Raw genomic sequence first — 57,126 nt, 5'->3', positions numbered from 1 at the left:
GGTCGAGATGGCCCCCGGCGTGCAGGTGCGGCACATCATGTCCGGCCCGCTCGAAGGGCTGACCAAGGAGGAGCTGCCCGGCCAGCTCTGCGCCTTCACGGCCGGGGTGCTGCGTGCCGAGGCGTCCCGCCCGCCCGGACACTACGACCTCATCCACTCCCACTACTGGCTCTCCGGCCAGGTCGGCTGGCTGGCCAAGGAACGCTGGGGCGTGCCGCTCGTGCACACCGCGCACACCCTCGCGAAGGTCAAGAACGCCCAGCTCGCGGCCGACGACCGGCCCGAACCGAAGGCCCGGGTGATCGGCGAGGAGCAGGTGGTCGCCGAGGCGGACCAACTGGTCGCCAACACCCGCGTGGAGGCCCGCGACCTGGTCGAGCGGTACGACGCCGACCCCGCCCACGTCACGGTCGTGCAGCCGGGCGTCGACCTGGCCCGGTTCCGCCCCGCACCGGGCGACCGCCACCTGGCCGCCCGTGCCGCCCGCCTCCGGCTGGGGCTGCCGGTCGACGGGTACGTGGTGGCCTTCGTCGGTCGGATCCAACCACTCAAAGCGCCGGACGTGCTGATCCGCGCCGTCGCCGCGTTGCGCGAGCGTGACCCCGCCCTGGCCGACGAGGTGACCGTGGTGATCTGCGGCGGGCCCAGCGGCAGCGGCCTGGACCGGCCGACCGCCCTGATCGAGCTGGCCGCCACGCTCGGCGTCACCGACCGGGTCGTGTTCCTGCCGCCGCGCACCGGCGACGACCTGCCGGCTCTGTACCGGGCCGCCGATCTGGTCGCGGTGCCGTCGCACAACGAATCCTTCGGGCTCGTCGCCCTGGAGGCCCAGGCCTGCGGTACGCCGGTGCTGGCCGCTGCCGTCGGCGGCCTGGTGACCGCCGTGCGGGACCACGTCAGCGGGGTGCTGATCGACGGGCACGACCCGGTGGACTGGGCTCGCGCGCTGAGTCGCCTGCTGCCGGACAGCGCCCTGCGGGCCACGCTGTCCCGGGGCGCGGCGCAGCACGCACAGCACTTCTCCTGGGACCGTACGGTGTCGGGGCTGCTCGACGTGTACGGCGAGGCGATCGCCGCCCGCCGGGCCCGGCTCGCCGCCGACCTGGCCTGCGACCCGGCGCTCTCCTGCTCCTGGTGACCACGGGCGCTCGCCACCCGGGTGCGTGCGCCGGGTCGGTCGTAGAGTGGGCCCGGTGAGCCCGAAAAGCGACCTCGCGACCCTCATCGAGTCGGTCTGCGCCGACCGTGACCTGGCCTGGGAGTCGACCGGTCCCGGCGCGTACGCGGTGACCCTGCCGGGCACCCACAAGCTCAAGACGGTCTGCAACCTGATCGTCGGCGAGCACGCGCTACGGATCGAGGCCTTCGTGATGCGCCAGCCCGATGAGCGCCGCGAGGAGCTGTGGGCGTGGCTGTTGCAGCGCAACGCCCGGATGTACGGCGTCTCCTTCTCCATCGACGCGGCCGGCGACGTCTACCTGACCGGCCGGGTCAACCCGGCCGGCGTGGACGCCGACGAGCTCGACCGGCTGCTCGGCTCGGTGCTCACCTACTCCGACGAGTCCTTCGACACGATGCTGGAGATCGGCTTCGGCAGTTCGATCCGGCGCGAGTACGAGTGGCGCGTCAAGCGCGGCGAGTCGACCGCGAACCTGGCCGCCTTCGCCCACCTCTTCGAGCCCGCCAACCCCACCCAGCCCTGACCCCACCCTCCGATTTCCGCGATCTTGCACTTTCGGTGGTCGTTTTGGGCTGCCATGCCCCTTGTGCCGCCACCGAAAGTGCAAGATCGACGCGGTTGGGTTCTCTCCGGCGGGGTATGCCGCGGCGCGCGGTGCGGCACAGGGACCCCCGCGCGCCGAGGACGGAGTGTCGAGGAGCGGAGCGTCCCATGGCTCAGCGGAACAGCTCAGGTCGCGGCGGGACTGCGACCCGGACCAAACGGCAGGCCGGCAACCAGACTCCGGGCACGCCCGGGGTCTCCGAGTCGGCGATCTCGCAGATGCGGGTGGACGACATCCGCGGGCAACTGCGCAAGCGCGGGGTTTCCGGTATCTCCGCCATGCGCAAGCCCGACCTGGTGAAACAGTTGGTGCGCTCGATGCGTTCGGATGCCGGTGGCGCAGGTCGGCGCAGCACCGGGCCGGCCGGCCGGGCGTCCGGCAGCAGGGCGTCGGCGGGTCGGGCCGCCGCGACGAAGAAGTCGGCGGCGCGGGCTGCGCCGAGTCGCGCGAAGGCCGTGCCCGCGAACAAGAGCGCCCCGGCGAAGCGAGCCGCCGCGAAGAAGACGGCCGCCACGAAGAGAGCCACCCCGGCGCGGAAGACGGCGGCGGCGAAGAAGACGACGACCGCACGGACGTCGACGGCGGCCCGTAAGTCGGCCACCGCGAAGAAGACGACGGCGGCGAAGTCGACGGCGGCGCGTCGGACCTCCGCGACCGCCCGTACCGCGCCGGCGCGCAAGGTGCCCGCGAAGAAGGCGCCGGCCCGACCGGCCGCCAAGCGCGCCGCTCCCGCGAAGCGGGCCACGGCGAAGAGCGCGGCTCCCGCGAAGCGGGCCACGGCGAGCCGGTCGACGGGCACGGCGGCCGGTGGGATCCGGACCGGGCGGGGCAGCGGACGGTCGGTCCGCAGCTCGCAGGTGATCGCGTCGATCGCCGACCGGCCGGAGCGACCGGGTCGGAGTCTGATCACCGCGAATCACGAGGTGATCCAGCGCTGGGCGCGAGCGCGAGGCGCGAAGCCGGCGACCATCGCGGGTACCGAACGGGAGGGCCGGGCGGGCGTTCTGACCTTCAACATTCCCGGATACCGGGAAAGCAGCCGGATTCGCGAGATCACCTGGGATGAGTGGTTCCACACCTTCGATCTGCGCCGGCTCAATCTGATCTACCAGGAGCAGATGCGCGACGGTCGGCAGAGCAACTTCTTCCGCACCGAGTCACCCGATCGTGAGGACGGATGAGGTGTTTGCGGGAATGCTCGACGGGTACCCGGCTGTTGCCAGAGACCGAGGCCGGAGCTGGGGATACTCGTCAGTTGTGACCGGCGAGACATCCCATTCGGGTTGAATTCAGAATCCGGCCGAACTAGCTTTATTGCGCCGCACCACGCTTGGAAACGTTCGGGGGAGCGGCGGATCGATCAGATCCGCGCACCAGGCGAGGTGCGAGGGGACGGGTGGACCAACCGTTGGGGGACGGTGCCCACCTGTTTGGACCGGCGGCGCGAGCGGGCGATGCTTACGGGGGTGAGTGTTGCCCGCCGCCGCCGGCCCCACACCGGCGAGCGCCCACCAATGACCTTCGGGCCATGGTGGGCGCTTTGCCGTCGTACGGTCAGCTTGTCGGGACCCGGTCTGCCGGCTCCCGGTCGGCGGCCCGGCGCAGCGCGTCGACGTGCCGCTCGCGGGGCGGCCCGGCCAGCAGGTGGCCGACGGCGGCCAGGACGCCCAACCCGGCGACGATCAGCCAGTGCCGGTCGCCGAGGTACTGCAGGCTCACCCCGCCCAGCATGGGCGCGACGAAGGCCGCGGCGGGGAACGTCAGATAGAAGACCGACTGATACCGCGCGCGTAGGTCCGGCGGCGCGAGATCCGCGTTGATCTGGGCGTTGGGCGGGGCGGCGAGCATCGAGCCGACCGTCCAGACCACCGCCGCGCCCAGGTAGACGGCCAGGTGGTCGGCGACCGCGAGCACTCCGAAGCCGACCGCCAGCAGGGCGGTGGAGGCGGCCAGGACGACGGCCTTGCGGCGTCGGTCGATCAGGCGGGGCACGAACAGTTGCCCCAGCACGATCAGCGCGCCGCCGAGGGCCACGACCAGGCCGTACGCCGACGGTCCCAGGCCGTCCGCGCGCATCGCCAGCGGCATGATCGTCGAGGTCTGCAGGGTGAGGACGGCCAGCACGAAGGTGAGCCCGACGAAGACCAGGAAGATCCGGTCGCTGAGGACGGTGAGCAGTCCCGGCCGGCGGGGCCGGGCGGGAGTCGGGTGGCTGGCCTGGGCGACAGGAGTGGCCCGCCGCAGGGTCTCCGGAACCTTCCAGCCGATGACGGCGGCGGCGGTCAGCGTGGCGCCCGCGTCGACCAGGAACAGCGCGGTGAAGCTCGCCTCGGCCACCAGCCCGGCGAGCAGCGAGGCGACCGCCATCCCGAGGTTCAACGCCCAGAACTCCAGGTTGAACGCGCGCGAGCGCCGGTCGGCGGGCACCACGTCGACGATCGCCGCCACGAGCGCCGGGCCGGGCATGGAGTGGGCGACGCCGACCAGCGCGGCGAGCGCCGCGATCAGCGGCAGCGGACGGCTGAAGGCCAGCGCCGCCATCAGGGTGGCGGTGACCAGGTGGGCGGCGAGCAGTGTCGATCGGCGCCCCCACCGGTCGGCCAGCACCCCACCGAACAGCACGCCGACCGCCCCACCGGCCCCGTACGCCCCGACGACGACGCCGGCCACCGCCGCGCTGGCGCCCCGGGCGTCGGTGAGGTAGAGCGACAGGAAGAGCATGGCGAACGCGCCCGCCCGGTTGATCAGCAGCCCTGCCCAGAGGTACCAGAATGCGCCGGGGAGCCCGCCTGCGGTGTCCTGCCACCAGCGCCGCAGGGCGTGCATGCGACCTCCCGACAGTTCAGTTTCTTAACCGTTTCTCCTGAACGGTAGTCGGGCCTGCGCGCGGTGGTCGTACCGGACTCAGGCCGCGGCCTCGGCGGGCTGCGGCGAACGGGTGCCCACCGGCGCCGCGACCTCGGCGGCGTGCCGCAGCGCGGTGGCCCGCCGCTCGCGGGCGGGGCCGGACGCCAGGTGGGCCACCGCCGTCAGCACGCCGATCGCGGCGCAGCCGAGCCACAGCGCCGCATTGCCGACGTGCTCACGCACCAGACCGCCCAGGATCGGCGCGCTCGCACCGGCGATCTGCCAGGAGAGGCCGAACACGCCCTGGTACCGACCGCGCAGTTCGGCCGGGGAGAGCTCGGCGATCAGCGTGGAGTTCGACGGCGAGTTCAGCATCTCGCCGACCGTCCAGATCAACACGGTCAGCCCGTAGAACCAGGCGCTACCCGCGAACGCGGTCAGCCCGAACCCGACGCCCATCACCACGGCGGCGACGGCGAGCACCTGCGAGCGGTTGCGCCCCCGGATCAGCCGGGGCACGAAAAGCTGGCCGACGACGATGAGGAGACCGTTGAGGGCGATCACCGAGCCGTACGTGGCCGGGCTCAGGCCGGAGTCGCCCATGGCGATCGGCAGCATCGAGATGTGCTGGAGGAACACCAGCGCAGCGAACAGGTTCAGCGTCACGAAGCCGAGAAAGACCCGGTCGGCGAGGATCGTGCGCAGGGCGCCGCGCGGGGCGGTGGTCGCGGCGACGGGAAATCCGCCGTGGCTCGTCTCCGGCACCCGGACGAAGATGATCAGCGCGGTGATCAGCATCGTGCCCGCGTCGACCACGAACAGCAGCAGGTAGTCGGCCTGCGCGGCGAGACCGGCGAGGATGGCGGCGCAGGCGAAGCCGAGGTTGATGGCCCAGTAGTTGAGCGAGAAGGCGCGCAGCCGGTCCTTCGCCGGTACCACGTCGATCATCATGGCCCCGAACGCCGGGCGGGCGGCCTCGGCGAACATGCCGAGCAGCAGGGCGCCCAGCGCGACCGCCCAGAGTTCCCGGGCCAGCCCGAGGGCGAGCATCATGGTCGCCGCGCCCACATGCGCGGTGAGCAGCGTCGGCCGGCGGCCCCACCGGTCCGCGAGGGCCCCGCCGGCGGTGGTGCCGACCGCGCCGCCGACGCCCCAGAGACCGAGCACCAGGCCAGCCTGAGACGGCGAGAAGCCACGTTCCTGGGTCAGGTAGATGGCGAGGAACACGAGGACGAACGAGCCGAGCCGGTTGATCAGGGTGCCGGACCACAGGTACCAGAAGGTCCTGGGTAGGCCCCCGGTGGTGTCCGTGAACCAGCTCCGCATCGTCCGCACGTGGTGCCCCCGCTTACAAGTAATGACCGATCTGACTGCCGTGCCTTACCAACCCTAGTGCCGGCCGGAATCGCAGGTCACCCGCTTTTTCACGTGGTGGTCGTCACGACGGGTGCCCGCGTGTCCGCAACCGGGTTGAGGCAGGATGATCCGCATGACTGCGAGCGAGGGGCCCACCGTCGGGACGCTGGTCCTGTTGCGGCACGGCGAGAGTGACTGGAACGCCAAGAACCTCTTCACCGGCTGGGTGGACGTCGACCTGACCGAGAAGGGCGAGGGCGAGGCACGGCGGGGCGGCGAGCTGCTGCGCGAGCACAGCCTGCTGCCGGACGTCGTGCACACCAGCGTTATGCGCCGGGCTATCCGCACCGCCGAGCTGGCGCTCAACGCCGCCGACCGGAACTGGATCGCCGTGCGCCGGTCCTGGCGGCTCAACGAGCGCCACTACGGCGCCCTACAGGGCAAGAACAAGAAGCAGACCCTTGACGAGTACGGCGAGGAGCAGTTCATGCTCTGGCGCCGGTCGTACGACACCCCGCCGCCGCCCATCGCGGACGACGACGAGTGGTCGCAGGTGGGTGACCCGCGGTACGCGCTGCTGCCGACCGAGCTGATGCCGCGTACCGAGTGCCTCAAGGACGTCGTCGAGCGGATGCTTCCGTACTGGTACGACTCGATCGTGCCCGACATCCTGGCCGGCCGTACGGTGCTGGTGGCCGCGCACGGCAACTCGCTGCGCGCCCTGGTGAAGCACCTCGACCAGATCTCCGACGAGGCGATCGCCAAGCTCAACATCCCGACCGGTATCCCGCTGCGCTACGACCTCGACCCGCAGCTGCGCCCGCTCACCCTGGGCGGCACCTACCTCGACCCGACGGCAGCGAAGGAAGCCGCCGCCGCGGTCGCCAACCAGGGCCGCTAAGTGCAAGGAAGGGCCCCTTGTTATGCAAAAAGCGATAACAAGGGGCCCTTCCTTGCACTTCAGCTGGCGGTGGTTGTGTTCTCGCCGGTGATCAGGTAGATCACGTGCTCGCCGGCGTTCACCGCGTGGTCGGCGAAGCGCTCGTAGAACCGGCCCAGCAGGGTGGCGTCGATCGCGGTCTCCACCCCGTACGGCCAGTCGTCGCCGAGCAGCACCGCGAACAGGCTCTTGTGCAGCTCGTCCATGGCGTCGTCGTCGCGGTCCAACTCGGCGGCGAGGTCGACGTCGGGCTTAGCCAGCACGGAACCGATCTTGGCGGCCATCCGGTCGGCGATGTCGGACATCTCGGTGAAGACCGTCCGCAGCTCGGCCGGAACAGCCGGGGAGGGGTGCCGGCGCAGCGCGGTCTTCGCCACGTGCTCGGCGAGGTCACCCATTCGCTCCAGATCGGCCGCCACGTGCAGCGCGGTGATCATTGCCCGGAGGTCGGAGGCGACCGGCGCCTGCCGGGCGAGCAGGTCACACACCCGCTCCTCGACGTGCCGGTAGAGGTCGTCGATCTCGGCGTCCCGCTCGATGACCGTCTCGGCGGCCTGCCGGTCGGCCGTGAGCAGGGCCCGGGTGGCCTGGCGCATGGCGGCGCGGATGCCCTCCGCCATGTCCACCAGCAGTTGGCTGACGATCTGAAGGTCGGCCCGGAACTCGTCGCGCATCATCACGTCCTGTGGTCGGTCGCCGCCGACGGGTGTCGGCGCAGGGGTTGAGCAGGTGCGACGCCAACGGTAGGGGGCGTTGACGGACCCCGGATGAACCAGGGTGAACGACGCCAGACGTGGGGGTGAACACTTTCGGAAGTGAGGGTGATTCGTCCCGTTATGTGTGGTAGCCAGGTTAACAATGACCCTACGATCGCCGGGTGGAGTGGGCAGTGGCGGTCGTGGTGGCCGTGGCGTTGGCGGCCGGAGTGGTCGTCGGTGTCCTGCTGCCCCGGTTCCTGCCGGCGCGCGGCGGCTCCACGTCGACGGGTAGCGCGAGCTCCCGCTGGAGCACAGGGAGGCCCGCGATAGCCGACTCGCAGCAGGCCGGGCTCGGCCGTCGGACGATCGATTCGCTCCGCGCCGGTGTCGTGGTACTGGACGACGACGACGTCCCCGTCCTGATCAACCCGGCCGCCCGCGCCATGGGGCTCCTACGGACCGGCAGCACACCGGGTTCGATCGCCGCGCACCCGTTGATCCGTACCCTCGCGGGTCAGGTGCGGCGCACCGGCGTGCGGCGCGAGATCGAGCTGGATCTGCCCCGAGGCCGCGACAGCGCGGGGGAGAACCCGCTGGGCGTGCACCTGCGGGCCATGGGTCTCGGAAACGGCTTCATCGCCGTCGAGGCTGTCGACGTGACCGAGTCACACCGGCTGACCCGGGTCCGGCGGGACTTCGTGGCGAACGTCAGTCACGAGCTGAAGACCCCGATCGGGGCGCTGCAACTGCTCGCCGAGGCGCTGCTGGACGCCACCGAGCCGGCCGACGCCACGGCGCCGGACCTCTCCGAGGACCTGGTCGCCGCCCGCCGGTTCGCCGAACGGATCCAGCACGAGTCGACCCGGCTGGGCCGGCTGGTGCAGGAGCTGCTGGAGCTGACCCGGCTCCAGGGCGCCGAGCCGCAGCCGCCGCCGGAGCCGGTCGCGCTCGACTGGGTGATCGCCGAGGTGGTCGACCGCACCCGGACCACGGCTGCCGCCCGGGGGGTCGAGGTCACTGTCGACGGCGAGCGCGGTCTCACCGCGTACGGCAGCGACAGCCAGCTCGCCACGGCGGTGGCGAACCTGGTGGAGAACGCCATCAACTACTCGGGCGAGGACACCACGGTGCGGGTCACCCTCCGCGGTGACGGCGAACATGTCGAGGTCGCGGTCGCCGACCAGGGCATCGGCATCGCCCCGACGGACGTGGACCGGATCTTCGAGCGGTTCTACCGGGCCGACCAGGCCCGCTCACGTGCCACCGGTGGCACCGGGCTCGGCCTGGCCATCGTGAAACACATCGCGAGCAACCATGGCGGTCGGGTGGAGGTGTCGAGCACTCTTGGCGGTGGGTCGACGTTCACCCTCCGGTTGCCCGCCAGCCCACCGGACGATCTCCTGGCGACACTGCCGCCGGCTGGGATCGAGGCCGGTCCGGCCGAGCTACGGCAGGTCTGACAGCAATGGAAAGGAAATCCCCCTTGAGCCGCGTTCTGGTGGTCGAGGACGAGGAGTCGTTCTCCGACGCCCTGTCGTACATGCTCCGTAAGGAGGGCTTCGAGGTTTCGGTCGCCGCGACCGGAACCGACGCCCTCACCGAGTTCGACCGAACCGGCGCCGACATCGTGCTGCTCGACCTGATGTTGCCCGAGATGTCGGGGACCGAGGTGTGCCGGCAGCTTCGGCAGCGCTCGGCCGTGCCGATCATCATGGTCACCGCGCGGGACAGCGAGATCGACAAGGTGGTCGGCCTGGAGATCGGCGCCGACGACTACGTCACCAAGCCGTACTCCCCTCGGGAGTTGGTCGCCCGCATCCGGGCGGTGCTGCGACGGCAGAGCCCGGAGGTCGCCGAGGCGGGCGCTCCGACGCTGGCCGCCGGCCCGGTGCGGATGGACATCGAGCGGCACGTCGTGACGGTCGAGGGCGGTGCCGTGCAGCTGCCGCTCAAGGAGTTCGAGTTGCTGGAACTGCTGCTCCGCAACGCGGGCCGGGTGTTGACCCGGGGCCAGCTCATCGACCGGGTGTGGGGCGCCGACTACGTCGGTGACACCAAGACGCTGGACGTGCACGTGAAGCGGCTGCGCTCCAAGATCGAGCCAGAGCCGTCGGCGCCGCGTTTCATCGTCACCGTGCGGGGTCTGGGCTACAAGTTCGAGCCGTGATCGGCCGATCCGAAGGGGGTCCGCGCCCGGCGTGGACCCCCTTCGGGCTGTCGGCGTCCGCTCAGCGGACGACCTTGACGTTGAAGATGGCGGTGTCGAGCCGGCCGTAGAGCCGCAGCCAGAGTGGCATCAGCATCTCGGTGCCCCGGGCCGTGGAGAGGTCACCGAGGTCGATGACGTCGGTGTGCCCAAAGCTGACGAGCAGGTCGGTGACGATGCGCTTCGCCTCCGCGTCGTCGCCGGAGACGAAGACGCTGTGGTCGCCGTCGGCGAGCTGGCGCGGACGCACCATCAGCTCCGCGGTGAGCGTGTTGAGCGACTTGACGACCTTGGCCTGCGGGAACTCCCGCTGGATCCGTTCGGCCAGGGAGTCGGTGTCATTGACCGTCAGAACGGGCGGGAAACCCGCGCTGAAGTCGAGCGGGTTGGCGATGTCGAGCAGGACCTTGCCGGCCAGGTTCGCCGCGCCGGCCGCGGTTAGTGCCGGCAGGGATCCGGTGCCACTGGTGGCGTTGACGACCAGTTCGGCGTCGGCCGCCGCCACGGCCATGGTCTCCAGGCCGACCTCGGGGTGCTCGGCGGCCCAGGCGGCGTAGGCGCCGGCCCGCGTGGCCGCGACGTCCCGGGTGCCGATGGTGACCTGGTGGCCCAGATCCGCCGTGCGGGCCGCGATGGTCTGTCCCACCGAGCCGGTGCCGAGAACTGCGATGCGCATGTCGATCGATCCTCCACTCGGGCGCGGTGGCCTCGCGCCGACTGTCCGTAGGCTAACAGACAGGTCTGTCTACCGCTGTCCCTCATGGACGCTGGCATCGCGCCCGTCCCTTCCCCCGTGTCGAGTTGCCCCCGGGGATGGGGCTGCGGGGTCCGGGCTGCGGCGCGGCGCGGCGCCTATCCCTCGCCCCGTGACGAGTTGCCCTGAAGATGTGGCGGCGGGGGGTTGGGCTGCGGTGCGGCGGGGGAGGGGGCAGTTATCCCTCGTGCCGTGTCGAGCTGCCCGAAAAATGGGGCGGCGCGGGTTCGGCGCGGTAGGGCGCTTATCCCTTGTGCCGTGTCGAGCTGCCCCGCATATGGGGCGGCGGTCGAGCGCGCTGCGGCCCAAAAGGTTTCAGCCTCGACGGCTTGGCCTCGACGGCTTGGCCTCGACGGTTTGGCCTCGACGGTTTGGCCTCGACGGCTCAGCCCCATATCTGGGGCAGCTCGACAGGAGTCGAGGACACCGTCAGCCCCGGCGGCGGACCGACGAGCGGCAGCAGACCGAGCGGCAGCAGACCGAGCGGCAGCAGACGGAGCTGTCTGTAGACCGAGCTGTCTGTAAAATCGTGCCCGTCACCAGCAACGATGAGGGAGTGCCGATGCCCGTGCACCGCACGCCGGCCGGCTCGGCCCGGGACCGGATCCTGGACACCGCGTTCCGGCTGTTCTACGCGCACGGGCCACGCGGCGTCGGGGTCGACACGGTCATCGCCGAGTCGGGCGTGGCCAAGGCGACGCTCTACAAGCACTTCCCGCGCAAGGACGACCTCGTGCTGGCGTACCTGGACCGGGTCGACCAGGCGTGGTTCGGCGCGCTGCGGGCGGCGGCCCGCGAGGCCGGCGACGAGCCGCGCGACCAGCTCGTCGGGATGTTCGACGCCCTCGTCAGTGCCTGTCGTCGGGACGGCTACCACGGTTGCGCCTTCATCAACACGGCCGCCGAGTCGCCCGCCGGCGGTCCGGTGCACGCCCGGACGGTGGAGCACAAGACGGTCGTCCGGGCCTGGGTGACCGAGCTGGCCCGCAAGGCCGGGGCGGCCGACCCGGAACTGCTCGCCCGGCAGCTCACCCTGCTGCTCGACGGTGGGCTCGCCGGCGGCGTGCTGGACGGCGATCCGGCGATCGCCGAGGCCGCGAAGCAGACCGCCCGCACACTCGTCGATGCCGCCCTCGACTGACTTCGTGTGCTCAGAACAGTTTGCGCAGGGCGGCGGCGATTTCGGAGACTTCCGTCAGGCGACTCTCCGCCACGCCGATGACGAGGTCGTACGCGACGTCCTGATCGGTCTCGTCGAGCTGGTCGATGCTGACGGTGCGGTTCTGCAACAGGAAGGCGACAGTCACGATCCAGCTAATCCGTTTGTTGCCGTCCACGAACGGGTGGTTGTTCGCCAGTGAGTGCAGCAGCGCTGCCGCTTTGGTCCAGAGATCGGGGTAGGCGTCTTCGCCGAAGACGCTCGTTCTCGGCCGAGCCACCGCCGACTCCACGAGGCCGGCGTCCCTGATCCCCACGCCGAGCTTGCGGGCGATGCCGGCCACATCGGCGAGCGTGGGGTATCGAACCTCTGCCATCACTCGGCCAGGCGCGCGAGCAGGGTGGCGTGTCGTTCGATGATCTCGTCGGCGAGGTCGCCGAACTCCTTGGCGTTCCGTCGCGCCAAGTAGTCGTCGATGGCGGTGACCACGACGGCGTGCATGGATCGGTCCTCCTCGTCCGCGACGAGACGGAGTCGCCGTTCGCGTTCGTCATCCAGCCGGAGGGTCATTGCCATACGAATATGGTAGCAACAGTGCTACCAAGATCGGCTAGAGATCGTCGGCGGGGTGGGGGGCGACCAGGCCCTGTCGTACCCGGGCCGCGCACAGTTCGGCCAGCCGCTCGTACGCCGCCGCGCCGATCAGCGCGGTCAGCTCCGGGCCGTACGACAGGTACATCGGCTCGGCCCCGACGTGCGCGTCGGTCGACGAGGTGCACCACCAGTCGAGGTCGTGCCCACCGGCGCCCCAGCCCCGCCGGTCGAACTCGGACAGGGTGGAGACCAACACCTTGGTGTTGTCCGGACGCTTCACCCAGTCCTGGTCACGCCGGATGGGGAGCTGCCAGCAGACGTCCGGCTTGTATTCGAGCGGGTGCACCCCGTCGCGCAGCGCCTGGGCGTGCAGCGCGCAACCACCCCCGCCGACGAAGTCGGCGTCGTTGAGGAAGACGCACGGCCCGTCGGCGCCCTGGGTGGCGGTGCGGCGAGCGGGGTTCTTGCCGTCGATCGTGTCCTCGTCGGTCCAGTTCTTGAACCCGCGCTGGAAGTGCTGCCAGGTCGACGGGGTGAGCAGCTTGACGGCGCGGCGGACCCGCTTCTCGTCGTCCGGGTCGGTGAAGAACGCCCCGTGCGAGCAGCAGCCATCGGCGGCCCGGCCGGCGATGATGCCGTGGCAGCCCTGGCCGAAGATGCAGGTCCAGCGGGAGAGCAGCCAGGTCAGGTCGGCCCGGATCAGGTGGGTCTCGTCCGCCGGGTCGGCGAACTCGATCCACTCCCGGGGAAAGTCCAGCGGCACCTCACGGCTGCGCGGGTCCCCCGGGTCGTCCACCAGCACGCGGAGCTCCATCGTCACCCGGACCAGCGTACGCGTGGTGCCGTCCGCGGGCCGACGAGCCGCACGAACGTGTTGCACCTAGGGTCTTCACCATGCGACTGGGTGTCCTCGACGTCGGATCCAACACGGTGCACCTGCTGGTGGTCGACGCGCATCACGGCGCGCACCCCTGGCCGGCCCACTCGGAGAAGGTCGTCCTGCGTCTCGCCGAACAGATCGGTCCGGACGGGGCGTTGACCGAGGTGGGTGCGGACAGCCTGGTCAAGGCGGTCGGCATGGCCAGGGCGGCGGCGACCGGGCTGGAGGCCGACGACCTGATCGCGTTCGCCACCTCCGCGGTCCGCGACGCCACCAACGCGGCCGACGTGCTCGCCCGGGTCCGTGACGAGACCGGCGTACGCCTGGAGGTGCTCTCCGGCGCGGACGAGGCACGGATGACGTTCCTGGCGGTACGGCGCTGGTTCGGCTGGTCGGCGGGGCGTCTGCTGGTGCTCGACATCGGTGGCGGCTCCCTGGAGATCGCTGCCGGAATCGACGAGGACCCGGACGTGGCGGTCTCGCTGCCGCTGGGCGCCGGGCGTCTCACCCGCGAGCAACTGCGGGTCGACCCGGCCAGCACCACGCCGTCGTCCGCCGAGGCCGTCGCCAAGCTACGGGAGTACGTCGACAGCCGGCTGGACAAGGTGGTCGACCAGATGACCGAGGTGGGCTGGGACCGGGTGGCCGCCACCTCGAAGACGTTCCGCACCCTGGCGCGACTGGCCGGCGCGGCACCGTCCGGCGCCGGCCTCTGGGTGCACCGCAGGCTGACCCGTGCCGGCCTGCGGCAGATCATCGGCTTCATCCGGCACATGACGCCCGCGCAGTTGATGGAGTTGGAGGGCGTCGGCGCGGGCCGGGCCCACCAACTGTTGGCGGGCGCGGTGGTCGCCGAGGCGGTGATGCGCCGGCTCGACCTGGATGCCATGGACATCTGCCCGTGGGCCCTGCGCGAGGGGGTCATCCTCCGTCGGCTCGATCAACTCGAACCGATGTGACCGCCGCTGGGCCGCCGACGGGTTTGCCGATGCTCGTCCTGATGACCCCGTGACAGCCGGGCTAGGCTGGCTGGTGTGACGTCCCGAGTCCCCGTGCTCCTGTCCAGCTCGTCGGTCTTCCCCGAGCCGACCGCTGCGGCGTTTCAGCTGGCCGCGGCGCTCGGCTACGACGGCGTCGAGGTAATGGTGTGGACCGACGTCGTCAGCCAGGACGCGGGCGCGTTGCGCGGCCTGTCGGCGCACTACGGCGTTCCGGTGCTCTCGGTGCACGCGCCCTGTCTCCTGGTGACGCAGCGGGTGTGGAGCCCGGACCCGTGGCAGCGGTTGCGCAAGGCCGCCGAGCTGGCCGAGACGCTCGGTGCGCCGACGGTGGTGGTGCACCCGCCGTTCACCTGGCAGCGCGACTACGCGCGCGGGTTCGCCGAGGGGCTGGCCAGAGTCGAGGAGCGGTTCTCCGGGCTCCGCTTCGCCGTGGAGAACATGTACCCGGTGCGCATGGCGGGCCGGCAGTTCGTCCCGTACGTCCCCGGATGGGATCCCACCGACACCGGCTACCCGTCGTACACCCTGGATCTTTCCCACTGCGCGGCCTCGCACAGTGACCCCCTCGCGATGGCCGACCGGATGGGCGCGGGGCTCGCCCACGTGCACCTGGGCGACGGCACCGGCGAGGGCCGTGACGAGCACCTGGTGCCCGGACGCGGCACCCAGCCCTGCGGGGAGCTGCTCTCCTCGCTGGCCGGCCGGGGCTTCACCGGCGCGGTGGCCGTCGAGGTGGCGACCCGGGGCGCGAAGAGCCGCGCGGTGCGCGAGGCGGACCTGCGGACTTCGCTCGAGTTCGCCCGCGAGCACCTCACCGCGCCGTCACCGGTCGACGTCTGACCGGTGGCCCGGTCAGCTGACCGGGGTCAGCGACTCAGCGGTCGAGGTCGGCTGCGGGGCGACCGGCGCCTGCTCGCCGACCGCGGCCCGCTTGCGGGCCCGGTGCGCCGCCACGTGCGAGCGGGTGGCGCAGCGCTCAGAGCAGAACCGCCGGCAGCAGTTGGACGACGTGTCCAGGTAGACGTTGCCGCACCGCTCGTCGGCGCAGACCCCGAAGCGGGCGCTGCCGTACTCGCAGAGCCACACCGAGAGCCCCCAGACCGCGCCGGCCAGGTATTCGGCGCTGACCGAGGCACCCCGGCTGGTCACGTGCATGTGCCAGTCACTGGAGTCGTGCCCGGAGATGCGCGGCTGGACCGGGAACGCCTCCAACAGCGCGTTCAGCTCGGTCACCGCCTGGGCGTCGCGCCCCGAGGTGCCGTACTCGAAGACATCGCGCAACCGCTTCTGAGCCCGTCGGAAGATGGCGACGTCCCGGTCGGCGACCTCGTCGCGCATCCAGGCGTTGTCGTCGGGGAACAGGGCCCGCAGGTCGTCGAGGTCGTCCAGGCGGGCGTTGACCAGGTCAACGCCGGTCCGGGCGTACGCGTCGAAGTTCACACCCCAACGGTAGACGACTCACGGGGCGCGTGGCGCGTCGATGTAGTGCGGTAGGAACCGCGCGTAGCCGTCGGTGATCAGACTCGCGCTCTCGCGGACTCCCAACCCGGCCGACTCGCCGTCGACGATCCAGCTACCCAACACCGTCCGGTTGCCGTCGAACTGCGGCAGCGCCCGAAACTCCTGGTAGCACCAGCCCTCGTCGCCGTAGATCCCCGGGTTGGTGATCTCCTCGGCGGCGGTGACGATGCGTACCGAGCCGCCCTCGCGGCCGAGCAGGGGCTTGGCCACGTACTCGGGCATGCCGCGCGGCGAGTCGAGGTACGCCGGAAGCAGGAACTCGTGACCCGGGTACAGCTCCCAGAGGATCGCGAGCAGCGCCTTGTTGGACAGCAGCAGCTTCCAGGCCGGCTCGATCCAGGTGGTCGGGGTGCCCGGGGCCAGCGCCGGCGGCCCGTACGGCTCGGCGAGCATCCACTCCCACGGGTAGAGCTTGAAGCAGGTGGTCACCGGGCGGTCGGCGGCGTCGACGAAGCGCCGGCCGTCCCAGCCGATCTCCTGAATGGGTTGCAGCGCGACGTCCAGGCCGGCCTGCCGGGCGGTCTCGGCGAGGTAGCCGGCGGTCATGTGGTCCTCGCCCGACTCCTCCTCGTTCGACCAGAGCACGTGCACCCGGGGGTCGTGCAGCCCGGCGCCGATCTTGGCCCAGGCGCCGACCAGCCGCTCGTGCAGGCTGTTCCACTGGTCCAGGTCCGGGCGGGTCTGCTCCAGCCAGTACCACTGGACGATGCTCGCCTCGACGAGCGCCGTCGGGGTGTCCGCGTTGTACTCCAGCATCTTCGGCGGCCAGGTGCCGTCGTACGCCAGGTCGAATCGCCCGTAAAGGGTGGGCGGCGCCTCGCGCAGGGACCGGGCCACCGCCTCCGCGGCCCACTCGGGGATGCCGAACTCGGCGTACCGGCGCTGGGCCACCACGTACTCCGCGGCGGCCACCGACATCCGGTGCAGCTCCTCGGTGGCCTCCTCCAGCCGCAGCACCTCGTCCAGGTCGAAGGCGTACGCGGCGGTCTCGTCCCAGTACGACATGATCCCGCCGTCGGGCAGTTCGGTGTCGACGTACACCAGGCCCTGGGCCCGGATGGTGGCGTCCCAGTCGGGCCGGGGCGTCATGGCCTCGCGCCGCACGTCAGCCGCCGCAGGAGGCGAGGTGGGTGCCGAACCCGCCGCGCTCGGGCAGGGCGGCGGTCGTCGGCTCGCCGCCGATCCGCCCCGCGATGGGGGCGGACACCCGCATCCCCAGCGCGACCGTGCCACCGCCACCGACCGGCCCGAGGGCGCAGTCGTCATCGTCGTCGTCGGAGGTCATGTTGCAGCCGGAGAGGGCGAGCGCGAGAGCGGTGAGCGCGCCGAGCTGCACGGAGGCCGACCGGAGCCGGCGGTGGGGGCTTTGGTTCACGGCATCGTTGTAGCCGATCGACGCCAGCGCCGCAGCCCCAGGCAAGGAAGGGCACCTTGTTAACGGAATCTGTTGTACAAGGGGCCCTTCCTTACACAAGCGCCGCAGGCGCAGCCGCCGCCGGGCGGGGCTCCTGGCAGGGGCGATACGCTCGGCTCATGCTCCGTTCCGTCATCCTCGCCGCCTCCCGGTCATCCCAGGTCGAGCGGCTCGTCGCGACCGCCCCGTACACCCGGGACGTCGTCCGCCGGTTCGTCGCCGGCGCCGCCACCGACGACGCGTTGCGCGCGACCCGCGGGCTCGTCGACGACGGGCTGGCCGTCACCCTCGACCACCTGGGCGAGGACACCGTCACCCCCGAGCAGGCCACGGCCACCCGGGACGAGTACCTGAAGCTGCTGTCGATGCTCTCCGGGGCCGGGCTCACGCCGGCCGCCGAGGTGAGCGTGAAGCTTTCCGCGCTGGGCCAGATGTTCGACGAACAGTTGGCGTACGACAACGTGCGGGCGATCTGCGCTGCCGCCGACAAGGCGGGCACCACCGTCACGCTGGACATGGAGGACCACACCACCACCGACTCGACGTTGGAGGTGCTGGCGAAGCTGCGCAAGGACTTCCCGTCGACGGGGGCGGTGCTCCAGGCGTACCTGCGGCGGACCGAGTCGGACTGCCGGGAGCTGTCCTCGGCCGGGTCGCGGGTGCGCCTGTGCAAGGGCGCCTACAAGGAGCCGGAGTCGGTGGCCTACCAGTCGGCCCGCGAGGTGGACAAGTCCTACGTCCGCTGCATGAACATCCTGATGTCCGGCGACGGGTACCCGATGCTGGCGACGCACGACCCGCGGATGATCTCGATCGGCGAGGACCGGGCGCGCTGGTTCGACCGGGGGCCGGAGCGCTTCGAGTTCCAGATGCTCTACGGCATCCGTCCCGAGGAGCAGGCCCGGCTGGCCGGCGAGGGCTACACGGTGCGCACGTACGTCCCGTACGGCGACGAGTGGTACGGCTACCTGATGCGTCGGCTCGCCGAGCGCCCGGCGAACCTGGTCTTCTTCGGTCGGGCCCTGATCTCCAAGAAGTAACCGTCGCTTGACGCGCCCGGCTAGCGGAGTTAGCTTTCAGGCTATGACAGCTAGCCGGGTGTGTGTCGGTGCCTAGGGCCGGGCTCAACCAGCAGGCCGTGGTGCGCGAGGCCGCCCGGCTCGCCGACGAGGTCGGCTACGAACAGCTCACCCTCGCCGCGCTCGCCAGCCGACTCGGCGTCGCGCTGCCCAGCCTCTACAAGCACATCCGTGGGGCCGACGCGCTCAACCAGAAGCTCTCCGCGCTCGCCACCGCCGAGCTGGCGACCGAGCTGACCACGGCCGCCGCCGGCCGGGCCGGGGGGGACGCCCTGCGCGCGATGGCCGACGCCTACCGCGCGTACGCCCGCCGGCACCCCGGGCGCTACCCAACCACCCAGCGGGTGCCCGACCCGTCCGACCCGGAGCACGTCGAGGCCGGCGAACGCGCGGTGGGCGCCATCTTCGCGGTGCTGCGCGGCTACGGGCTCACCGGCGACGACGCGGTGGACGCGACCCGCGCCCTGCGCAGCGCCCTGCACGGCTTCATCGCCCTGGAGGCCGCCGGCGGCTTCGGTCTGCCCCGCGAGGTCGACCGGTCGTACCACCAGTTGGTCGCCGGGCTGGACACCGCGTTCCGCTCGTGGCCGGCTCGCGGGGCCTGACCCGACCGATCGGACCGGGTCGGCCTCGCCCGATTCGCCGAATGGTCGTACCCTTCGGCGGGTGACTGACGGGGTGCAGCAGCCAGCACCGCGGCGGCTCTGGCCGCTGTGGACCGTACTCGTCGTTGTCGTCCTGCTGCTGGGCTGCGGTCTTCCGGCGGTGCTGGTGGTCGGGGCCATCCGGGAGGCTGCCGGCCGGGCCACGCTCAGCCGGGCCGGGGTCACCGCCACCGACGACCCGGCCACCGCCGTCGCACGGGGGTTGTCCGACCGGATGACCGCGCAGCTCCGGCAGCAGTCCACGGCGTTGCTCGGCGGCGACCGCACCGCCTTCCTCTCCATCGCCGATCCGGCCGCGCACGCCGACCTGCGCCGCCGATTCGCCGCCCTGCGGGCCCTCAAGGTGACCGTTTGGCGGGCCGAGCCGAGTGGTCTGCCCACGCCGGTCGTCGGCAGGCCGGGGGAGTGGCGGCTACTGGTGCGCTTCCAGTACTGCTTCGTCGTGGCGGACTGCCGACCGAGTCCGGTGCTGATCGGCACCCGCTGGCGGGAGAACGGCGACACGCCCCGACTGGTCGCCGTCGAGGAGTCCAAGTCCGTCGAGACCGGCACCCGGCCGTGGGAGATCAGCGACCTGGTCGTGGCGGTCGGCGCGCGGACCATCGTCGCCACCACACCCGCGCTGCGCGGCAAGCTGCCCGCCCTGCTCACCCAGGCCGAGGCGGCGGCGAAGGTCGCCGACACGTACGTCGTGACGGGCTCGCCCCCGGACCGCTACCGGATCTTCTACGCCGGCCGCACCGAGTGGCAGCGCTGGTACGGCGGCGGGCGACCACAGTGGACCGGCGGTTACGCGGTGACGGTCGGTGGCGGCCACCACGAGGTGGTGCTCAACGCCGACGGGCTGCCCGGCAGCGGCGCCGATGACCTGCTCCGGCACGAGCTGACCCACGCCGCGTCGCTGCCCGAGCGCGGATACCCGGGCAAGACGACGTGGTGGCTCGTCGAAGGGCTGGCCGAGTTCTCGGGTTCCGGCGGTCGGCCGGTCGACCGGTACGAAGGGCTCGCTGAGGTGCGCAAACTGGTCCAGGGCGGTTGGGACGGCCGGTTGGAGGGCGTCACGCCGACCGACGACGCGCCCGCCGACCGGGTCGGCGGCAGCTACGGCGTTGGTTACCTCGCCGTCCGCCACCTCGTCGACCGGTTCGGGCCGGAGCGGCTGTTGACGTTCTTCAAGGCCGTGGTGCACGACCGTGCGACGCTCGCGGCCGCCGCCGACGAGGCGTTCGGCGAGGACTGGTCGACGTTGCACGACGAGTGCGTGGCGTACGTCCGCGCGACCGCCGGCTAGCTGCTCGATCCACGGTGCGGCGGGGGCATCCGACCCGCCGCTGTTGTTCACCAGTCGGTGGCGAGCGAGACCCGAGGAGCGAGGGAACCATTGGAGGCTCCCGGGTGCATCCAGAGGATCCCGGTCGAGTTCGTCGTCCGGCGGACGTGGGTACGTCCGGGTGGGCGGCAGCAGTGAACCAGCCTGGCCGCCTGCGCGGAACGACGTGTGTCACGCAGAGATGCCCCTTTGGAACTCACTGCGTTGGATTTGCCGGTCCGACCTCGGTCATTCGTTATCTTCCTGTGACCATTGGTGCGGAGCCGACGTGAAACATTGATCGCGCCACGGGGGTGCGCGACGTAACACCCTGCGTGTTTTTCCGGATCTCGCAGAGGTGAGGGTGCAATGGTCGGGCACGGGGGATTACGTTTGGTCACAGGGCCCAGACGTCTGGTGGCGCTTACTGCGGCGACGTCGCTGATGGCCAGCCTGCTGACCGGGACGCCAGCGGTCGCGAAGCCCGATGACGGCGGCCTGTCCAAGCTGCCGCCCATGTCGCCCGGGCGATCCGTGACCGGCGTCAAGCCGTTGCCCACGCACTTCGTTACCCCACCTGACCAGGCGAAGTCGACCCATCGACCGTCGCGGACGGCATGGCCGAAGGCCGCGTCGGCCACGGTGGAGCTGGTCGGCTCGGCTTCGGCGACCCGCACCGCGGCACCGGGGAGCACCCGTGCCGCGGGCACCCCGGTCTGGGTGGCGCCGGTCGCGAAGGGTGGTCGTTACGCCGGACCCCGGCAGATGCGGGTCCAGATCGCGGACCGGGCGACCACCGAGGCCGCCGGCGTGGACGGCGTATTGCTGTCGCTGACTCCGACGGACAGTGAACGCGCCAGCGGCTCCGTGCATGTCGGCGTCGACTATGCCGAGTTCACCGAGGCGTACGGCGGCAACTACGGGTCCCGTCTTCGGCTCGTGCAACTGCCGGCGTGTGCGCTCACCACGCCCTCGCTCGCCGCCTGCCGGACGCCGACCCGGGTGCCTTCCACGAACGATCAGGCGGCCAAGTCGGTGTCGGCCGAGGTGCCGCTGACGACTGTCGGCGGCGACAGTCGCTCGGCCGCCCCGGCGATGGTCCTCGCCGCCGTCGCCGGTGTTGGCGAGCAGGGCGGCACGGGCGGCACATACGCGGCGACCGACCTGAAGCCGTCCGGCTCGTGGAGCGCGGGTGGCAGTACCGGCTCCTTCACCTACTCGTACCCGTTGACCGTGCCGCCGACCCGGTCGAAGCTCGTGCCGCAACTGGCTCTCTCCTACGACTCCGCAAGTGTCGACGGCCAGACCGTGGCCACCAACGCGCAGGCGTCGTGGGTCGGCGACGGTTGGACCACCCCGAAGTCGTACGTCGAGCAGACCTTCGTCTCCTGCTCGGACGACCCGGGTGGCAGCCCGTCGCCGGTCAAGACGAACGACCGGTGCTACGCCGGCCCGATCCTCACCATCGCGTTGAACGGATCGTCGAGTTCGCTCATCTGGGACTCCGCCAAGGACACCTGGAAGGTGCAGAACGACACCGGTGCCGTGGTCACCCGGGTAATGAACTCGGGCAACGGCAGCGGTACCGAGGACACCGACTACTGGCGGGTGACCGAACGGGACGGCACGGTCTACGAGTTCGGCCGCAACCGCCTGCCCGGGTGGACCACCAACAAGCCCGAGACCAAGTCGGTCGACTACGTCCCGGTCTACTCGGCGCACTCCGGCGACCCCTGTTACGACTCGGCAGGCTTCAGCTCGTCGGTCTGCACGATGGCGTACCGGTGGAACCTCGACTACGTCAAGGACGTCCACGGCAACGCGATGGCCTACTACTACAACCAGGCCACCAACTACTACGGGCGCAACGAGGGCGCCACGGACGTGATGTACATCCGGGACAGCAACCTGGCCCGGATCGACTACGGCTTCCGTGACAACGGCGCGTACGGCATCGTCCCCAACCAGGTGGTGTTCAACACCGACGACCGTTGCCTGTCGGGCACCTGCAAGCCGTTGAACGAGGCGAACAAGGCGAACTGGCCGGACGTTCCGTTCGACCTCGTCTGCAACTCCGGCACCGACTGCAAGGCGTGGAGCCCGTCCTTCTTCTCCACCGTGCGGTTGGCCTCGATCGAGACCCAGCAGTACGACACCAGCACCACTCCGTACAAGAAGGTCGATTCCTACGCCCTCGCGCACACGATGCCGGCGACAGGTGACGGCACCGCGCCGACGCTGTGGCTGACGTCGATCACCCGTACCGGGCGTGACACCACCTCCGGCGGCTCGACCAGCGCCATCACCCTGCCCTCGGTGTCGTTCACCGGCATTAAGCTCCCCAACCGCGTGGAGGTCAGGAGCGGCTACCCCTCGTTCTACCGGCAGCGCATCGCGACGATCACCACCGAGACCGGCTCGGTCGTCTCGCCCAGCTACGAGCTGCCCGAACCCTGCACGACGCCGGTGACGATCAGTCCCGCCACCAACACCAAGTCCTGCTACCCGGTCTACTGGACCCCGGAGGGGTTGCCGGACCAGATCCGCGACTGGTTCAACAAGTACGCCGTCACCCGGGTCACCTCGACCGACCCGACCGGCGGTGCGCCAGCCACCTCCACCAGTTACCAATACCTCGACGGCGCTGCCTGGCACTACGACGACAACGAGGTGGTCAAGGCCAAGTACCGCACCTACGGCCAGTTCCGTGGGTACGGCAAGGTCCGGGTACGCAACGGTGACGGCGTGAACGACCCCCGCACGTTGGCCGAGACCACCTACTACCGGGGCATGAGCAAGAACAACAGCACCGCGGTCGCCACCGTCACCGACAGCGCGGGAGGGGTCCACGAGGACGTCGACCAGCTCGCTGGTCGTGCTCTGGAGACCACCTCGTACCTGGGCGACGGCGGCCCGGTCGACAGCTCGACGGTCACCTCGTACTGGGTTTCGGACGCGACCGCGACCCGGAGCCGCACCGGACTCCCGGACCTGACCGCGACGTTCACCGCGCCGGTGCAGACGTGGCGGCGGCAGGCCGTCACCTCCGGCGCCAGCACCACCTGGCGGTACAGCCAGTCCGACATGTCGTACGACTCGTCGATCAGCTCGCCGACCTTCGGGCTGTTGCAACACTCGTACGACCACACTGTGCCGGCGAATCCCACCTACGACCGGTGTACGAGCACGACGTACGCCGCGGCCAACACCGGTCTCAACCTGGTCGGCCTGACCAGCCAGATCGAGACGGTGTCGGTGGCCTGCGCCGGCTTCCGCGCCGGCTCGCCGGCCTCGGTGCCGGGCAGCACCAACACGCTGGCCGCCCCGACCACGGTCAGCCGGCCGGCGCAGGTCGTCTCGCACGTTCGGACCTACTACGACGACACGCAGTTCGCGGAGGCGTTTCCGCAGGCCGCCCCGACGCGGGGCAACGTCACGATGGTTCGCAAGGCGTCCGACTGGGTCTCCGGTGCGTACGTCTACCAGACCACCGACAAGGCCGAGTTCGACGCGTACGGGCGGGTGACCGGAAGCTGGGACGGTAACGGCAACAAGACCATCACCACCTACACCGACAACACGGCCGGTCTGACCACCGGCATGAAGTTGGAGAACGCGGAGGGTCACGCCACCTCCACGACCATCACCACGCTGCGCAATCTGCCCACGAGCAGCACCGACGCCAACGGGGTGGTCACCAGCACCCAGTACGACGCGCTCGGTCGGTTGACGGCGGTCTGGCTGGCGTCCCGGCCCACGAGCGCGCTGGCGAACGTGAAGCACAGCTACGCGGTGTCGAACACCGGGGTGACCGCCACGACGACCGAAACCCTCAACAAGAACAACTCGTACCGGACCTCGACCACCATCTACGACGCCCTCTACCGGGTGCGGCAGACCCAGTCGGACACGAACCCGGGTGGTCGGATGATCTCCGACTCGTTCTACGACAGTCGGGGTTGGGTGCGGGCGACCTACAACGGCTGGTGGGACGCCTCCACCGGGCCGAACACCACGCCGTCGTACACGGACTCGTTGGTCAAGAAGGCCCTGAACCAGACCTACAACACCTACGACGGGCTCGGCCGGGTCATCCTGGCCGAGAGCGCACGCGACGGCGTGGTGAAATCGTCGACCAGGACCGTGTACAACGGGGACCGCACGACGGTCATCCCGCCGACCGGCGGCACCGTCACCGCGACCGTCAACGACCCGATGGGCCGGCTGGAGAAGCAACTCCAGTACACGGCCGCGCCGGCGCTGGTGTCGCCGAGTAACTCCTTCACCGGCCTGTACCGCTTGACCGGCGGTACCACGGTAGACAGCAGCTACGGGTACGACGGCCACGGCAACCAGTCGACCCTGACCGACAGTGCCGGCAACGTGTGGACCACCACGTACAACCTGCTGGGTCGGGTGATCGGCAAGGACGACCCGGACGCCGGCACCAGCAGCATGCGCTATGACGGCGCCGGCAACGTCATCGAGTCGACGGACGGCCGTGGCAAGACCACCTCGGCCACCTTCGACAAGATCAACCGTCGCACGGCGAGCTTCGCCGCGCCGACGTCGGCGCAGTCGGCCAGCAACAAGCTGGCCGCCTGGGTGTACGACAACGACAACAACGCGGCGTCGATCACGAACGCGATCGGCAAGCTGACCACCGCGACCGCCTTCCGCAACGGCGCCGAGTACAGCACCCAGTGGATCAACTTCGACTCCTTCGGCAACTCGAAGGGCGAGACGATCACCATTCCCGCCGTCGAGGGGGCGCTCGGCAACACGTACGCGTTCGGGCACACCTACTCGGCAACGATCGGAATCCCCCTCACCGACACCTATCCGGCGCGCGGCAACCTGCCTGCCGAAACCGTTATCCGTAGCTACAGCGGAATCCTGGACCTGCCGACCGTCACCGCGGGGCTGGCCGGCTACAGCGCGTCCGCGGACTACGACGCCTGGGGTCGGATCACCCGCAACGTGGTCGGCCTCCCGCCGAGCGTGGCCTCCATCGTCAACATCTACGACGATCACAACGGGCGGCTGAATCAGCAACTGGTGACCAAGACGACGACCACGACCACGGACGTCGACAAGCAGAGCTACGAGTACGACACGTACGGCAACATCACGAAGACGGTCAACACCCGTTACGAGCCGACGACGGTCTCCGAGACGGAGTGCTACCGGTACGACGCACTGCGGCGGCTCACCAAGGCGTGGACGGCGACCGACGGTTGCGCCGTCGCGCCGACCGTCGGTAACCGGGCCATGGTCGGCAGCGGCATCGGCGCCACCAGCGCCTACTGGACCGAGTGGAGCGTCGACCCGCTCGGCAACCGGAGCAGCCAGACCCAGTACTCACTGACCGGGGGTAACGACACCACCACCGGCTACACCTACGACGGCAACGCCAAGGGCCAGCCGCACACGTTGACGAGCACCACCACCACCGGTGGGCTCACCGGCAGCACGTCGTACGGCTACGACGACGCGGGCAACATGACCACCCGCAAGGCCGGACAGGGCACCCAGACCCTGAACTGGGACGACGCGGGTGAGTTGGCGTCGGTGACCGGCGGCACGGACGGCAACAGCTCTTTCCTGTACGACGCCGACGGCAACCTGCTGATCCAGAAGGACCCGGGGGTCACCACCCTCTACCTGCCCGGTCAGCAGATCACCCTCAACACCAATACCCAGGCGCTCAGCGGCACCCGCTACTACCCGCTGCCGAGCGGCGCGATGGCCTACCGCACGGGTAGTGGCAACGCGTACGGGTTCACCATCCCCGACCACCAGGGCACGCCCAGCCTCTACCTGAACAACACGGCCCAGGTGCCGACCTGGCGGCAGTACACCCCGTACGGCGCGCCGCGCGGCTCCACCGTCACGGCACCGGACAACCGCGGCTTCCTCAACCAGCCACTCAACACGAACACCGGCCTGACCCAGGTCAGCGCCCGCAACTACGACCCGACAATTGGTCGGTTCGTCTCGGTGGACCCGTTGCAGGACCCGGCCGATCCGCAGCAGTGGAATGGTTACTCCTACGCCAACAACTCCCCGGTCACGATGAGCGACCCGGACGGTCTGATCCCCGCCGACTGCCGGGAGTACGACTGCCGCGGTTACGACCCGCGTCCGCTGAAGGAGGGCGACGGTCGGGGTGCCGGCGGCTGCCCGGGTGGCTGCGGCACTGAGGCGAACATCGCGTGGGGCGACGCGAACGGCAAGACGAGCACCAGGGACCGGAAGCGGGAGCATCCCCGAGTCCTCGGAAAAGTGATCGTGGTGCCCGAAACGGTGCCGCTGGAGGAGTTCGCCCGCCGGTGGAACGATCAGCGTGCCGAGTGGCTTTCGGCGTCGGCCTTCAGCAACGACCTACTCGAGGCGCAGGACGAGCGCGCGCTCGCCATGAACATCTGCCACGACATGGGACGGCCGGGCGGCTGCCAGGAGTGGATCGAGCAGCTCTACAGCCCGTACGTCGACATCTTGGCAGCGACCTTGCCAGCAGACGAGATGTTCCAGAGCGGTGCGATCGGCGCGGCCAACGCCGCGGCCCGTACGGGACTACAGGGTGGGCGTCCTGGTCGCGGCGGTGGCTGTAACTGCGGCTGCATGAGCTTCAGCGGTGAAACCGAAGTCCTGATGGCCGATGGCGCCACCAAGCGACTGGATGAGTTGGAGGCCGGAGACGAGGTGATGGCGGCGGACCCGGAGACCGGTGAGCAGGGTCCCCGAGTCATCACTCATGTCTGGGTCCACCAGGACGATCTCATCGAGCTCCAGCTGGTTGGCGCGGTGATCACCACGACCGAGGATCATCCGTTCTGGAACCAGACAGACCGGGAGTGGCAGCGGGCTGACGAGCTCGACGCGGGCGACCTCGTGTTGTCATCGGACGGCCGAACCCGATTGGCGGTGGGCCTCCGCCCCGACACTGTCCACGCCGCCCTCGCTTACAACCTAACCGTTGATGGCATCCACACGTACTATGTGCTCGCCGGCAAAACCCCGGTCCTCGTGCACAACACAGGACCATGCACTCCGGACCTGACTGCGCTGTCGCAAAGCGGGCAGCGGGCCGCTAAGGGTGGTAGGACGGCGGCAGGTCGGGCGTATCAAAAGCACATGGATCGTGGTGAATTGGATGCCGTTCCTGGTGCGCAGTTGGATGAGGCAGGCCAGAATCTCTTGGACGACATTCTGACAAACCCGGCGACGACAAGCTCTCCAGTCACTAGCGGAGGTTTTCGGGGCGGGACGAGGTACACAATGCCGGGGCCAACAGGCCAGCGAGGTTTTGGTGCTACCTTTGATCAGAATGGCGCATTCCAATACTTTGGGCGGTATTAATGGACAAGATCATCCTCCCGTGGGATCTTGCTGCTGGGCAGCCAAGAGCTTTCGATGTGCTCGCTGCAAAGGTGGTCGGCCAAAATGTTTCGGCCGTCGGCTATCAGCCTGTATCTGGTGGCGAGTGGCCGAATGGGCATCGTCACGACACTGTTCATGAGATTGACATGGCGCTCAAGTTCTCCCTGGAGGGGGGAGGGTCACTCGTGGTGCGCTGGGAAATGCAAGGGCTAAACGAAGGGCTGGGCGTTGGTCTCTTGACGGATTCTCTTGCCGGGGAGTTTGGCGGCGTCGACTTCCTCGACGTAAGCGCAACGCCGGAGTGGCGGCCGTTGCTTGGAGAGACAATCGCGAATATAGTGGGCGCTTTTCACGTTCCTAACGAAGGATGCCCGGAAGCGCTTTGGTCAATGCGCTTCGACTTTTCCCATGGTCGGTCGGCTGTCGTCGCGCTCGGCGAAATGAGTGGTGATGACCTCGGGTATCTGCCAGATGGCCTGGTGGCAATATTTGACGAAACGGAAGCCAGGGCATTCACAGTTGGATCTAGCGCTCAATCGGCGTGGGGTGAGTTTTAAGGAGGGGATTTCACAAAGTCTGGTCCTCCATCTGACGCGATTTCCAAGATCAAGGGCAGGCTTCTCCAGCGTTGTTGATGCACCCGCTCGTAACATGATCTGGTAGTCAGCGCGAAGGTGGCCGGGCTGGCGTTTGCCGCGAACGTGTGCCGGTGGTTGACGGCGTCTGCGTCGGTTGCTGTCGACGTTGATGTCAACGGATCATTGATATACATGGACATTGCTATAGTGACGGACTGTAACGTCTGAGCGCCTGTTGAACATGGCTGGCGCTGCCCCTTCATTTCGATCGGTACGGCGGTCGATTTCGAAGCCAGAGCCTCAGTCAGTTGAGTCGGCTGCACCTGCTGCTCGGCCGCTAAGGTTGCCACGGCCAGCCCCATAGGATGAGTGGATGCGCAGCCCCGACCTGCCGAGGCCCGCAAGCGCCACGCGGCCCCGCCTGCTCATCGCCCTGACCGCCGTCGCCGTCCTCACCGCCACCACCGCCGCGTCCTGCGGTGACGACCAACCGCCGGTCGCGCTCGCCGCGGCCGCCCGTAGCCCGGTCAGCGAGGTGATCGACGCTCCGGCGACGGTGACGGCCCGCGCCGCCGCCAGCCTCACCTCGCCCGCCGGCGGCACCCTGGCCAGCCTGCGGGTCCAGCCTGGACAGCGGGTGAAGCGCGGTCAGGTGCTCGCGGTGGTCGCGTCCCCGTCGGCCCAGGCCCGGCTGCGCCAGGCGAAGGAGGCGCTGGACGCCGCGAAGCGCGCCGGCCGGGGTGTCTCCACCGGCAACCTGACCAGCAGCCGGCGGGGCACCGACAAGGCCGCCGACGAGGCGTTCGACGCCGCTCGCAAGGCCGCCGAGAAGATTGCCGACCAGCAGTTGCGGGACGCGCTGCTGGCCCAGGTGACGTCCGCCCAGCGGCAGTACGCCGCCGCCGCGCAGAGCGCCGACGAGGCCGTCCGCGCGGTGCAGCGGGGGATCAGCGGGTTGAACTCCGCCGTCGGCTCGCTGTCCGCGGCGCAACGGCTACAGGCCCAGCAGGCGTACGACCTGGCCAAGGCGACCGTCGACGCGTTGACCCTGCGCGCCCCCATCGGCGGGGTGGTGCAGCCGGGCGGCACCCGGGCCGGCGGTGGCCCGAGCGGCGGCCTGGCCGGGCTGTTGGAACAGGCCGGTGGGGCCGGGATCGACCCGTCGGCCCTGTCACCGGCGCAGGGCGGCCCGCCGGCCGGCGTCGACGACGCCGTCGTGGTCGGCGGTCAGGTCACCGCCGGCACGCCCGTGCTGACCATCGTGGACACCGGGCAGCTCGGACTGCTCGCCGACGTCGACGAGACCGACGTGCTGCTGGTCAAGCCCGGCGTGACCGCCACCGTCGAGCTGGACGCCGTGACCGGAGCCAGCTACGACGCCACGGTCCGCTCGGTCGACGTGCTCCCCACCAGCTCCGCGCAGGGCGGGGTCACCTATCGGGTACGCCTCGCGCTGGGCGCGGGAAAGCTGGCCGAGGACGAGCCCGCCCCCACGCCCCGTCCCGGCATGAACGCGATCGTGCACCTGCGCGTACGGGAGGCGGCCGACGCGGTGACCGTCCCCGCCTCGGCCGTCTTCTCCGCCGACGGTCGGGACGCCGTGTGGGTGGTCCGCGACGGAAAGGCCGACCGCGCGCCGGTGACCGTGGGCGTCCAGGGGTCCGACCTGGTGCAGATCCTCAACGGCGTCCAGGCCGGCGACCGCATCGTGGTGCGCGGCACCGACCAGGTGCGCGACGGTCAGGAGGTGCGGTGAGCGACACCCCGCCGGCAATCGAGGCGGTGGACGTGTCGCGCACGTACCAGCTCGACGGGGTGTCGGTCGAGGCGCTGCGCGGGGTCTCGCTGACCGTGCAGCCGGGGGACTACGTGGCGCTGGTGGGGCCGTCCGGCTCCGGCAAGTCCACGCTCATGCACCTGCTGGGCGGTCTCGACCGGCCGACCGGTGGACGGTTGGTGATCGGCGGGCGGGACGTCAACACCCTCTCGCCGCCGGAGATGGCCGCCCTGCGCAACGAGACGATCGGCTTCGTGTTCCAGGCGTTCCACCTGCTGCCGCGTACGTCGGCGGTGGAGAACGTGGCGTTGCCGCTGGTCTATCGGGGGGTGTCGGCCCGGCAGCGCCGGGAGCGGGCGGCGGCGATGCTGGGCCGGGTCGGTCTCGGGCACCGGCTGGACCACCGGCCCAACCAGATGTCCGGTGGCGAGCAGCAGCGGGTCGCCATCGCCCGCGCGCTGGTCACCGAGCCGACGGTGCTGCTGGCCGACGAGCCGACCGGCAACCTGGACAGTGTGACCGGCGCGGCCGTCCTGGAACTGTTGGAGCGGTTGAACGCGGAGTCCGGGGTGGCGCTGGTGATGGTCACCCACGACCAGGAGGTGGCGGCGCGGGCCGCCCGCCGGATCACCATGCGCGACGGTGTGGTGGTGGCGGACAGCGCCGACGTCCTTCATGATCGACCGCCGTCCGTCGATCACGGTCGACCTGAGACACTGGTGCCCGCTCCCAGCGCGGAGCCCCGGTCCGTGTCCGGAAACGGCCCGGGGCACCCGTCCGGTGGCTCCGGTGGCGCCGCCGGAGCCACCGGACGCCTTCCGCTCGACCCCGGCCCAAACCGCGACGAGCCCGAGGACGGTGCGGCGTGAGGGTCGCCGAGGCGTGGCGGGTCGCGCTGGACGCGTTGCGCGCCAATCGGCTGCGCAGCTCGCTCACCATGCTCGGCGTGATCATCGGTGTCGCGTCGGTGGTGTTGCTGGTCGCCATCGGCACCGGCACGAAGCAGAAGGTGGAGCAGCAGGTCGAGGGGCTCGGCTCCAACCTGCTGCTGGTGGTCCCCGGCAAGATCGAGGTGGGCACCGCGCCGGTGGTCTCGCCGTTGACGCTCAAGGACGCCGAGGCGGTCTCCCGCGTCGTCGGCGATCCCCAGCGGGTCGCGGTCACCGTCGCCTCGGGGGCGACCGCGCGGGCCGGCGCGCGCTCGGACTTCACCACCGTCCAGGGCGTGCTGGAGACCACGCCGACGGTGTTCACCCGCTCGTTGGCCCGGGGCCGCTATCTCACCGGCACGGACGTGGACACCAGCCGGCGGGTCGCGGTGCTCGGCGACTCGGTGGCCCGCGCGTTGTTCCCCGACCGCGATCCGCTGGGCCAGCAGGTGACCCTCGCCGGCGTACGGTTCCGGGTCATCGGCGTGTTCGCGCCCCTCGGGCAGAGTCTCGGCGTCGACCGGGACGACGAGGTGCACGTACCGGTGACCGCCGCGCAGCGCCTCTGGGGCACCCAGCGGGTGGACGGCATCGCCGTCAAGGCGCCCGACCGGGAACGGATCGACGAGCTGGGCGAACGCATCGTCGCGGAGCTGAACCGCCGGCACCCGGACACCGAGTTCAGCGCGGTCACGCAGCAGCAGATCCTCGGTGTGCTCGGCGACATCCTCGGCGTACTCACCGGTGTGCTCGCCGCCATCGCCGGCATCTCGCTGCTCGTCGGCGGCGTCGGCGTCTCCAACATCATGCTGGTCAGCGTCCGCGAGCGGACCCGGGAGATCGGGCTGCGCAAGGCCGTCGGCGCCCGACCCCGCGACATCGGCGTGCAGTTCCTGCTGGAGGCGGTGCTGCTCACCACCATCGGCGGGCTGACCGGGATGGCGCTGGGCGTGGGTACCGCCCTGCTGGTGGACGCGTTGTCACCGATCCCCGCCGCGATCACGTGGTGGTCGCTGGCGCTGGCCTTCGGTGTGTCGGCGGCGGTGGGGATCGTCTTCGGCGTGGTTCCCGCGCAGCGCGCCGGCCGGCTCGACCCGGTGGTGGCGCTGCGCGCCGAGTGAGCAACCGTGGTGGCGCTGCGCGCCGAGTGAGCAACCGTGGTGGCGCTGCGCGCCGAGTGAGCAACCGTGGTGGCGCTGCGCGCCGAGTGAGCAACCGGACGACGGACGCAGCCGGGGAGATAACGGCCGGCCGGATCGGGTGAACCGACCACCGAAACATGATCAGTTGTACGAAGGGATCGCGCCGGTCACAGCCGCCCCGCTACCGTACTGGTAACACGCGCGTCGCCGCCCGGCCCGGAGCATCCGTCGGGTTGGCCCGCGCCGGGCATGGGATGGGTCGGTGAGCCATGGCCGGGTCGCAGTCCGACGGACGGCTGTCGGAGGTCAAGTTCCTGACCGTCGCGGAGGTGGCGACGGTCATGCGGGTGTCGAAGATGACGGTCTATCGCCTCGTGCACAGCGGTGAGCTGACCGCGGTCCGGGTGGGCCGGTCGTTCCGGGTGCCCGAGCACGCGGTGCACGAATACCTGCGAGGCGCCTTTCAGGAAACCGCCTGAGCCACCGGACGGCCGATTGAGCGCCCCCTAGGCGTCATGGACGGGGGCGCGTTGGTCCTGCTGAGGCTCTGCGGCTACCCTGGAGCGCGACCGAGACCCTGCCGGTGCGCCCCGCCGCCCAGACTGGTCCGGTCCGTTGTCCGCATGCGGTCTCCGTCGTCACCTGCGTGGTGTCATCCGGTCCGCCCCGCACGTTGTATCGAAAGGCTGTCGTATGGGCTCGGTGGTCAAGAAGCGCCGTAAGCGCATGGCTAAGAAGAAGCACCGCAAGCTGCTGCGTAAGACCCGCGTCCAGCGTCGCCGTCTCGGCAAGTGACCGGCGCCGGGCTCTGCCCGGCAGCGTCGCTTGCCAAACTGTCGACCTCCGGAGGCTCAGGTGATCAGGCCGTGGTCGTCCCGGCTCGATCCCGCCTGTCGGGGTAGGTGCGTCAGATGACCCCCGGTAGCACCCCAGGTGCTCCGGGGGTCGTCGTCGTGACCGGGGTCGGTCGTTACCTGGGCGCCCACGTGGCGGCCCGACTGGCCGCCGATCCGCGTATCGAGCGGGTCATCGGTGTGGACGCGCCGGAGCCGGCCGCCGAGTTCACCGATCTGCTGGACCGGGTCGAGCGGATCCGTGTCGACCCGGCTTCGCTCGGTGGGCTCCTCGCCGATCTGGACGTCGACGCGGTGGTCCACCTCGCGTTGGTCAGCTCTCCCGACCGGCAGCACGGTGGCCGGTCGGCCATGAAGGACCAGAACGTCATCGGGACCATGCAGCTCCTCGCCGCCTGCCAGCGGGCGCCCCGCCTCCGCAAGCTCGTGGTCCGGTCGTCGACCGCCGCGTACGGGGTGTCGTTCCGCGACCCGGCGGTGTTCACCGAGGAGACCGAGCCGCGCGAGGTGCCGCGCGGCGGTTTCGGCCGCGACATCCTCGACGTCGAGGGGTACGTCCGAGGTTTCCGTCGCCGTCGGGCCGACGTGACCGCGACGGTGCTGCGTTTCGCCCCGTTCATCGGTTCGACCGCCGACACGACCCTGACGCGCTACTTCGCGCAGCCGTTCGTGCCGACCGTGTTCGGCCGCGATCCCCGGCTGCAGTTCCTGCACTTCGACGACGCGTTGGAGGTGCTGCACCGGTCGATCGTGGAAGACCATCCGGGCACCTACAACGTCGCCGGTCCGGGCGTGCTGTCGCTGTCCCAGGCGATCCGGCGGGCCGGGCGGGTGGCCGTGCCGGTGCTCGAGCCGGGGCTGTCCGGCGCGGCGGCGCTGGCCCGCACCATGGGGGTCGGCCGCTACGGCCTCGACCAGGTCGATCTCTTCGTGCACGGCCGGGTCGTCGACACCACGCGCCTTGAGCAGGAGTACGGCTTCACGCCGCGCTCCACGGCCGAGGCGTTCGAGGACTTCATCCGCGCCCACCACGGTAGGGCGGTGCTCAGCCGGGGGCAGTTGGCCGCCGCCGAACAGTTGGTTCTGGACGGCATCCGGCAGGTCCGTGCCGCGGTTCGGGAGCGCACATCTTGACCGGGCAGGGGCAGGACCCGCAGGGGATCGGGCGGTTCGACGTACCGCTGGTTCCGCCCGTGCCGGACGCGGAGCCGGCGCGGCGCAACGGCCACCGCCCGGCGGCCCGGCTCGCGCCCACCGCGACACCCGCTGACGAGGTCGACACGCCGACCGACGGCCCGGCGGGTACGTCCGCCGACGAGGTCGACACCGGCGCCACCGACGAGCCGGCCAGCGGAAGCCCGCCCGCCTCCGGTGGCACCGCGCCGACGCCCGGCGGCACAAGCCTGCCGGCTTCCGGCGGTGGCACAAGCGCGCCGGCTTCCGGCGGTGGCACCGCGCCAGCGGTGGCGGATCGGCCCGGGGACCAGTGGGACCGCCGGGTCGCCAACGGCCTGGCGTTCCTGCGTCGACGGTTGGCCGGGGACTACGAGGTCGACGAGTTCGGCTTCGACCCGGAGTTGACGGACGCGGTCTTTCACCCGTTGCTGCGGCTGCTCTACCGGGACTGGTTCCGTACCGAGGTCAGCGGGGTGGAGCACGTACCCGGCGACGGGCCCGCCCTGGTGGTCGGCAACCACTCCGGCACCGTGGCGTTGGACGCGTTGATCCTGTCGGCGGCCCTGCACGACAAGCATCCGGCCCGCCGCTACCTGCGCCTGCTCGGCGCCGACCTGGTGTTTCGGATGCCGGTGGTGTCGGAGATCGCCCGCAAGACCGGCGGCACGGTGGCCTGCAACCCGGACGCCGAGCGGCTACTCGGCGGTGGCGACCTGGTCGGCGTGTTCCCCGAGGGGTTCAAGGGCATCGGCAAGCTCTACGCGGACCGGTACAAGCTGCAACGGTTCGGTCGGGGCGGCTTCGTCTCGGCCGCGCTGCGCACCGGCACCCCGATCGTTCCGGTCGCCATCGTCGGCGGCGAGGAGATCTATCCGATGCTCGCCGACATCAAACCCCTCGCGCGACTGCTCAAGCTCCCGTACTTCCCGGTCACGCCGACCTTTCCGTGGCTCGGGCCGCTGGGGATGGTGCCGCTGCCCAGCAAGTGGCTGATCGAGTTCTGCCCGCCGATCCCCACCGCCCACCTGACCGATTCGGCGGACGATCCGCTGGTCGTCTTCAACCTCGCCGACCAGGTGCGGGAGACCATCCAGCAGACCCTGCACACGCTGCTGGAACGGCGACCCGATCCGTTCGGCCCCTGACGCTCAGCCGGCGCGACGGCGACGCTGGAGGGCCAGGCCGGCGGTGACCGCGCCAGCGACCAGCCCGGCCGCCGCCGTCGACGGTACGGCGATCTTGACGGCTCGGCGGCCGGTACGGAAGTCCCGTACCTCCCAGCCGCGCTGGCGGGCCTGCCGCAGCAGCGCGCCGTCCGGGTTGACCGCGACCGCCCGGCCCACCGCGGAGAGCATCGGCAGGTCGTTGGCCGAGTCGCTGTACGCCGCGCAGCGGCTCAGGTCCAGCCCTTCCACGGCGGCGAGCTGGGCGACCGCCTCGGCCTTCGCCGGCCCGTGCATGAGATCGCCCACCAACCGCCCGGTGTACGCCCCGGCCCGCACCTCGGCCACCGTGCCGATCGCACCGGTCAGGCCGAGTCGGGCGGCGATCACCCGGCCGATCTCGACCGGGGCGGCGCTGACCAGCCACACGCGCTGGCCGGCGTCCAGGTGGCGTTGGGCGAGCTGGCGGGTACCGGCCCAGATCCGGGGGGCCATCAGCTCGTCGAAGATCTCCTCCGAGAGGCGTTCCACGTCGTCGACCCGCCACCCCTCGACGAAGGCCAGCGCGGCCTCCTTCGCCTGGGACATGTCGCCCGCGTGCTCGCGGGCGAGCAACCGGAACCGGAGCTGCTGCCAGGCGAAGCGGGCCAGGTCGGCGGTCGTGAAGTAGTTCCGGGCGGCGAGCCCCCGGGCGAACCAGTAGATCGACGCGCCCTGCATCATCGTGTTGTCGACGTCGAAGAAGGCGGCGGCGGTCGGGTCCGGTGCGGGCGGGGTGACCGACGCCAGGTCGGTCTCCGCCCAACCGGCGGTGTGTCCCTGAACGTCGGTGCTGACCGTCATCCTGCGGCTGCGCGCCACGCGACTTCCCCTCCTTCCGCAGCTACGACGATGCCTCCAGCGAGGGTATCCGGAACGCACGACCGACCGGCCGGGCACAGAAAACCGTGCCGCGACCGGTCGGTCGTGCGCTCTCGCGCAGCGGGTCCGTGGGCCTGGTTCCGCCGTACGGGTCAGTGGGCCCGGTCTCGTCGTGGGCTCAGCGCGTGCCGGGGCAGGTGCTCGGGGTGGGCCCGAGGGTGTCGCTGCCGGTCGGCGCCGGCAGGCCGCACGCGATGGCGGCGCGGACCGCGTCCGACCGCTCCCGGATGCTGTCCAGCAGGGCCAGCGACCGCCGGGTCCGTTCCCGGTCGGCCCGGCCGGCCCCGTCGAGCAGGTTGTTCACCGCCCGCCGCTGGCTGGCAACGAACGTGTTGACGGCGTCCAGGCTGGCCGGCTCGGCGCGCTGCACAGCGGCGGCGGTGAGCAGGCGGATGCCCTGCCGGGTGTCGGCGTCCATGTCGTCGAGGACAGCGCTGTAGCCGATGCGGTCGCCGCGCAGCTCGGCCGCCTCGCCGAGCCGGGTCCGGGCGAAGTCCAGGAAGAGCTGGCCACGGCTGATGTCCGAGCTGGCCAGGGCGAGTTGCGCTCGCTCGGTGGACCGCTTCATTCCGTAGAGCGCGTCGCCGGGAACGGCGTTCTCGCTGGCGGCGGAGATGCCGGAGACGGCGATGGCGCCGGCGGCGATGCCGACCAGGATCGCTCCCCGGGCACGGGCCCGCCGGGCGGTGACCGCCGGCAGCAACGAGCCACGGCTCGTGGTAGCGGCACGCGGGGCGGCCGGCTCGGCGGTCGCCGGGGTCGTGCCGATCCCCTCACGCTCGGCGGTGGCGAGCAGCATCGCCCGCAGGCCGGTGCGGAAGTCGGGATCCACCTCGACGGTCGGAGGATCGGCGTTGATCCGATGGCCCACCGCGACGAGCGGCGCCAGCTGGCTGTCCACCCGGGACCGCACGTGGTGCCGCCGGCCGCCGTTGGCCTCGTCGAGAAGTTGCGCGAAGCGCTCGGCACGCCGGCGGGAGAAGAGGTCGTTATCCACCGCAGGCACCTCCTCTCGCTGGTCACGGCCGGTCGGCCGCCGTGTTTACGGCGACCGGGCGGCGTTTGTGACACCACGGAGGTGAGGCGCCGTCCGGCCTGCCGGGCGGACCTCGGTGCCCCGGCCCTGCCGGGACATCCACCGGTCGCACCCGGAGAAACGCGGCGGACCGGGCACGGGTTACGGGCCGGGCGGGGCGGAAATCACAGAAAGTGATCGGCGTCACCGAGTGAGACCCGCCCTGAGCTGCGCAGACAGTGATCGACGCTCGTCGGTGCGGCTAGCGAATCACGGTTGGAAACCGTCGGGCAGCAGTCGGGCCAGCGCACGGACGGCCCGGTACTGCAGAGCCTTGATGGCACCCTCGTTCTTGCCCATGGCGCGGGCCGTCTCGGCCACCGAGAAGCCCTGTAGGAACCGGAGCACGATGCACTCCTGCTGCTCCGGGTTGAGCTGTTTGACGGCGGTGAGCAGGGCGACATTGGTGATGTGTTCGACCACCGCCGCTTCCGGGCTGCCCTCGGGGCCGCGATCCTCGCGGTCGGCGTCGAGCACGTCGCCCGTGGTGACCTCCAGCCGGTACCGGCCGGACTTGAAATGGTCCGCGACCAGGTTGCGGGCGATGGTCACCAGCCAGGCGCCGAGATCGCGGCCCTGCCAGGTGAAGCTCCCGATCCGCTTGAGGGCACGCAGGAACGTGTCCGACGTCAGGTCCTCGGCGAGCTGACGGTTGCCCACCCGGAAGTAGACGAACCGGAAGACGGTGTCCACGTACCTGTCGTAGATGAGACCGAACGCCGCTGACTCGCCGGCCTGTGCGCGCTCGACCAGCGTCCAGACCTCGGTGGCCGGGTCGGACGGGTCCGGACGGCTCGGGAAACCGGTCGGCGTGGTCGGCGCGGCGGCCGGAACCGCCGGGATCACCGCCGTCTCGCCCGCGGCCGGGTCGGTGGCCGGCGCCGGGGCGTCGCCGGCCCGGCGGCCCTGCGACGGCATGGTCGGTCGGGTCGGCGCGGCGACCCGACCGCCGGTCGGCATCGCGTTGCCACCGGGGACCGCCGGTCTCGGTGGAGGCTCGTTGGTGTGGGGGCGGTTGCGGGTCCGCTGCGCGGGGCTCTCGCCCCGCAGCGCGGCGTGCGGGTCGCCCAGCGGCGCGCGGGTTGCCGGCCGTTCGTTGACCTGCGAGCGGGGCGTCTGGCCGGTCAGGCCGACGGGACGTTCCGCGTATCCGAAGGTGGTCATCGCGCCGCCCCCGTCCCCTTGGTGGCCGGACGGGCCGGTTTGCGGGTCGTCGGTGCGGACCGACCGGGTAGCCGGTCGGGCAGGACTGTTCCGGGGTGTGCCGACGGGCGGCAGTTCCCCTTGAGGTGCTGGTCCAATGCGCTCACAGGCACGGGGGCCTCCTCGGGCTGAGGGGTGTCGACTCACGGCAAATGGGGTGAGCCGACCCGAGTGATAATAGGGCCAACGTCACCCGCGCGTGGCAAGTCCGTTACACAAGGCGGAAGTATTTCCCGCTGTGTCGCACCGGCGGCGGACCGGTTGTCCGTCGTGTGCGTTTGACTTTCGACCGACCGGTTGTTCCAGCATGGATCCCCAGGTCGGACGGCACATTGGCCGATCAGCTGAGCGGTACCCGCCACCCGCCGTACCGGCTGGGCCGAACCGTTGACCGGGTGCGTCGCCCGTCCCATCAGCCGGACTCGATCGGTGCGTCGGTGGCACGGTGGGCGTCCCGTTGACGGGACGATCTGCGGCCGTCGCCGCGCGGCCGTCGAGGCGTGGCCCGTCGACCCGTCGAGGCGTGGCCCGTCGACCGCGGCTGTGCCAGACTCGATGACCGTGCAGGACTTCCCGCCGAACCTCGCCGACCGCGTCCGCCGGGCGGCTCTCGACCACGGCGACCGGCCCGCGCTGCACTGGCGGGATCAGCAGGTGAGCTGGTCCGAACTGGACGCCGCCGTGACCGCCGCCGCGTACGGCCTGGCTTCCGCCGTTCCGGCCACCGAGCCGGGCGACACACCGCCCCGGGTGGCGATCGCGCTGACCAACACCCCCGACTTCGTTCTCGGGTGGCTCGGCGCGCTGCGGGCCGGACTGGTCGCGGTGCCGGTCAACCCCGGCTTCACCGCCCCGGAGCTGCGACACGTGCTGTCCGACTCCGGCGCGTCGCTGCTGATCGGCACCGAGCGGGTCCGCGGCCTGGTCGCCGAGGTGGCCGCCGATCTGCCGGCGCTCACCGCCGTGCACGACACCCCGCCGACCGCCGGGCAGCCCGGGCCGCGTCCCCGGGCCCGCCGCGGCGGGGACGACCTCGCCGTACTGCTCTATACGTCGGGCACCGCCGGCCGTCCGAAGGGCGCGATGCTCTCCCACCGCGCGCTGCTGGCCAACCTCGACCAGGTCGACGCCATCGAGCCGCCGGTGGTCGGCCCGGACGACACGGTGCTGCTGGCCCTGCCGCTGTTCCACGCGTACGGCCTCAATGCGGGGCTCGGCGCCGTCGTCCACCATGGTGCCGCCGGCGTGCTGCTCGACGAGCCGGACCCGACGGCGGGACTCGCCGAGATCGCCCGGCACCGGGTCAGCGTGCTGGTCGGCGTACCGTCGATGTTCCTGGCCTGGGCCGACGCCGACACGGCCCGCGCGGCGACCGCGTCGGTACGGGTGGCGGTGTGCGGCGCGGCGCCCCTGGAACCCGCGGTCGCGGCGCGCTTCACCGCGGCGACCGGCCACCCGGTGCACATCGGCTACGGCCTCACCGAGACCGCGCCGGTGCTCACCTCCACCCTGGTCGGCAAGGTGGCGAAGGCCGGCTCGATCGGGCGGCCGCTGCCCGGCGTCCAGCTACGCCTGGTCGGGCCGGACTCGGTGGACCTGTGGCGCGACGGCCAGGCCGTCCCGGACGACGACACGGACGAGCTGGACATCTCCGACGCCGCCCCCGGCACCGACCCGGGGCAGATCGTCGTACGCGGCCCCAACCTCTTCGACGGCTACTGGCCGGACGGCCGCGACGGTCCGGACGCCGACGGCTGGTGGGGCACCGGCGACATCGCGTACGCCGACTCCGACGGCGACCTGCACCTGGTGGACCGACTCGGCGACCTGATCCTGGTCAACGGCTTCAACGTCTATCCGCACGAGGTCGAGTTGGTGCTCGCCGGGCACCCCGGGGTGGCCGAGTCGGCGGTACTGGGTGTGCCGCACCCGCGAACCGGCGAGACTGTGCGGGCGTACGTGGTGCCGGCGTCGGGGCGGCCGGTCAGCGGCGAGGAGTTGCTCGCACACTGCGCACGGAACCTGGCCCGGTTCAAGTGCCCGACCGCCGTCGAGTTCGTCGACGCACTGCCCCACTCGGCGATCGGCAAGGTACGAAAGACCCAGCTCCGGTCGGCGGCCCCGGCCGGATCGCCCGCATCCGCCGACGACGCCCGCACGGAGGTACCCGATGGCCACTGACGCCCGGCTCGCCCTGATCACCCGACCCGGCTGCCACCTGTGCGACGACGCCAAGGCCGCGCTCGACCGGGTGGTGGCGGTCACCGGCGACAAGTGGGTCGAGTGGGACGTCACCGGCGACGAGGAGCTGGAACGGGAGTACGGGGACCGGCTGCCGGTGGTGATGCTCGACGGCAAGGAGCACGGCTACTGGCGGGTGGAGGAGGATCGGCTGCTGCGGGACCTGACCACGCCGCAGCTCTGAGGGCCTAGGGTGCTCGGATGACCCCTGCGCACCCCCACCTGGTCTGGGACTGGAACGGCACCCTGCTCAACGACCTCAGCCTGGTGGTGGCCGCCACCAACGCCGCGTTCGCCAGCGTGGGCGGGCCGACCGTCACCTCCGACGAGCACCGGACGCGCTTCCGTCGGCCGATCGCCGACTACTACGCCGAGGTGCTCGGGCAGGCCGTGGACGACGAGGCGTTCGGTCGGCTGGACCGGATCTTCCACGACGCGTACCGCGACGGGCTGACCACCTGCGAGCTGGCCGCCGACGCGCGGACCGCGATGGCCGCCTGGGACGGCAGCCAGAGCCTGCTCTCCATGTGGTTCCACGAGGAGCTGGTGCCCACGGTGCACACGTACGGGCTGACCGGCCACTTCACCCGGGTCGACGGTCTGCGGGCGACGGTCGGCGGCGACCGCAAGGCCGAGTCGCTGCGGCGGCACCTGGCCGAGCTGGAGGTGGACGGCAGCGCGGTCGTCCTCATCGGCGACTCCATCGACGACGCGGACGCGGCCCTCGCGGTCGGCGGTCGCGCGGTGCTCTACACCGGCGGGTTCACCGACCCGGCCCGGCTGCGCGACTCCGGTCACCCGGTGGCCGACACCCTCACCGACGCGGTGGCTCTGGCCGCCCGGGTGGTCAGTTCCGCAGGTAGGTGAGGACGGCCAGCACCCGCCGATGCTGCTCGGTGTCCGGCGGGAGGGTGAGCTTGGTGAAGATGTTGCGGACGTGCTTCTCCACCGCGCCGTCGCTGACCACCAGGGCGCGGGCGATGGCCGTGTTCGACCGACCTTCGGCCATCAGCGCGAGCACCTCCCGCTCGCGCGGGGTCAACTCGCGCAGCGGGTCGTCGCGGCGGCGTCGGGCGAAGAGCTGGCCGACCACCTCCGGGTCGAGCACCGTGCCGCCGGCCGCCACCCGGCGCAGCGCGTCCAGGAACTCGTCGATCGCCGCCACCCGGTCCTTGAGCAGGTAGCCGATCCCGCCGCCGCCGGCGCCGCCGGTGGTGGCGAGCAGATCATCGGCGTACGACACCTCGACGTACTGGGAGAGCACCAGGATCGGCGTACGCGGCACCAGTTGGCGTGCCCGCACCGCCGCCCGCAGCCCCTCGTCGGTGTGGGTCGGCGGCATCCGGACGTCGACGATCGACACGTCGGGCCGGTGCTCGACCACCGCCTCGACGAGCGCGTCGCCGTCCCCGACGGCGGCCACCACCTGGTGCCCGCTCTCGGTCAGCAGTCGTACCAGCCCCTCCCGGAGCAGGACGGCGTCGTCGGCGATCACAATGCGCATGGGTGTGGTGTCTACCACGTCGGGACCGCCATCGCGTTGGTTCACAGCGGCAGTTCGGCGCGGATCTCGGTGGGGCCGCCGTTCGGGCTGACCACGGCCAGCTCACCGCCGGCCGCCCGCACCCGGTCGGCGATACCGGCCAGCCCGTGCCCCTTCGCCAGGTGCGCGCCGCCCTGCCCGTCGTCGCCCACCCGTACCTGGAGGTGGGTGCCCTGGCGGGCCACGGCGACCGTGGCCTCGGTGGCCCGACTGTGCTTGGCGATGTTGGTCAGCGCCTCGGCCACCACGAAGTACGCGGTGTTCTCCACCGCCGGGTCGAGTCGGCCGTCCCGCGTGCCCAACTGCTGGTCGACCTGGAGCTCGATGGGGATGAGCCCGCGACCGGCGAGCGCGGCGAGTGCGCTGGGCAGACCCCGGTCGACCAAAATCGGTGGGGCGATGCCGCGCGACAGCGCCCGCAACTCGGCAAGGGTTTCCCGGGTCTGGGTCACCGCCTCGTCGATGGTCCGGCCGGCCTCCTCCGGGTCGGAGGCGAGCTGCATCCGGGCCCGGCTCAGGTCCATCGCGAGTCGGACCAGGCGCTGCTGCGGGCCGTCGTGGATGTCACGTTCCAGCCGGCGCAGCGCGGACGCCTCGGCGGACACCGCCGCCCGCTTCTGCTCCTCCAGCACGGTGATCCGGTCCCGCATCTCGGCCACCCCGGTCAACAGGGCCCGAGCGAAGCTGGCCTGGAGCAGCGCGCAGCCCCGCACCACGATCGGCAGGGTGATCAGGAAGAACACGCCGACCGCGGTGTTCAGCCCGATCCGGGCGGTGGTCGAGTCACCCAGGCCGAGGAGTTGCGCCAGATCCTGGTCGTCTCCGGACGGCCGGGGCAGGGCCCAGTCGTACGCCCAGTAGAAGGAGTTGGCGATCGCGACGACCCACCAGGAGACGGTGACCACGAAGGTGGCCAGGGCCACGATCAACCGCAGGATTCCGTGCGCCAGGTCGAGCCAGGATTGCGCGTCGCGCATCGGCAGGAAGATCCGCCGCCAGGCGCTCGCGCCCGCCTCCGGCAGTCGGTAGCGCGGTCGGATCCGGGGCTGCCGGAGTACGGCGGGCAGCCGCAGCCGCTCGATGTCGGCCAGCCCGCGTGCGGCGTACAGCGTGCCGCTGAGGATCGGCAGGCCGATCACGGTGACCATCAGGCCGAGGCCCGCCGAGAGGCCGACGATGAGGACGACGAAGCTGGCCACTGCCAGTGGCAGGCCGAGAAGCACGTACCCGGAGTCGACGAAGAGTTGGCGGGGGATGCTCCGTGCCAGCGGCTGCCGGTCGCTGGTGGCGGCAAGGGCGGTCATGGCTCAAAGGCTAGGCAGCCGCGGCCCCGCCCCCCATCCCGAAGCCTGGTCTCTCCCCGGTAGTGCTGCCCCCACCCCGCGGTCCTCCGAACCCACGCTCCCGCCCATTCCCGCGCCGATCTTGCAGTTGCTGTCGATGATTTGCGTAGCTGCGGACGTTATGGAACGACCGAAAGTGCAAGATCGCGAGGTCGGGGGTGGGGGCGGGGGCGGGGACGGGGGTGGGGCGCGGGATTGGTCAGAGAAGTCGGGATTGAGTAATAATCGCGCGGGTGGTGAGCGCTCAATCGATCTTGTGGAATGGAGGGGCGGGTGGGGTCGCGGGCTGGAGCGGCAAGATCGCGATTTGTGCACGTCTTCACAAGCGCCTACTCTGTAGTTCCGACGCGCCCTGCTAGCACAGCCGGAAACCACGGTCGCCAGCGGGAGTCCATAAGCGGCCGACCAGCAGAGTTGGCCGAGGATCGCACCGCACGGAGTCTCATGAGTCAGCACCGTCAGCCAGGTGCGCCCGGCCGCGCCGGTGCCGTACCGGCGCTTCCGGACCTTCCCGAGGCGACCGTCGCTCGGCTCCCGGAATACCTGCGCGCGCTGCACAACCTCGCCGACGTCGGCCACGAAACGATCTCCAGTGAAGGTCTCTCGGCGGCCGCCGGAGTCAACTCCGCGAAGCTCCGCAAGGACCTCTCCCACCTCGGCTCGTACGGCACCCGGGGCGTCGGCTACGACGTCGCGTTGCTGATCGAGCAGATCGAGTACGTGCTCGGGCTCACACAGCGTCGCGCTGTCGCCCTGGTCGGCGTGGGTAATCTCGGTCACGCCCTGGCCGGCTACGACGGGTTCGCCAGCCGGGGCTTCCGGATCGCCGCACTGTTCGACGCCGATCCCTCCCGGGTCGGCGAGGAGATCAACGGGCTGGTGGTCCGGCATGTCGACGACCTGCCGGCGGTCGCCGCCCAGGAGTCCATCGCGATCGGCGTGATCGCCACCCCCGCCCCGGCCGCCCAGCGGGTCGCCGATCAGCTGGTCGCGGTCGGCGTGACGAGCATCCTCAACTTCGCGCCGTGCGTACTCTCTGTTCCGGAGGGGGTCGACGTGCGCAAGGTCGACCTCGCCATCGAGCTGCAGATTCTGTCCTTCCACGAGCACCGTAAGGCGTCGCTGACCGCGCTGCCCGCCACCGGCGGGTCCGCTCTCACCGCCCTGCCCGGCGGTCTCGCGGCCACCGACACCCAGGAGGCGATCGGCACGTGAAACTGCTCGTCGTCGGCGCGTCCTACCGGACCGCCCCGGTCGCCACGCTGGAGCAGCTGGCCGTGCCCCCCGCCGACCTCACCCGCACCCTGGACCGCCTGGTCGCTCAGCCGTACGTGAGCGAGGCGGTGCTCGTCTCCACCTGCAACCGGGTGGAGGTGTACGCCGCCGTGTCCGGTTTCCACGGCGGGCTCGGCGACATCTGCGCCGTCCTGGGCGAGCAGGCCGGCAGCACCCCGGCGGCGCTCGCCAACCACCTGTACGTCCACTACGACACCGCCGCCGTGGACCACGTCTTCCGCGTCGCCACGGGGCTGGACTCCATGGTCGTGGGCGAGGCGCAGATCCTCGGCCAGTTGCGCGACGCGTACCACTGGGCCACCGGCGCCGACTCGGCCGGCCGGCTGCTGCACGAGCTGATGCAGCAGGCGCTGCGCGTCGGCAAGCGAGCCCACGCCGAGACCGGCATCGACCGGGCCGGCCAGAGCGTCGTCACCGCCGCGCTGGAGTTGGCGGCCGGGCACCTCGACGGTGATCTCGCCGGCCACCCGGCTCTGGTGATCGGGGCCGGTGCGATGGGCTCGCTCGGGGTGGCCACGCTGTCCCGGCTGGGCGCCGGGCCACTCACGGTCACCAACCGGGGCATCGACCGGGCCGTCCGGCTCGCCGAGTCGTACGGTGCGGGCGCCGCGCCGATGACCGAACTGGCCGCCACGCTCTCCACAGTGGACATCGTAGTGGCCGCCACCGCGTCCACCGAACCGGTCCTCACCCGGACGGTCGTCGGGGCCGCGCTCGCCGAGCGCGACCCGGCCCGGGGCCCGCTGGTCCTGCTCGACCTGGCCGTTCCGCGCGACGTCGAGGAGGGCGTCGCCGACCTGGCCGGCGTCGAGGTGATCGACATCGACCGGATGGCGGCGCTGCTCGCCGACGGTCCGGCCGCGGCGGACGCCGCCGCCGTCGAAGGAATCGTGACCGGCGAGGTGGAGGGCTTCCTCACCTGGCTGCGCGGCGCCGACGTGGCGCCCACCGTGGCGGCGCTGCGGGGTCGCGCCGACGACGTCGTCGCCACCGAGCTGCGTCGGCTGGCCCAGCGCCGTCCCGACCTCGGCGACGACCTGCGCGCCGAGGTGGCCCGTACGGTGCACCGCGTGGTGCAGCGGCTGCTGCACCAGCCCACCGTCAAGGTCCGCCAGCTCGCCGCCGAGCCCGGTGGCGACCAGTACGCCGCCCTGCTGCGTGAGCTGTTCGACCTGCAGGTGCCACAGACCTCACCGGTGGACACCGTCCCCGACGTGCTGAGCCCCGAGATCGGCAGGCCGGCCGCCGAAGACGACCCGGCGCCCGGCTCGGACGCCACCGACCCCGTCCCGCCCACCGGAGGTGCGCGATGACCGCCCCCCTGCGCCTCGGTACCCGGGGCAGCACCCTGGCGATGGCCCAGTCCGGCCAGGTCGCCGAGGCCGTGACCGCCGCCACCGGCCGCCCGGTCGAGCTGGTCGAGGTGGTCACCGCGGGCGACCGCTCCAGCGCGCCGGTGCACCGGCTCGGCGTCGGAGTGTTCGTCTCCGCGCTGCGCGACGCGCTGACCGCCGGGACGATCGACTTCGCGGTGCACTCGTACAAGGACCTGCCCACGGCCGCCGCCGGCGGGCTGCACATCGCGGCGGTGCCGCCCCGGCAGGATCCGCGCGACGCACTGATCGCCCGCGGTGGCCAGACGCTCGCCGAACTGCCGCCCGGCGCCACGGTGGGCACCGGCGCGCTGCGCCGGATCGCCCAGTTGCACGCGCTCGGCCTGCAACTGGAGGTCACCCCGATCCGCGGCAACATCGACACCCGCCTGGCGCGGGTGCTCGGCCCCGATGCCGACCTCGACGCGGTCGTCCTGGCCCGGGCCGGCCTGGCCCGGATCGGTCGGGCCGACGTGATCACCGAGACGCTGGACCCGATGCTGATGCTGCCCGCGCCCGCCCAGGGCGCGCTGGCAGTGGAGTGCCGAGTCGACGACCAGGATCTGGTCGAGCTGCTCGGAACGCTCGACCACGCACCGTCGCACGCCGCGGTCATCGCGGAACGCGCGTTGCTGGCCACCCTGGAGGCCGGGTGCAGCGCACCCGTCGCCGCCTACGCCGAACTCGCCGAAGGCGAGAACGGTGACGAGATCTACCTGCGCGGGGCGGTGATCAGCCCGGACGGCACTCGTGACATCCGGCTGTCCCGCACCGGAACGCCCGCCGACGCTGCGGAGATCGGTAAGGCACTCGCCGCCGAACTCCTCGACCTCGGCGCCGACTCGATCCTCGGCCACGAAGGACACACCGGCCCGGGGACCCAGCAATTTGGGAGCACAGAATGACCCGCACCCGTAAGCCCGTCGGCCGTATCGCGTTCGTCGGGGCGGGCCCCGGCGACCCAGGTCTGCTGACCCGCCGGGCGCACGACGCCCTGGTCGACGCCGATCAGGTGATCTACGACCGGGGGGTCCCGGAGTCGCTGCTCGCCGCCGTGCGCGCCGAGGCCCGGGACGACGCCGAGTTCACCCCGGCCGAAGGCGCCCCGGGGGACGTGGCGAAGGTGCTGATCTCCGCCGCCCGGTCCGGGCTGAACGCGGTGCACCTGGTCGCCGGTGACCCGTTCGGCCACGACTCGGTGGTCAAGGAGGTGCAGGCCGTCGCCCGTACCGCCGCCCACTTCGAGGTGGTGCCCGGCGTCGGTCAGGCCGAGGGTGTGGCCACCTACGCGGGTGTTCCGCTGCCGGGTGTGCGTACCGCCGCCGACGTCGAGGACGTCAGCGCGCTGGACTTCGAGGCGCTGGCCGCCGCCGTCGGCCGGGGTTCGCTCGCGCTCGCGGTGGACGCCGGTGACCTCGCGGCCGTCCGGGACGGGCTGCTGGCCGCCGGGGTCGACGGCACCACCGGTGTCGGGGTGACCGGTGACGGCACCGGCGAGACCCAGTACACGACCACGTCGACCGTGGACAGCTTCGTGGCCGCCGCGCTCGGCTTCACCGGCCGGGTGGTGCTCACCGTCGGTGTCGGGGTGGGGCAGCGCGACAAGCTGAGCTGGTGGGAGAACCGCCCGCTGTACGGCTGGAAGGTGCTGGTTCCCCGGACCAAGGAGCAGGCCGGCGTGATGAGCGCACGGCTGCGCGCGTACGGGGCGATCCCGTGCGAGGTGCCGACCATCGCGGTCGAGCCGCCGCGTACCCCGGCGCAGATGGAGCGGGCGGTCAAGGGCCTGGTCGACGGCCGGTACGCCTGGGTGATCTTCACTTCGGTGAACGCGGTCCGCGCGGTCTGGGAGAAGTTCGCCGAGCACGGCCTGGACGCCCGGCACTTCGGTGGCGTCAAGATCGCCTGTATCGGCGAGGCGACCGCCGACGCGGTGCGCGCGTTCGGTATCCAGCCGGAGCTGATCCCCGCCGGGGAGCAGTCCTCCGAAGGGCTGCTGGCCGAGTTCTCGCCGCACGACGAGATCCTCGACCCGGTCGGTCGGGTGCTGCTGCCGCGCGCCGACATCGCCACCGAGACGCTCGCCGCCGGGCTCACCGAGCGCGGCTGGGAGGTCGACGACGTGACCGCGTACCGGACGGTGCGGGCTGCGCCGCCGCCGGCCGAGATCCGGGACGCGATCAAGTCGGGCGGGTTCGACGCGGTGCTCTTCACGTCTTCTTCGACCGTGCGGAACCTCGTCGGCATCGCCGGGAAGCCGCACGCGCGCACGGTTGTTGCCGTGATCGGGCCCAAGACGGCGGAGACCGCGACGGAGTTCGGCCTTCGGGTGGACGTCCAGCCGCCGCACGCCTCGGTGCCCGACCTGGTGGAGGCGCTCGCCGCCTACGCCGTCGAGTTGCGCGAGAAGCTGGCCGCCATGCCGGCCAAGCAGCGCCGCGGCTCGAAGGTGCAGGGGCCGACCGCCCTGCGCTTCCGGTAGTCGTCGTTCAGGAGGACCCTTCCATGTCGTACCCCGAGATCCGGCCCCGCCGTCTGCGCCGCACCCCCGCGATCCGCCGGCTGGTGTCCGAGACCCGGGTCGACCCGGCCGAGTTGGTCGTGCCGATGTTCGTCAAGGAAGGGTTGACCGAGCCACGGGCGATCGCGTCGCTCCCGGGGGTGCTTCAGCACTCCCGGGACTCGCTGCGCAAGGCGGCGGCCGAGGCCGTGCAGGCCGGCGTTGGCGGGATCATGCTCTTCGGGGTCCCCGAGCAGCGGGACCCCACCGGGTCCGGCGGCATCGACCCGAACGGCATCCTGAACGTCGCCATCCGCGACGTGGTGGCCGAGGTCGGTGACGCCACCGTCGTGATGAGTGACCTGTGCCTGGACGAGTTCACCTCGCACGGGCACTGCGGGGTGCTCGCCCCCGACGGCGACGTCGACAACGACGCCACCCTGGCCGCCTACGCCGAGATGGCGGTGGCCCAGGCCGCCGCCGGGGTCGACGTGGTCGGGCCGTCCGGGATGATGGACGGCCAGGTCGGGGTGGTACGCCGGGCGCTCGACGCCGCCGGGCACCAGGACGTGGCGGTGCTGGCGTACGCCGTGAAGTACGCCTCGGCGTTCTTCGGCCCGTTCCGCGACGCCGTGGAGTCGGCGCTGGAGGGTGACCGGCGCAGCTACCAGCAGGACCCGGCGAACGTGCGTGAGTCGCTGCGCGAGGTGGCTCTCGACATCGCCGAGGGCGCCGACATGGTGATGGTCAAGCCGGCGCTGCCCTACCTCGACGTGGTGTCGGCGGTCCGGGCCGCGGTGGACGTTCCGGTCGCCGCCTACCAGGTCTCCGGCGAGTACGCGACTGTCGAGGCCGCCGCCGCGAACGGCTGGATCGACCGGGAGCGGGTGATGATGGAGACCCTCACCTCGATCAAGCGGGCCGGCGCGCAGATCATCCTCACCTACTGGGCGGTCGAGGCCGCCGGTCTGCTCCGCCAGCGTTACTGAGCGGCTCCCCGGCTCCGCCCGGGCCAACCGCCTCGTCGGCGCCCGCGACGGTGGTCGGAAGTCGCCGGCTGGTCAGCCAGGCGAGCGCCAACAGCACGGCCGAGACCGCCAGCGCGAGCCGGGTGGCCAGCGCCAGTTCCGGCGCGAGGTCGAGCCGTCCGGCCGGGTCGAGCCGGCCGGCCGCCGTGATGCCCCCGCCGCCCAGGCTCGGGGCCACCCGGTCGGTGAGGAAGGACAGGACGGCGGCGATCAGCGCGGTGCCGGCCGCGACCGAGGTGTGTGACACCGTGGTGAGCAGGGTGGAGCCGGACGGCACGTCGTCGGGCGGAAGCGACCGGCTGGCCGCCGTCATCGTCGGCATCAGCGTGGCACCCATGCCCAGGCCGATGACCGCGCCCAGCGCGGCCAGCAATGGGTACGACGTGTCGGCGTCGAGCACCAGCACCCGGACCACCGTGCCGGCCACGGCGGTGCAGATGCCCAGCCCGACCACCCGCCGCGCCGAGACGCGATCGACGAGCCGGGTCGCGACCTGGAGCGTCAGCCCGGTGGTCAGCGCCTGCGGGATGCCGATCACCCCGGCCAGGGTGGCCGAGTCACCGCGTACCACCTGCACGTAGGCCGGGAGGATCAGGAACGAGCCGAAGTATCCGGCGGCGAAGAGGGCCACCGTCGCGGCGCCGGGGGTCATCCCCGGCGCGCGCAGCACCGCCAGGCGCAGCAGTGGCTGCCGGACCCGGCCGGCCCGCACGGCGAAGGCGACCACCAGCAGGACGCCGAACGCGAACGGCAGCAGCACGGAGGCGGTGCCGACCCCACCCCGCTCGCCGGTGACGCTGAGGCCGTACACCGCCAGCGCCAGCCCGGGGCAGAGCAGCAGCAGCCCGACGACGTCCAGCCGGACCGGTGCTCGTCCCGCATCGGCGACCGGCAGCACCGACCGGCCGAGCACCATCGCCACCAGCCCCACCGGCAGGTTGATCCAGAAGATCCACCGCCAGGACGCGTGATCGAGCAGCAGCCCACCCAGCACCGGCCCGATGAGCGGCCCGACCAGTACCGGAAGACCGAGCAGGCTCATCATCCGCCCGCGCCGTCCCGGCGGAACCGCGGCGAGCGCGACGGCCATCCCGACCGGGTTGAGCAGTCCGCCCCCCAGCCCCTGCAGCACCCGGAACGCGATCAGCGACCCGACGCTCCAGGCGGCCCCGGCCAACACGGAACCGGCGGTGAACAGCAGCAGCGCGGTCAGGTAGGTGCGGCGGGCGCCGAAGCGACTGATCGCCCAGGCCGCGGTGGGCATCACCGCGACCAGGGCGAGCGCGTAGCCGCTGGTGACCCAGCCGATCGTGGTGAGGTTGGTGTCGAGGTCGTCGACCAGCCTCGGCAGGGCCACCACGGTGACCGTGGTGTCGATCACCGCGAGCAGGCCACCCAGGGTCAGGTACCAGCCGAGCCGTCGCGCAGACGTGTCCATGTCGTCTGTTCAGGGCCGGACCCGGCGGGCGGTGCGCAGCGCCTCGGCCCACCAGGCCAGCTCGCTGAGCGTGGCGTCGGCCGCCTGCCGCAGCGGCTCGTCGTCGACCAGCCGCCCGTCGGCGTCGAGTCGTTCCCAGGGCGCCCGGAGCACCACCCCGGAGCGGGTCGTGGCGGCCTGCACCTCGGCGAAGACCAGCCGGAGCTGCTCCACCGCGCGGATGCCGCCGGAGCTGGCGCCGTACGACACGAAGGCCACCGGCTTGCGGGCCCACTCCCGGTAGTGCCAGTCGATGGCGTTCTTCAGGGCGGCCGGGAAGCTGTGGTTGTACTCGGGCGTCACCACCACGAACGCGTCGGCGGCGGCCAGGCGGGCACTGATGGGGCTGGTCGAATTGCCGCCGGGAGGGGTGTCGGCGAACGGTAGCGCCACCTCGGCGAGGTCGACGAGGTCCAGGTCCAGGTCCGCGCGGCGGCTCCCGTGCGCGACGAACCAGTCGGCGATCGAGCGGCCCACCCGAGGTTGCCGGACGCTCCCGACGAGCACGGCGACGGTCGGTGCGGTGTTCTCTTGCGTAGTCATGCCTCGGACGCTAGGACTTGAAGTAATGATGAAGTCAATGGCGGCGGGGGAATGACGATGGGCGCGTTGACGGTCGGCGAGGTGGCCCGGGAGAGCGGCGTCAGCGGCTCCGCCGTGCGGTTCTACGAGCGGCAGGGACTCATCACGGCTGCCCGTACGGGCGGCAACCAGCGGCGCTTCGACGTCGACGCGGCCTGCCGGATCAGGGTGGCCCGGGTGGCCCAGCGCATCGGTCTGACCGTCAACGAGATCCGCGAACTGCTCGCGGCCCTGCCCCCCGACCCCCAGCCGGCCGACTGGCACGGCCTGCACGATCGGCTGACCGCCGAGGCCGAGCGGCGCATCCGCGACCTGCACGCGGCGCTCGACGACATCGGCTCCGGTCGCCGCCTCTGCGACCTCTGACTCCGTCCGGTCCGCAGTCCGCTGGTCGCCCGCGCGCCATGACGATCAGGGCAGGCGTCCCGGCCGCTCGACCACCGCGATCCGGGTGACGGCGGTGCTCGTGTAGGGCATCTCCCGGCCGTCGCGCACCAGAAGACGGCGGCTGCCGAGGTAGGCGTGGGTTTCCCGGTCGAAGATCAGGTCGAGGTGCGCGCCGATCACGCCCGGCGTCCGCAACGCCACCCCCCGCCGGCCGGCCGCGTCCCGAACCTCGCCGGACAGCACGGTGGCCCCGGGCACCTGGGCCATCGCCTCGAACAGCGCGCCGCGTGATTGGGGCGGCACGTAGCCCTCCAGCATCCAGGTGCCGTCGCCGAAGATCGCCGTGGGGTTGTTCCTGATGGCCTCCAGGTCCGCCCCGGCGGGCAGGTCCACGGGGACCGGATGGTCCCGCAGGTAGCGGACCATCTGCTCCGGCTCCGTGGGCAGGCCCTGGAAGTAGCCGGGCGGCGGTGACATGTCCGAGACGTCGTCGGTACGCCACTCGTCGGGGCGGCTCTCCAGCCGCCGTCGCTGCTGCCAGGTCGTGCCGTCACCGACCGGCACCCAGCGTTGGAGCCGCTCGACGACGTACGGGCCGGCGGTCGGCCGCTCCCGGTAGGTGAGTCGCAGTTCGACGAAGAGGTACTGGCCGGGGCGGGCCACCAGGTCGGGCTGCTGACGGGCCGAACCCGCCGCTGCGGTCAGGACCTCCGCCGCGCTCGCCGTCGGCGGGGCGTCGCCGAGCGTCTGGGTCAGCAGCCCGCCGGCGGTCAGCAGGGCGACCAGCCCGCCGATGCCCGCCAGCCGCCAGCCCGGTGCGCGCCACCGGAGGTTCCGGCGGGGCGTACGGACCGCAGGCGCGATCGAGGCCGTGTCGGGGGACCGGGTGGCGATGTGCTCCCGCAGTTCGGTGAGGAGTCGTTCCTCGAAGGTGCCCAGTGGCTTCTCGGTGTGGGTCATGGCGCTCATTCCTCCGGGTCAGACCAGCGCGGATTCGGACGTGGCGAGCGCGAGGCGGATCGCCCGGCGGGCCCGGTGCACGCGGACCCGGGCGGCGACCGGGGAGATCCCGAGCGCACCGGCCGCGTCGGTAAGGGACAGACCATCCACGGCGACGAGTTCCAGCAGGGCGCGGGTGTGCTCCGGCAGCCCTCCGAGGGCCCGGTAGGTGCGCCGGGCCAGCGATTCCGCGTCGATGCGCTCCTCGATCCGGGCGATGTCGTCCGCGTCCAACAGCCGTCGTCCCGCCAGCCGACCGCCGGCCCGCATAAGTCGGGTCGCCCGGCGGTGCTCGGCGGCGATGACGTTCCGCGCCACACCGAAGAGCCAGGCCAGTTCGTTGCCGCGCTCGGGCCGGTAACCGGCTGCGGAGTCGATCACCGCCAGGAACACCTCAGCGGTGAGGTCTGCGGCGGTGTGTGGGTCGTCGACGCGGCGGGCCACGAACCGGCCGATCGTCTCGACGTGCCGACGGTAGAAGCGTTCGAAAGCGGCCGGATCCGTACCGATGATGGTCAGGTCGTCCCCGCCGGGGCTCGGGCTGTTCACAGGCCGTCCTCTCGTTGGCCGTCCTTACACCCCTTCATTGGCTCGGCGACGACGTGGCGTTACATCCGACCGCCCCTCGTCCCGTCGCCACCGCGTCCGCGCGGCAACTCCTGCGAAAACAAGGATGTAGTGGCCTCCTTGATCGGCGGAGGCCACTACATCCTGGATCGAGCGCGCTGGCGCGTGGGTCGTCAGTCGTCGTTGGTGATGGTTCCGGTCGCCAGCGGGTCGGCCAGTCGCAGGCCGGGCACGCCGGCCACCAGCAGCGTCAGCTTCTCGTCCGACTCGCGTCGCCGGTCACCCCGCACGCTGACCGGGAAGGTCACCGAGGTGTCCCCGGCGGCCAACACCTTGCAGCCGGCGTACGCGTCGAAGTCCGAGCCCGCCTGCGCCGTGAGACCGAGGGTCGCGGCGCACAGCAGCACGGGCTGCGACAGCGGCCGTGAGACGGTGGCGGTGAACACCAGCTGCCGGGTGCCCTGGTCGCCCTCGACCACCGTGGTGTCGGCGACGGTCAACGCCGCCCGCGAGCGGAACCTCGCCACCTGCGGATCGTGGTCGCTGGAACCCCGTGAGCCGTCACCGGTGAACTCCGCCGGCCAGTCGGCGTTGACGTGCGCCGCCCGCACCTGCACCAGGTCGCCGTAGAGCGCGTCGTTGACGAACAGGTGGTCGAGCGTCTGCGCCTGCCCCTCGAAGCTGTACGAGTACGCCGAGGCCGGCACGTCCGCCACCAGGTTGTCCCACAGGTTGTGCAGGCCCGCCTCGTACAGCGGAGCGAGCTGGTCCGACGGGGTGGGCTGGGCGGCGGTGGCGATGGGATCGTCCGGGCGGGGGAAGACGTTCAGGTCACCGCCGTACACGACCCGCGCGTCCTGGTCGGCCGCCTCGATGGCGGTGACGATCGCCGCTCCGTACGCCGCCTGCTCCCGCCGCTGCCCGATCCGGCTGTCCGGACCGGAGGAGTAGTGGTTGCTGAGCGCCCACAGGGTGAACCGCTCGGTCGAGCCCGGCGCCGCGGCCACGTTGAACCTGCCCAGCTGGGGTGCCCGGGTGAAGACGTTGTTCCCGTCCTTGCCCGTCGACGTGTCTACGTCGGACGGCAGCACCGCGTTGAGCGCCTTGGGGTTCTGAACGTCGGCGTTGCCCGGCAGGCCGGCGGCGCGGTACTGGACGGTCGGCGTCGTGCCCAACAGCGGATCGCCCGCCGTCGCCGCCGCCAGCGACAGCCGGTCGGTGCGGTACAGGAACGCGGCGGTGATCCCGCGGGCGTCCGCCCCGGTCCGGTCGTAGGCAGCGGCGTACGCTGGCCCGCCGGCCGCCGCCACCGCGAGCGCCAACTCCTGGATGCTGTCCGGAGCGCCGTCGGCGTTGTTGGTGTCGCCGCAGGCCAGCGCCGTCCCGGAGACCGTGCAGATGTCCTGGTCCTCGGCCTCCTGCACCAGGATCAGATCCGGTGCGTGCAGATCCTTGACGATCTGGTCGGCGAGCGACGTCAGGTGCTGGCGGTAGTCGGCTTCGCTGCTCGGCACGTAGTCGAACGGCGGGCTGACACCGGTACAGCCGGCGTTGCCGGTGAAGTCGCAGCCGTCGAACGGATCGTCGCGGTAGTCGTACAGGTTCTCCACGTTGTAGGTCGCGACCGCGACCTCCTGGGAGCGGTCGGCGGGCTTCGGCGGGTTGTTCTTCGACGGGTCGGCCCCGGCGTCGAACTCGGCCCGCTCGACCTGCACGCCGTACTTCTCGAACGAGTAGTAGACGCCGCCCACCGCGTCGGCGCGCAGCGTGTCGAAGGTGTGCGCCGGCGGGAGCAGCGCGGTGCTGTCACCGGCGGTGGCCTTCACGCCCATGCTGCCGAGCAGCACCCGCTGCCCGTTGCCGTCGTCGAAGCGCCGGGTCGGGTCATTGTCCAGCGGGTGCGAGTCCCGGAAGACCCGCCGGGCGTACGGGTCGGCGCGGTCCAGCAGCGGATCGTCCCGGTCGACGACCCACAGCTCCGCGTCGGCGGTGGACGAGAAGACGTCGCGGCCGCTCGCCGCGCCGCTGCCCGCGCGGACCCGCAGCCGGGCACCCTCGTGCCGCTCCCACCAGCGCTGCGCCTCGGTCAACTCGACCGGAGGCACCGCGTCGGCCACCGAGACCGCCGTGTCCACGTCCAGGCCGGTGGCGATCCGACGGACCAGCGACGCCCCGGAGAGCTGGGTGAAGTTGTAGTACTCCGACACCCGTGCCCGCAGCACCACCTCGTCGCCGACCGTCGGCACGTAGCCGCCGACCAGCGAGGTGAACGTGCCCATGAAGACGAAGATGCCGTCGGAGCTGGTCGGGTCGCCGTCGGTGTCGCCGCTGCGGCTCTGCAGGAAGAACCCGTTCTGCTCCGCCCCGGCCGACGTACGGGCCAGCGTCCGCTGGGTGATCACGCCACGGACGTCGTACATCGTGCTGCTCGTGCCGTTGCCGCTCGCCGGTGCGAGCGGTGACCGGTCGGCGGCGGACTCGGCGTCGGTGGTCGGACCCTGCACCTCCCCGACGGTCAGCTCCCGGGTCACCTGCACGGCCAGCGCGCAGCTCGCGGTGCCACCGCCCGCATCGGTCGCGGTCACGGTCACGGTGTACGCCCCGGCCGTGAGGTCGGCGCTCGCGCCGACCGTGGCGCGGGCCGTGCCGCCCACCGCGTCGGCGGGGGTGAACGCGGTACGGGTGATCGAGCCGCTGGCCGGCGTCGGGCTGACAGCGGTCACCGCCAGGTCGACGATCTCATCGTCCGGGTCGGTGGCGGTGACCTCCCGGCTCGCCGCCGTCCCCGATGCGGTGACCAGTGGGCCGCCGCAGGTCACCGTCGCCGGGACGTCGACCGGCCCACCGCCGTCCACGCTGTGCGAGCCGAGCCCGTCGAAGGTGTCGACCGGGAAGCCGGCCCACTGGGCGGCGGGATCGAACGCGTCCGACGGGTCGGTGTCGCCCGCGGTCACCGACGGCAGCCGGCGCAGCGTGTTGTCCGCCGTGCTGGTCGTGCCGCTGCCCCACTCGGTGCCCGGGTCGACGCCCACCTGCCCGATCGAGTCGAGCACGGTCGTGCCCCGGCGCAGCACGATCGCGTCGTCGCCGTTGAACAGGCTCGCCCCGGTGCTCTGGTCCGCCTGGGCGAGGATGGCCGCCCCGGCCGAGGCGCTGGCGAACACGAAGGCGTCCCCGGCGGCGACCGTCCCGGTCAGCGCGATCGTGGTCGCCGTCGTGGAGCCGTTGAAGTAGAGCTGGAGCTGGTAGCCGCCAGCGGTGAGGTCGACGGGAGCGCCGGTGCCGTTGAACAGCTCGATCGCCTTGTTGTTCGACGAGCCTTCGACGTACTCGGAGATGAACAGGTCGGTGGGCGCGGCGCTGGCCGCGCCGGGGGTGACGC

50 protein-coding genes and 1 pseudogene (2 of these 51 cut by a window edge) are annotated in these 57,126 nt (G+C 71.5%); 30 read left to right on the top strand and 21 right to left on the bottom strand.

Annotated features, from left to right (window positions below; all coding sequences use genetic code 11):
* Positions 1-1,138: the 3' portion of a D-inositol-3-phosphate glycosyltransferase gene (gene mshA / locus ACIBTX_RS11925; protein WP_363660100.1), read on the top strand. Its footprint begins 227 nt before the window's first position; 1,138 of the gene's 1,365 nt are visible here — the last part of the coding sequence; its start codon lies beyond the left edge, outside the window; it ends in the stop codon at positions 1,136-1,138.
* Between the two features lie 55 nt (positions 1,139-1,193).
* Entirely contained in the window at positions 1,194-1,703 is a 510-nt protein-coding gene (locus tag ACIBTX_RS11920; RefSeq protein WP_357129116.1) for a YbjN domain-containing protein, read from the top strand.
* 193 nt (positions 1,704-1,896) lie between these two features.
* Here ACIBTX_RS11920 and ACIBTX_RS11915 read toward each other — a convergent pair whose 3' ends face one another.
* Positions 1,897-2,694: a hypothetical protein gene (locus ACIBTX_RS11915; protein ID WP_396832512.1), complete on the bottom strand. Its 798-nt coding sequence runs from the start codon at positions 2,692-2,694 to the stop codon at positions 1,897-1,899.
* Here ACIBTX_RS11915 and ACIBTX_RS11910 point away from each other — a divergent pair.
* Positions 2,597-2,965 (top strand): annotated as a pseudogene (locus ACIBTX_RS11910) (hypothetical protein); the annotation flags it as partial. The gene ACIBTX_RS11915 and the pseudogene ACIBTX_RS11910 sit on opposite strands and share 98 nt — an antisense overlap.
* Before the next feature lie 373 nt (positions 2,966-3,338).
* On the opposite strand, the gene ACIBTX_RS11905 reads toward ACIBTX_RS11910, so the two are convergent.
* Positions 3,339-4,610, bottom strand: coding sequence for an MFS transporter (locus ACIBTX_RS11905; protein ID WP_357172368.1), 1,272 nt, complete (start codon positions 4,608-4,610; stop codon positions 3,339-3,341).
* Positions 4,611-4,688: 78 nt separating this feature from the next.
* Positions 4,689-5,966 carry an MFS transporter gene (locus ACIBTX_RS11900; RefSeq protein ID WP_357172365.1) on the bottom strand — a complete coding sequence of 426 codons (1,278 nt, stop codon included), beginning with the start codon at positions 5,964-5,966 and terminating at the stop codon, positions 4,689-4,691.
* A gap of 154 nt (positions 5,967-6,120) precedes the next feature.
* On the opposite strand from ACIBTX_RS11900, the gene ACIBTX_RS11895 reads away from it, so the two are divergent.
* Positions 6,121-6,888 (top strand): phosphoglyceromutase, encoded by a 768-nt coding sequence (locus ACIBTX_RS11895; protein ID WP_355050833.1) that lies wholly within the window; start codon positions 6,121-6,123, stop codon positions 6,886-6,888.
* Positions 6,889-6,947: 59 nt separating this feature from the next.
* Here the strand turns inward: ACIBTX_RS11895 and phoU are convergent, their stop codons facing one another.
* Positions 6,948-7,601 carry a phosphate signaling complex protein PhoU gene (gene phoU, locus ACIBTX_RS11890; RefSeq protein ID WP_355050832.1) on the bottom strand — a complete coding sequence of 218 codons (654 nt, stop codon included), beginning with the start codon at positions 7,599-7,601 and terminating at the stop codon, positions 6,948-6,950.
* Between the two features lie 203 nt (positions 7,602-7,804).
* Here phoU and ACIBTX_RS11885 point away from each other — a divergent pair, with 203 nt between their 5' ends.
* Together ACIBTX_RS11885 and ACIBTX_RS11880 are read left to right on the top strand one after the other, a co-directional pair.
* Positions 7,805-9,085, top strand: a complete 1,281-nt coding sequence (locus tag ACIBTX_RS11885; protein ID WP_357129126.1) for an ATP-binding protein — start codon at positions 7,805-7,807, stop codon at positions 9,083-9,085.
* Between the two features lie 23 nt (positions 9,086-9,108).
* The gene (locus ACIBTX_RS11880) at positions 9,109-9,792 is read left to right on the top strand and encodes a response regulator transcription factor (RefSeq protein WP_039906992.1); all 684 of its coding nucleotides are present in this window, start codon (positions 9,109-9,111) and stop codon (positions 9,790-9,792) included.
* Positions 9,793-9,853: 61 nt separating this feature from the next.
* On the opposite strand, the gene ACIBTX_RS11875 is transcribed toward ACIBTX_RS11880, so the two are convergent.
* Entirely contained in the window at positions 9,854-10,507 is a 654-nt protein-coding gene (locus ACIBTX_RS11875; RefSeq protein ID WP_396832426.1) for an NADPH-dependent F420 reductase, read from the bottom strand.
* Between the two features lie 640 nt (positions 10,508-11,147).
* On the opposite strand from ACIBTX_RS11875, the gene ACIBTX_RS11870 reads away from it, so the two are divergent.
* Positions 11,148-11,726: a TetR/AcrR family transcriptional regulator gene (locus ACIBTX_RS11870; protein WP_363660102.1), complete on the top strand. Its 579-nt coding sequence runs from the start codon at positions 11,148-11,150 to the stop codon at positions 11,724-11,726.
* Positions 11,727-11,736: 10 nt separating this feature from the next.
* Here ACIBTX_RS11870 and ACIBTX_RS11865 read toward each other — a convergent pair whose 3' ends face one another.
* The 3 genes from ACIBTX_RS11865 to ACIBTX_RS11855 are packed head-to-tail and all read right to left on the bottom strand — an operon-like array spanning position 11,737 to position 13,152.
* On the bottom strand, positions 11,737-12,087 hold the full coding sequence (locus ACIBTX_RS11865) for a type II toxin-antitoxin system death-on-curing family toxin (RefSeq protein ID WP_357129134.1): 351 nt from the start codon (positions 12,085-12,087) through the stop codon (positions 11,737-11,739).
* A gap of 32 nt (positions 12,088-12,119) precedes the next feature.
* Positions 12,120-12,320, bottom strand: coding sequence for a hypothetical protein (locus ACIBTX_RS11860; protein ID WP_355050827.1), 201 nt, complete (start codon positions 12,318-12,320; stop codon positions 12,120-12,122).
* A gap of 34 nt (positions 12,321-12,354) precedes the next feature.
* The gene (locus tag ACIBTX_RS11855) at positions 12,355-13,152 is read right to left on the bottom strand and encodes a hypothetical protein (RefSeq protein ID WP_357129255.1); all 798 of its coding nucleotides are present in this window, start codon (positions 13,150-13,152) and stop codon (positions 12,355-12,357) included.
* A gap of 80 nt (positions 13,153-13,232) precedes the next feature.
* On the opposite strand from ACIBTX_RS11855, the gene ACIBTX_RS11850 reads away from it, so the two are divergent.
* Entirely contained in the window at positions 13,233-14,177 is a 945-nt protein-coding gene (locus ACIBTX_RS11850) for a Ppx/GppA phosphatase family protein (protein ID WP_357129137.1), read from the top strand.
* Between the two features lie 75 nt (positions 14,178-14,252).
* Positions 14,253-15,059 carry a sugar phosphate isomerase/epimerase gene (locus ACIBTX_RS11845; RefSeq protein ID WP_357129140.1) on the top strand — a complete coding sequence of 269 codons (807 nt, stop codon included), beginning with the start codon at positions 14,253-14,255 and terminating at the stop codon, positions 15,057-15,059.
* 12 nt (positions 15,060-15,071) lie between these two features.
* Here ACIBTX_RS11845 and ACIBTX_RS11840 read toward each other — a convergent pair whose 3' ends face one another.
* From ACIBTX_RS11840 to ACIBTX_RS11830, 3 genes are read right to left on the bottom strand one after another with little or no spacing between them, the layout of a single operon-like run.
* A complete protein-coding gene (locus tag ACIBTX_RS11840) occupies positions 15,072-15,659 on the bottom strand; it encodes a CGNR zinc finger domain-containing protein (RefSeq protein WP_357129143.1) in 588 nt (195 codons plus the stop codon).
* 18 nt (positions 15,660-15,677) lie between these two features.
* Entirely contained in the window at positions 15,678-16,844 is a 1,167-nt protein-coding gene (locus tag ACIBTX_RS11835) for a glutathionylspermidine synthase family protein (RefSeq protein ID WP_396832425.1), read from the bottom strand.
* 1 nt (position 16,845) lies between these two features.
* Positions 16,846-17,115 (bottom strand): hypothetical protein, encoded by a 270-nt coding sequence (locus tag ACIBTX_RS11830; RefSeq protein ID WP_357129149.1) that lies wholly within the window; start codon positions 17,113-17,115, stop codon positions 16,846-16,848.
* A gap of 158 nt (positions 17,116-17,273) precedes the next feature.
* Here ACIBTX_RS11830 and ACIBTX_RS11825 point away from each other — a divergent pair, with 158 nt between their 5' ends.
* From ACIBTX_RS11825 to ACIBTX_RS11770, 12 genes are all read left to right on the top strand, one after another.
* Complete coding sequence (locus ACIBTX_RS11825) at positions 17,274-18,194, top strand: proline dehydrogenase family protein (RefSeq protein WP_355050821.1); 921 nt, start codon at positions 17,274-17,276, stop codon at positions 18,192-18,194.
* A 68-nt stretch (positions 18,195-18,262) separates the two neighbouring features.
* Positions 18,263-18,838 (top strand): WHG domain-containing protein, encoded by a 576-nt coding sequence (locus ACIBTX_RS11820; RefSeq protein ID WP_357392836.1) that lies wholly within the window; start codon positions 18,263-18,265, stop codon positions 18,836-18,838.
* Positions 18,839-18,899: 61 nt separating this feature from the next.
* Positions 18,900-20,189 carry a hypothetical protein gene (locus ACIBTX_RS11815; protein WP_357129155.1) on the top strand — a complete coding sequence of 430 codons (1,290 nt, stop codon included), beginning with the start codon at positions 18,900-18,902 and terminating at the stop codon, positions 20,187-20,189.
* A gap of 435 nt (positions 20,190-20,624) precedes the next feature.
* Positions 20,625-27,569, top strand: coding sequence for an RHS repeat-associated core domain-containing protein (locus tag ACIBTX_RS11810; RefSeq protein WP_396832424.1), 6,945 nt, complete (start codon positions 20,625-20,627; stop codon positions 27,567-27,569).
* Entirely contained in the window at positions 27,569-28,147 is a 579-nt protein-coding gene (locus ACIBTX_RS11805) for a hypothetical protein (RefSeq protein ID WP_357129161.1), read from the top strand. Before ACIBTX_RS11810 ends, ACIBTX_RS11805 begins: the two co-directional genes overlap by 1 nt.
* A 394-nt stretch (positions 28,148-28,541) precedes the next feature.
* Complete coding sequence (locus ACIBTX_RS11800; RefSeq protein WP_363660105.1) at positions 28,542-29,924, top strand: efflux RND transporter periplasmic adaptor subunit; 1,383 nt, start codon at positions 28,542-28,544, stop codon at positions 29,922-29,924.
* Entirely contained in the window at positions 29,921-30,814 is an 894-nt protein-coding gene (locus ACIBTX_RS11795) for an ABC transporter ATP-binding protein (RefSeq protein ID WP_357129167.1), read from the top strand. Before ACIBTX_RS11800 ends, ACIBTX_RS11795 begins: the two co-directional genes overlap by 4 nt.
* Positions 30,811-31,995 (top strand): ABC transporter permease, encoded by a 1,185-nt coding sequence (locus tag ACIBTX_RS11790; protein WP_357129170.1) that lies wholly within the window; start codon positions 30,811-30,813, stop codon positions 31,993-31,995. Before ACIBTX_RS11795 ends, ACIBTX_RS11790 begins: the two co-directional genes overlap by 4 nt.
* Before the next feature lie 290 nt (positions 31,996-32,285).
* Positions 32,286-32,495, top strand: coding sequence for a helix-turn-helix domain-containing protein (locus tag ACIBTX_RS11785; protein ID WP_007465625.1), 210 nt, complete (start codon positions 32,286-32,288; stop codon positions 32,493-32,495).
* Between the two features lie 214 nt (positions 32,496-32,709).
* Positions 32,710-32,811: a 30S ribosomal protein bS22 gene (locus ACIBTX_RS11780; protein WP_007465623.1), complete on the top strand. Its 102-nt coding sequence runs from the start codon at positions 32,710-32,712 to the stop codon at positions 32,809-32,811.
* 116 nt (positions 32,812-32,927) lie between these two features.
* The gene (locus ACIBTX_RS11775; RefSeq protein ID WP_357129173.1) at positions 32,928-34,004 is read left to right on the top strand and encodes an NAD-dependent epimerase/dehydratase family protein; all 1,077 of its coding nucleotides are present in this window, start codon (positions 32,928-32,930) and stop codon (positions 34,002-34,004) included.
* 329 nt (positions 34,005-34,333) lie between these two features.
* On the top strand, positions 34,334-35,191 hold the full coding sequence (locus tag ACIBTX_RS11770) for a lysophospholipid acyltransferase family protein (protein ID WP_357129258.1): 858 nt from the start codon (positions 34,334-34,336) through the stop codon (positions 35,189-35,191).
* Positions 35,192-35,194: 3 nt separating this feature from the next.
* Here the strand turns inward: ACIBTX_RS11770 and ACIBTX_RS11765 are convergent, their stop codons facing one another.
* The 3 genes from ACIBTX_RS11765 to ACIBTX_RS11755 form a co-directional block, all read right to left on the bottom strand.
* Complete coding sequence (locus ACIBTX_RS11765; RefSeq protein ID WP_396832423.1) at positions 35,195-36,070, bottom strand: HAD family hydrolase; 876 nt, start codon at positions 36,068-36,070, stop codon at positions 35,195-35,197.
* Between the two features lie 178 nt (positions 36,071-36,248).
* Positions 36,249-37,127, bottom strand: a complete 879-nt coding sequence (locus ACIBTX_RS11760; RefSeq protein ID WP_357392840.1) for a DUF5667 domain-containing protein — start codon at positions 37,125-37,127, stop codon at positions 36,249-36,251.
* A gap of 288 nt (positions 37,128-37,415) precedes the next feature.
* Positions 37,416-38,369, bottom strand: coding sequence for an ECF subfamily RNA polymerase sigma factor, BldN family (locus tag ACIBTX_RS11755; protein ID WP_357392841.1), 954 nt, complete (start codon positions 38,367-38,369; stop codon positions 37,416-37,418).
* A gap of 594 nt (positions 38,370-38,963) precedes the next feature.
* On the opposite strand from ACIBTX_RS11755, the gene ACIBTX_RS11750 reads away from it, so the two are divergent.
* From ACIBTX_RS11750 to ACIBTX_RS11740, 3 genes are read left to right on the top strand one after another with little or no spacing between them, the layout of a single operon-like run.
* Entirely contained in the window at positions 38,964-40,589 is a 1,626-nt protein-coding gene (locus ACIBTX_RS11750; RefSeq protein WP_357392842.1) for an AMP-binding protein, read from the top strand.
* Positions 40,579-40,833, top strand: a complete 255-nt coding sequence (locus ACIBTX_RS11745; RefSeq protein WP_355050810.1) for a glutaredoxin family protein — start codon at positions 40,579-40,581, stop codon at positions 40,831-40,833. Before ACIBTX_RS11750 ends, ACIBTX_RS11745 begins: the two co-directional genes overlap by 11 nt.
* 17 nt (positions 40,834-40,850) lie before the next feature.
* A complete protein-coding gene (locus tag ACIBTX_RS11740) occupies positions 40,851-41,516 on the top strand; it encodes an HAD hydrolase-like protein (RefSeq protein ID WP_357172331.1) in 666 nt (221 codons plus the stop codon).
* Here ACIBTX_RS11740 and ACIBTX_RS11735 read toward each other — a convergent pair.
* Together ACIBTX_RS11735 and ACIBTX_RS11730 are read right to left on the bottom strand one after the other, a co-directional pair.
* Positions 41,497-42,153 carry a response regulator transcription factor gene (locus ACIBTX_RS11735; RefSeq protein WP_357129188.1) on the bottom strand — a complete coding sequence of 219 codons (657 nt, stop codon included), beginning with the start codon at positions 42,151-42,153 and terminating at the stop codon, positions 41,497-41,499. The two genes, ACIBTX_RS11740 and ACIBTX_RS11735, sit on opposite strands and share 20 nt — an antisense overlap.
* A gap of 41 nt (positions 42,154-42,194) precedes the next feature.
* Positions 42,195-43,496 (bottom strand): sensor histidine kinase, encoded by a 1,302-nt coding sequence (locus ACIBTX_RS11730; protein ID WP_357129191.1) that lies wholly within the window; start codon positions 43,494-43,496, stop codon positions 42,195-42,197.
* A gap of 483 nt (positions 43,497-43,979) precedes the next feature.
* Between ACIBTX_RS11730 and ACIBTX_RS11725 the strand changes: the two genes are divergently transcribed.
* The 5 genes from ACIBTX_RS11725 to hemB are packed head-to-tail and all read left to right on the top strand — an operon-like array spanning position 43,980 to position 49,693.
* Complete coding sequence (locus tag ACIBTX_RS11725) at positions 43,980-44,750, top strand: redox-sensing transcriptional repressor Rex (RefSeq protein WP_357129194.1); 771 nt, start codon at positions 43,980-43,982, stop codon at positions 44,748-44,750.
* Positions 44,747-46,144, top strand: a complete 1,398-nt coding sequence (locus ACIBTX_RS11720; protein WP_357172328.1) for a glutamyl-tRNA reductase — start codon at positions 44,747-44,749, stop codon at positions 46,142-46,144. Before ACIBTX_RS11725 ends, ACIBTX_RS11720 begins: the two co-directional genes overlap by 4 nt.
* A complete protein-coding gene (gene hemC / locus ACIBTX_RS11715) occupies positions 46,141-47,109 on the top strand; it encodes a hydroxymethylbilane synthase (protein ID WP_357129200.1) in 969 nt (322 codons plus the stop codon). The genes ACIBTX_RS11720 and hemC overlap by 4 nt, the downstream gene beginning before the upstream one ends.
* Positions 47,106-48,686, top strand: a complete 1,581-nt coding sequence (locus ACIBTX_RS11710) for a uroporphyrinogen-III synthase (RefSeq protein WP_357129203.1) — start codon at positions 47,106-47,108, stop codon at positions 48,684-48,686. The genes hemC and ACIBTX_RS11710 overlap by 4 nt, the downstream gene beginning before the upstream one ends.
* Positions 48,687-48,709: 23 nt before the next feature.
* Entirely contained in the window at positions 48,710-49,693 is a 984-nt protein-coding gene (gene hemB / locus ACIBTX_RS11705) for a porphobilinogen synthase (protein WP_357129206.1), read from the top strand.
* Here the strand turns inward: hemB and ACIBTX_RS11700 are convergent.
* Both ACIBTX_RS11700 and ACIBTX_RS11695 read right to left on the bottom strand, forming a co-directional pair.
* Positions 49,644-51,170: a DHA2 family efflux MFS transporter permease subunit gene (locus ACIBTX_RS11700; RefSeq protein WP_357129209.1), complete on the bottom strand. Its 1,527-nt coding sequence runs from the start codon at positions 51,168-51,170 to the stop codon at positions 49,644-49,646. The two genes, hemB and ACIBTX_RS11700, sit on opposite strands and share 50 nt — an antisense overlap.
* A gap of 9 nt (positions 51,171-51,179) precedes the next feature.
* Positions 51,180-51,752 (bottom strand): NAD(P)H-dependent oxidoreductase, encoded by a 573-nt coding sequence (locus tag ACIBTX_RS11695; RefSeq protein ID WP_357129212.1) that lies wholly within the window; start codon positions 51,750-51,752, stop codon positions 51,180-51,182.
* A 57-nt stretch (positions 51,753-51,809) separates the two neighbouring features.
* Here ACIBTX_RS11695 and ACIBTX_RS11690 point away from each other — a divergent pair, with 57 nt between their 5' ends.
* A complete protein-coding gene (locus ACIBTX_RS11690) occupies positions 51,810-52,157 on the top strand; it encodes a MerR family transcriptional regulator (RefSeq protein ID WP_357392843.1) in 348 nt (115 codons plus the stop codon).
* A gap of 45 nt (positions 52,158-52,202) precedes the next feature.
* On the opposite strand, the gene ACIBTX_RS11685 is transcribed toward ACIBTX_RS11690, so the two are convergent.
* The 3 genes from ACIBTX_RS11685 to ACIBTX_RS11675 form a co-directional block, all read right to left on the bottom strand.
* Positions 52,203-53,138 (bottom strand): CU044_5270 family protein, encoded by a 936-nt coding sequence (locus tag ACIBTX_RS11685; protein WP_357129218.1) that lies wholly within the window; start codon positions 53,136-53,138, stop codon positions 52,203-52,205.
* Positions 53,139-53,156: 18 nt separating this feature from the next.
* Positions 53,157-53,726 (bottom strand): RNA polymerase sigma factor, encoded by a 570-nt coding sequence (locus ACIBTX_RS11680; RefSeq protein WP_357129221.1) that lies wholly within the window; start codon positions 53,724-53,726, stop codon positions 53,157-53,159.
* A gap of 191 nt (positions 53,727-53,917) precedes the next feature.
* A protein-coding gene (locus ACIBTX_RS11675; RefSeq protein ID WP_396832422.1) for a lamin tail domain-containing protein crosses the window boundary here: on the bottom strand, positions 53,918-57,126 show its 3' portion. 67 nt of this gene lie beyond the right edge of the window; 3,209 of the gene's 3,276 nt are visible here — the last part of the coding sequence; its start codon lies beyond the right edge, outside the window; it ends in the stop codon at positions 53,918-53,920.

The sequence above is a fragment of the Micromonospora sp. NPDC049359 genome, assembly GCF_044466585.1.
Classification (GTDB): domain Bacteria; phylum Actinomycetota; class Actinomycetes; order Mycobacteriales; family Micromonosporaceae; genus Micromonospora.
This window is presented reverse-complemented; position numbering and strand designations above follow the sequence as displayed.

What these genes read in the sequence shown, in the direction of transcription:
- ACIBTX_RS11905 (WP_357172368.1), bottom strand. Translation starts at nt 4,610, where the DNA reads ATGCACGCCCTGCGGCGCTGGTGGCAGGACACCGCAGGCGGGCTCCCC.
- ACIBTX_RS11895 (WP_355050833.1), top strand. Translation starts at nt 6,121, where the DNA reads ATGACTGCGAGCGAGGGGCCCACCGTCGGGACGCTGGTCCTGTTGCGG.
- phoU (WP_355050832.1), bottom strand. Translation starts at nt 7,601, where the DNA reads ATGCGCGACGAGTTCCGGGCCGACCTTCAGATCGTCAGCCAACTGCTG.
- ACIBTX_RS11875 (WP_396832426.1), bottom strand. Translation starts at nt 10,507, where the DNA reads ATGCGCATCGCAGTTCTCGGCACCGGCTCGGTGGGACAGACCATCGCG.
- ACIBTX_RS11870 (WP_363660102.1), top strand. Translation starts at nt 11,148, where the DNA reads ATGCCCGTGCACCGCACGCCGGCCGGCTCGGCCCGGGACCGGATCCTG.
- ACIBTX_RS11860 (WP_355050827.1), bottom strand. Translation starts at nt 12,320, where the DNA reads ATGGCAATGACCCTCCGGCTGGATGACGAACGCGAACGGCGACTCCGT.
- ACIBTX_RS11855 (WP_357129255.1), bottom strand. Translation starts at nt 13,152, where the DNA reads ATGGAGCTCCGCGTGCTGGTGGACGACCCGGGGGACCCGCGCAGCCGT.
- ACIBTX_RS11850 (WP_357129137.1), top strand. Translation starts at nt 13,233, where the DNA reads ATGCGACTGGGTGTCCTCGACGTCGGATCCAACACGGTGCACCTGCTG.
- ACIBTX_RS11825 (WP_355050821.1), top strand. Translation starts at nt 17,274, where the DNA reads ATGCTCCGTTCCGTCATCCTCGCCGCCTCCCGGTCATCCCAGGTCGAG.
- ACIBTX_RS11805 (WP_357129161.1), top strand. Translation starts at nt 27,569, where the DNA reads ATGGACAAGATCATCCTCCCGTGGGATCTTGCTGCTGGGCAGCCAAGA.
- ACIBTX_RS11800 (WP_363660105.1), top strand. Translation starts at nt 28,542, where the DNA reads ATGCGCAGCCCCGACCTGCCGAGGCCCGCAAGCGCCACGCGGCCCCGC.
- ACIBTX_RS11785 (WP_007465625.1), top strand. Translation starts at nt 32,286, where the DNA reads ATGGCCGGGTCGCAGTCCGACGGACGGCTGTCGGAGGTCAAGTTCCTG.
- ACIBTX_RS11780 (WP_007465623.1), top strand. Translation starts at nt 32,710, where the DNA reads ATGGGCTCGGTGGTCAAGAAGCGCCGTAAGCGCATGGCTAAGAAGAAG.
- ACIBTX_RS11775 (WP_357129173.1), top strand. Translation starts at nt 32,928, where the DNA reads ATGACCCCCGGTAGCACCCCAGGTGCTCCGGGGGTCGTCGTCGTGACC.
- ACIBTX_RS11755 (WP_357392841.1), bottom strand. Translation starts at nt 38,369, where the DNA reads ATGACCACCTTCGGATACGCGGAACGTCCCGTCGGCCTGACCGGCCAG.
- ACIBTX_RS11750 (WP_357392842.1), top strand. Translation starts at nt 38,964, where the DNA reads ATGACCGTGCAGGACTTCCCGCCGAACCTCGCCGACCGCGTCCGCCGG.
- ACIBTX_RS11745 (WP_355050810.1), top strand. Translation starts at nt 40,579, where the DNA reads ATGGCCACTGACGCCCGGCTCGCCCTGATCACCCGACCCGGCTGCCAC.
- ACIBTX_RS11740 (WP_357172331.1), top strand. Translation starts at nt 40,851, where the DNA reads ATGACCCCTGCGCACCCCCACCTGGTCTGGGACTGGAACGGCACCCTG.
- ACIBTX_RS11735 (WP_357129188.1), bottom strand. Translation starts at nt 42,153, where the DNA reads ATGCGCATTGTGATCGCCGACGACGCCGTCCTGCTCCGGGAGGGGCTG.
- ACIBTX_RS11730 (WP_357129191.1), bottom strand. Translation starts at nt 43,496, where the DNA reads ATGACCGCCCTTGCCGCCACCAGCGACCGGCAGCCGCTGGCACGGAGC.
- ACIBTX_RS11725 (WP_357129194.1), top strand. Translation starts at nt 43,980, where the DNA reads ATGAGTCAGCACCGTCAGCCAGGTGCGCCCGGCCGCGCCGGTGCCGTA.
- hemC (WP_357129200.1), top strand. Translation starts at nt 46,141, where the DNA reads ATGACCGCCCCCCTGCGCCTCGGTACCCGGGGCAGCACCCTGGCGATG.
- ACIBTX_RS11710 (WP_357129203.1), top strand. Translation starts at nt 47,106, where the DNA reads ATGACCCGCACCCGTAAGCCCGTCGGCCGTATCGCGTTCGTCGGGGCG.
- hemB (WP_357129206.1), top strand. Translation starts at nt 48,710, where the DNA reads ATGTCGTACCCCGAGATCCGGCCCCGCCGTCTGCGCCGCACCCCCGCG.
- ACIBTX_RS11700 (WP_357129209.1), bottom strand. Translation starts at nt 51,170, where the DNA reads ATGGACACGTCTGCGCGACGGCTCGGCTGGTACCTGACCCTGGGTGGC.
- ACIBTX_RS11695 (WP_357129212.1), bottom strand. Translation starts at nt 51,752, where the DNA reads ATGACTACGCAAGAGAACACCGCACCGACCGTCGCCGTGCTCGTCGGG.
- ACIBTX_RS11690 (WP_357392843.1), top strand. Translation starts at nt 51,810, where the DNA reads ATGGGCGCGTTGACGGTCGGCGAGGTGGCCCGGGAGAGCGGCGTCAGC.
- ACIBTX_RS11685 (WP_357129218.1), bottom strand. Translation starts at nt 53,138, where the DNA reads ATGACCCACACCGAGAAGCCACTGGGCACCTTCGAGGAACGACTCCTC.